This window comes from Shewanella sp. 8A (genome assembly GCF_023475945.1).
Lineage (GTDB): Bacteria > Pseudomonadota > Gammaproteobacteria > Enterobacterales > Shewanellaceae > Shewanella > Shewanella xiamenensis.
This window is the reverse complement of record NZ_JAMDJP010000002.1, coordinates 173,014-230,684: the sequence shown is the minus strand read 5'-3', so window position 1 is coordinate 230,684 and position 57,671 is coordinate 173,014. Positions and strand designations below refer to the sequence as shown.

General features: G+C 46.5%; 53 protein-coding genes (2 of these 53 only partly in view). 23 read left to right on the top strand and 30 right to left on the bottom strand.

Translation table 11 applies throughout. The annotated features are described in order from the left end of the window. Positions 1-123: the 5' portion of a SpoIIAA family protein gene (locus tag M0413_RS02535; protein ID WP_023268861.1), read on the bottom strand. The gene continues 243 nt to the left of window position 1, outside the view; the window shows 123 of its 366 coding nt (coding positions 1-123); it begins with the start codon at positions 121-123; its stop codon lies off the left edge, out of view. 149 nt (positions 124-272) lie between these two features. Here M0413_RS02535 and arfB point away from each other — a divergent pair, with 149 nt between their 5' ends. The 4 genes from arfB to M0413_RS02515 all read left to right on the top strand — a co-directional run bounded on the left by arfB (position 273) and on the right by M0413_RS02515 (position 2,417). Next, positions 273-686, top strand: coding sequence for an alternative ribosome rescue aminoacyl-tRNA hydrolase ArfB (gene arfB / locus M0413_RS02530; RefSeq protein WP_037413953.1), 414 nt, complete (start codon positions 273-275; stop codon positions 684-686). A gap of 101 nt (positions 687-787) precedes the next feature. Further along, positions 788-1,222, top strand: coding sequence for a type II 3-dehydroquinate dehydratase (aroQ, locus tag M0413_RS02525; RefSeq protein ID WP_218737523.1), 435 nt, complete (start codon positions 788-790; stop codon positions 1,220-1,222). Between the two features lie 34 nt (positions 1,223-1,256). After that, positions 1,257-1,712 (top strand): acetyl-CoA carboxylase biotin carboxyl carrier protein, encoded by a 456-nt coding sequence (gene accB, locus M0413_RS02520; RefSeq protein ID WP_099457059.1) that lies wholly within the window; start codon positions 1,257-1,259, stop codon positions 1,710-1,712. A 27-nt stretch (positions 1,713-1,739) separates the two neighbouring features. After that, the gene (locus M0413_RS02515; protein ID WP_037413948.1) at positions 1,740-2,417 is read left to right on the top strand and encodes an SDR family NAD(P)-dependent oxidoreductase; all 678 of its coding nucleotides are present in this window, start codon (positions 1,740-1,742) and stop codon (positions 2,415-2,417) included. Between the two features lie 51 nt (positions 2,418-2,468). Here M0413_RS02515 and M0413_RS02510 read toward each other — a convergent pair whose 3' ends face one another. Together M0413_RS02510 and M0413_RS02505 are read right to left on the bottom strand one after the other, a co-directional pair. Next, positions 2,469-3,686, bottom strand: a complete 1,218-nt coding sequence (locus M0413_RS02510; RefSeq protein ID WP_249553081.1) for an MFS transporter — start codon at positions 3,684-3,686, stop codon at positions 2,469-2,471. 95 nt (positions 3,687-3,781) lie between these two features. Then, entirely contained in the window at positions 3,782-4,540 is a 759-nt protein-coding gene (locus M0413_RS02505) for a hypothetical protein (protein WP_249553079.1), read from the bottom strand. A gap of 158 nt (positions 4,541-4,698) precedes the next feature. Here M0413_RS02505 and ubiD point away from each other — a divergent pair, with 158 nt between their 5' ends. Both ubiD and fre read left to right on the top strand, forming a co-directional pair. Further along, positions 4,699-6,180, top strand: coding sequence for a 4-hydroxy-3-polyprenylbenzoate decarboxylase (ubiD, locus tag M0413_RS02500; RefSeq protein WP_037427322.1), 1,482 nt, complete (start codon positions 4,699-4,701; stop codon positions 6,178-6,180). A gap of 101 nt (positions 6,181-6,281) precedes the next feature. Beyond that, positions 6,282-6,980, top strand: coding sequence for an NAD(P)H-flavin reductase (fre, locus tag M0413_RS02495; protein ID WP_037413943.1), 699 nt, complete (start codon positions 6,282-6,284; stop codon positions 6,978-6,980). A 237-nt stretch (positions 6,981-7,217) separates the two neighbouring features. Here fre and M0413_RS02490 read toward each other — a convergent pair whose 3' ends face one another. Further along, on the bottom strand, positions 7,218-8,507 hold the full coding sequence (locus tag M0413_RS02490) for a permease (protein WP_249553077.1): 1,290 nt from the start codon (positions 8,505-8,507) through the stop codon (positions 7,218-7,220). Between the two features lie 225 nt (positions 8,508-8,732). Here M0413_RS02490 and M0413_RS02485 point away from each other — a divergent pair, with 225 nt between their 5' ends. Then, a complete protein-coding gene (locus M0413_RS02485; RefSeq protein ID WP_037414026.1) occupies positions 8,733-9,044 on the top strand; it encodes an ArsR/SmtB family transcription factor in 312 nt (103 codons plus the stop codon). Between the two features lie 282 nt (positions 9,045-9,326). On the opposite strand, the gene M0413_RS02480 is transcribed toward M0413_RS02485, so the two are convergent. Beyond that, positions 9,327-9,989, bottom strand: a complete 663-nt coding sequence (locus tag M0413_RS02480) for a DUF3313 domain-containing protein (protein WP_037413939.1) — start codon at positions 9,987-9,989, stop codon at positions 9,327-9,329. A gap of 602 nt (positions 9,990-10,591) precedes the next feature. Here M0413_RS02480 and M0413_RS02475 point away from each other — a divergent pair. Continuing rightward, positions 10,592-12,343 (top strand): KAP family P-loop NTPase fold protein, encoded by a 1,752-nt coding sequence (locus M0413_RS02475; RefSeq protein ID WP_249553075.1) that lies wholly within the window; start codon positions 10,592-10,594, stop codon positions 12,341-12,343. A 381-nt stretch (positions 12,344-12,724) separates the two neighbouring features. Here the strand turns inward: M0413_RS02475 and M0413_RS02470 are convergent, their stop codons facing one another. From M0413_RS02470 to sirA, 13 genes are all read right to left on the bottom strand, one after another. Then, positions 12,725-13,354, bottom strand: a complete 630-nt coding sequence (locus M0413_RS02470; protein WP_249553073.1) for a flavin reductase family protein — start codon at positions 13,352-13,354, stop codon at positions 12,725-12,727. A gap of 145 nt (positions 13,355-13,499) precedes the next feature. Further along, positions 13,500-15,626 carry a M13 family metallopeptidase gene (locus tag M0413_RS02465; protein WP_249553071.1) on the bottom strand — a complete coding sequence of 709 codons (2,127 nt, stop codon included), beginning with the start codon at positions 15,624-15,626 and terminating at the stop codon, positions 13,500-13,502. Positions 15,627-15,846: 220 nt separating this feature from the next. Then, on the bottom strand, positions 15,847-17,130 hold the full coding sequence (locus M0413_RS02460) for a winged helix-turn-helix domain-containing protein (RefSeq protein ID WP_037413903.1): 1,284 nt from the start codon (positions 17,128-17,130) through the stop codon (positions 15,847-15,849). Between the two features lie 214 nt (positions 17,131-17,344). Then, positions 17,345-18,241 carry an ABC transporter permease gene (locus tag M0413_RS02455; RefSeq protein WP_249553069.1) on the bottom strand — a complete coding sequence of 299 codons (897 nt, stop codon included), beginning with the start codon at positions 18,239-18,241 and terminating at the stop codon, positions 17,345-17,347. After that, a complete protein-coding gene (locus M0413_RS02450; RefSeq protein WP_249553067.1) occupies positions 18,238-19,284 on the bottom strand; it encodes an ABC transporter ATP-binding protein in 1,047 nt (348 codons plus the stop codon). Before M0413_RS02450 ends, M0413_RS02455 begins: the two co-directional genes overlap by 4 nt. Further along, positions 19,281-20,555, bottom strand: a complete 1,275-nt coding sequence (gene nosD / locus M0413_RS02445; RefSeq protein WP_249553065.1) for a nitrous oxide reductase family maturation protein NosD — start codon at positions 20,553-20,555, stop codon at positions 19,281-19,283. The genes M0413_RS02450 and nosD overlap by 4 nt, the downstream gene beginning before the upstream one ends. A gap of 10 nt (positions 20,556-20,565) precedes the next feature. Next, complete coding sequence (locus M0413_RS02440; protein ID WP_037413896.1) at positions 20,566-21,057, bottom strand: nitrous oxide reductase accessory protein NosL; 492 nt, start codon at positions 21,055-21,057, stop codon at positions 20,566-20,568. Positions 21,058-21,174: 117 nt separating this feature from the next. Beyond that, entirely contained in the window at positions 21,175-22,122 is a 948-nt protein-coding gene (nrfD, locus tag M0413_RS02435) for an NrfD/PsrC family molybdoenzyme membrane anchor subunit (protein WP_047537518.1), read from the bottom strand. 2 nt (positions 22,123-22,124) lie between these two features. Continuing rightward, positions 22,125-22,832, bottom strand: coding sequence for a 4Fe-4S dicluster domain-containing protein (locus M0413_RS02430; protein WP_037427340.1), 708 nt, complete (start codon positions 22,830-22,832; stop codon positions 22,125-22,127). Between the two features lie 86 nt (positions 22,833-22,918). Then, complete coding sequence (locus tag M0413_RS02425; protein ID WP_249553063.1) at positions 22,919-23,593, bottom strand: tetratricopeptide repeat protein; 675 nt, start codon at positions 23,591-23,593, stop codon at positions 22,919-22,921. A 77-nt stretch (positions 23,594-23,670) separates the two neighbouring features. Beyond that, positions 23,671-24,450: an FKBP-type peptidyl-prolyl cis-trans isomerase N-terminal domain-containing protein gene (locus tag M0413_RS02420; RefSeq protein WP_037413888.1), complete on the bottom strand. Its 780-nt coding sequence runs from the start codon at positions 24,448-24,450 to the stop codon at positions 23,671-23,673. 93 nt (positions 24,451-24,543) lie between these two features. After that, a complete protein-coding gene (locus M0413_RS02415) occupies positions 24,544-24,984 on the bottom strand; it encodes a rhodanese-like domain-containing protein (protein ID WP_037427342.1) in 441 nt (146 codons plus the stop codon). A 61-nt stretch (positions 24,985-25,045) separates the two neighbouring features. After that, the gene (gene sirA / locus M0413_RS02410; RefSeq protein WP_037413884.1) at positions 25,046-27,175 is read right to left on the bottom strand and encodes a dissimilatory sulfite reductase SirA; all 2,130 of its coding nucleotides are present in this window, start codon (positions 27,173-27,175) and stop codon (positions 25,046-25,048) included. A gap of 502 nt (positions 27,176-27,677) precedes the next feature. Here sirA and M0413_RS02405 point away from each other — a divergent pair. From M0413_RS02405 to M0413_RS02390, 4 genes are all read left to right on the top strand, one after another. Continuing rightward, positions 27,678-29,735 (top strand): heme lyase CcmF/NrfE family subunit, encoded by a 2,058-nt coding sequence (locus M0413_RS02405; protein WP_249553061.1) that lies wholly within the window; start codon positions 27,678-27,680, stop codon positions 29,733-29,735. A 4-nt stretch (positions 29,736-29,739) separates the two neighbouring features. After that, the gene (locus M0413_RS02400; RefSeq protein WP_069453715.1) at positions 29,740-30,189 is read left to right on the top strand and encodes a cytochrome c-type biogenesis protein; all 450 of its coding nucleotides are present in this window, start codon (positions 29,740-29,742) and stop codon (positions 30,187-30,189) included. A 16-nt stretch (positions 30,190-30,205) separates the two neighbouring features. Next, on the top strand, positions 30,206-30,790 hold the full coding sequence (locus tag M0413_RS02395) for a TlpA family protein disulfide reductase (RefSeq protein WP_037413878.1): 585 nt from the start codon (positions 30,206-30,208) through the stop codon (positions 30,788-30,790). Between the two features lie 252 nt (positions 30,791-31,042). Further along, the gene (locus M0413_RS02390; protein ID WP_037413877.1) at positions 31,043-31,621 is read left to right on the top strand and encodes a nucleoside triphosphate pyrophosphohydrolase family protein; all 579 of its coding nucleotides are present in this window, start codon (positions 31,043-31,045) and stop codon (positions 31,619-31,621) included. A gap of 45 nt (positions 31,622-31,666) precedes the next feature. Here M0413_RS02390 and M0413_RS02385 read toward each other — a convergent pair whose 3' ends face one another. Continuing rightward, on the bottom strand, positions 31,667-31,894 hold the full coding sequence (locus M0413_RS02385; RefSeq protein ID WP_039978987.1) for a helix-turn-helix domain-containing protein: 228 nt from the start codon (positions 31,892-31,894) through the stop codon (positions 31,667-31,669). Positions 31,895-31,896: 2 nt separating this feature from the next. Continuing rightward, positions 31,897-32,415, bottom strand: coding sequence for a DUF2975 domain-containing protein (locus tag M0413_RS02380; protein ID WP_069453716.1), 519 nt, complete (start codon positions 32,413-32,415; stop codon positions 31,897-31,899). A gap of 157 nt (positions 32,416-32,572) precedes the next feature. Between M0413_RS02380 and M0413_RS02375 the strand changes: the two genes are divergently transcribed. Both M0413_RS02375 and M0413_RS02370 read left to right on the top strand, forming a co-directional pair. Beyond that, positions 32,573-34,633, top strand: a complete 2,061-nt coding sequence (locus M0413_RS02375; RefSeq protein ID WP_249553059.1) for a prolyl oligopeptidase family serine peptidase — start codon at positions 32,573-32,575, stop codon at positions 34,631-34,633. Positions 34,634-34,792: 159 nt separating this feature from the next. Further along, positions 34,793-35,083 (top strand): helix-hairpin-helix domain-containing protein, encoded by a 291-nt coding sequence (locus tag M0413_RS02370; protein WP_249553057.1) that lies wholly within the window; start codon positions 34,793-34,795, stop codon positions 35,081-35,083. Here M0413_RS02370 and M0413_RS02365 read toward each other — a convergent pair. Together M0413_RS02365 and M0413_RS02360 are read right to left on the bottom strand one after the other, a co-directional pair. Further along, positions 35,080-36,186 (bottom strand): AI-2E family transporter, encoded by a 1,107-nt coding sequence (locus M0413_RS02365; protein ID WP_203432299.1) that lies wholly within the window; start codon positions 36,184-36,186, stop codon positions 35,080-35,082. The two genes, M0413_RS02370 and M0413_RS02365, sit on opposite strands and share 4 nt — an antisense overlap. Before the next feature lie 278 nt (positions 36,187-36,464). Then, positions 36,465-37,523 (bottom strand): NAD(P)H-dependent flavin oxidoreductase, encoded by a 1,059-nt coding sequence (locus M0413_RS02360; RefSeq protein ID WP_249553055.1) that lies wholly within the window; start codon positions 37,521-37,523, stop codon positions 36,465-36,467. Between the two features lie 389 nt (positions 37,524-37,912). On the opposite strand from M0413_RS02360, the gene M0413_RS02355 reads away from it, so the two are divergent. Next, complete coding sequence (locus tag M0413_RS02355; RefSeq protein ID WP_055648688.1) at positions 37,913-38,329, top strand: DUF2541 family protein; 417 nt, start codon at positions 37,913-37,915, stop codon at positions 38,327-38,329. A gap of 76 nt (positions 38,330-38,405) precedes the next feature. Then, positions 38,406-38,813: a DUF4156 domain-containing protein gene (locus M0413_RS02350; protein ID WP_249553051.1), complete on the top strand. Its 408-nt coding sequence runs from the start codon at positions 38,406-38,408 to the stop codon at positions 38,811-38,813. A 76-nt stretch (positions 38,814-38,889) separates the two neighbouring features. Here the strand turns inward: M0413_RS02350 and ubiA are convergent, their stop codons facing one another. Beyond that, entirely contained in the window at positions 38,890-39,750 is an 861-nt protein-coding gene (ubiA, locus tag M0413_RS02345; RefSeq protein WP_249553049.1) for a 4-hydroxybenzoate octaprenyltransferase, read from the bottom strand. Positions 39,751-39,892: 142 nt separating this feature from the next. Continuing rightward, complete coding sequence (uvrD, locus tag M0413_RS02340) at positions 39,893-42,061, bottom strand: DNA helicase II (RefSeq protein WP_188871845.1); 2,169 nt, start codon at positions 42,059-42,061, stop codon at positions 39,893-39,895. A gap of 1,060 nt (positions 42,062-43,121) precedes the next feature. On the opposite strand from uvrD, the gene M0413_RS02335 reads away from it, so the two are divergent. The 3 genes from M0413_RS02335 to M0413_RS02325 all read left to right on the top strand — a co-directional run bounded on the left by M0413_RS02335 (position 43,122) and on the right by M0413_RS02325 (position 49,433). Then, positions 43,122-44,567, top strand: coding sequence for a hypothetical protein (locus M0413_RS02335; RefSeq protein ID WP_249553048.1), 1,446 nt, complete (start codon positions 43,122-43,124; stop codon positions 44,565-44,567). Positions 44,568-44,599: 32 nt separating this feature from the next. Then, on the top strand, positions 44,600-47,428 hold the full coding sequence (locus M0413_RS02330) for a helicase-related protein (protein WP_249553047.1): 2,829 nt from the start codon (positions 44,600-44,602) through the stop codon (positions 47,426-47,428). 691 nt (positions 47,429-48,119) lie between these two features. Further along, entirely contained in the window at positions 48,120-49,433 is a 1,314-nt protein-coding gene (locus M0413_RS02325; RefSeq protein WP_249553045.1) for an ATP-binding protein, read from the top strand. A gap of 146 nt (positions 49,434-49,579) precedes the next feature. On the opposite strand, the gene M0413_RS02320 is transcribed toward M0413_RS02325, so the two are convergent. The 6 genes from M0413_RS02320 to M0413_RS02295 form a co-directional block, all read right to left on the bottom strand. Continuing rightward, complete coding sequence (locus M0413_RS02320; protein ID WP_249553044.1) at positions 49,580-50,698, bottom strand: hypothetical protein; 1,119 nt, start codon at positions 50,696-50,698, stop codon at positions 49,580-49,582. Positions 50,699-50,708: 10 nt separating this feature from the next. Then, positions 50,709-51,713: a YecA family protein gene (locus tag M0413_RS02315; protein ID WP_249553043.1), complete on the bottom strand. Its 1,005-nt coding sequence runs from the start codon at positions 51,711-51,713 to the stop codon at positions 50,709-50,711. Between the two features lie 42 nt (positions 51,714-51,755). Beyond that, the gene (locus M0413_RS02310; RefSeq protein WP_249553042.1) at positions 51,756-52,169 is read right to left on the bottom strand and encodes an NUDIX hydrolase; all 414 of its coding nucleotides are present in this window, start codon (positions 52,167-52,169) and stop codon (positions 51,756-51,758) included. Positions 52,170-52,231: 62 nt separating this feature from the next. Beyond that, positions 52,232-53,110 carry a KPN_02809 family neutral zinc metallopeptidase gene (ypfJ, locus tag M0413_RS02305; RefSeq protein WP_249553041.1) on the bottom strand — a complete coding sequence of 293 codons (879 nt, stop codon included), beginning with the start codon at positions 53,108-53,110 and terminating at the stop codon, positions 52,232-52,234. A gap of 47 nt (positions 53,111-53,157) precedes the next feature. Continuing rightward, positions 53,158-53,583 (bottom strand): NfeD family protein, encoded by a 426-nt coding sequence (locus tag M0413_RS02300; RefSeq protein ID WP_047536794.1) that lies wholly within the window; start codon positions 53,581-53,583, stop codon positions 53,158-53,160. 11 nt (positions 53,584-53,594) lie between these two features. Further along, the gene (locus M0413_RS02295) at positions 53,595-53,828 is read right to left on the bottom strand and encodes a hypothetical protein (protein ID WP_037413552.1); all 234 of its coding nucleotides are present in this window, start codon (positions 53,826-53,828) and stop codon (positions 53,595-53,597) included. 204 nt (positions 53,829-54,032) lie between these two features. Here M0413_RS02295 and M0413_RS02290 point away from each other — a divergent pair, with 204 nt between their 5' ends. The 4 genes from M0413_RS02290 to M0413_RS02280 form a co-directional block, all read left to right on the top strand. Beyond that, positions 54,033-55,526, top strand: coding sequence for a helicase HerA-like domain-containing protein (locus tag M0413_RS02290; RefSeq protein ID WP_249553039.1), 1,494 nt, complete (start codon positions 54,033-54,035; stop codon positions 55,524-55,526). 317 nt (positions 55,527-55,843) lie between these two features. Further along, positions 55,844-55,966 (top strand): hypothetical protein, encoded by a 123-nt coding sequence (locus tag M0413_RS22910; RefSeq protein ID WP_037413559.1) that lies wholly within the window; start codon positions 55,844-55,846, stop codon positions 55,964-55,966. A 502-nt stretch (positions 55,967-56,468) separates the two neighbouring features. Beyond that, on the top strand, positions 56,469-57,425 hold the full coding sequence (locus M0413_RS02285) for a TAXI family TRAP transporter solute-binding subunit (RefSeq protein WP_249553038.1): 957 nt from the start codon (positions 56,469-56,471) through the stop codon (positions 57,423-57,425). Between the two features lie 101 nt (positions 57,426-57,526). Then, positions 57,527-57,671: the beginning of a TRAP transporter permease gene (locus M0413_RS02280; RefSeq protein ID WP_249553036.1), read on the top strand. 1,889 nt of this gene lie beyond the right edge of the window; only the first 145 of its 2,034 coding nucleotides appear in the window; the start codon lies at positions 57,527-57,529; its stop codon lies beyond the right edge, outside the window.

Here is a 57,671-nt window from a genome sequence, read left to right as displayed (position 1 = left end):
CCAATCCTTGCGGTAACTCTTAATGGCCGGTTGTAAGCGGGTACGATAATCGGTTGAAGAGAGTCGACCACTGGCGAAAAGACTGATAACACCCTTAGCAATATCGGGGATTTGGCATAACATAAAGGCACTCCGAAACGAGAACACTATTTTGCGAACGGGCAACCACGCCTGCCCTGCAAGAATGCGCCCGATGATAACAAATCTATTGAAAAGCCATAAGCAGTTATTGCTCGCTTCTCAAAGCAATTGGACAAAACCCTAAGTCTGCCATGATAAAAATCTCAAACCGTGTGGAACTTCCGGAAAATGAAATCGAGTGGCAATTTATCCGCTCAAGCGGCGCTGGCGGGCAGAATGTCAATAAAGTCTCCACCGCCGCCCAATTGATTTTTGATATCAGAAACTCGTCATTACCCGAGTTTTATCAGCAGCGCCTGCTGCAAAAAGCCGATCATCGGATTACCGCCAGCGGCAAAATCATTATCAAATGTCAGGCGAGCCGCAGCCAAGAGGCGAATCGGCAAACCGCATTGGAACAATTTATCGCCCTAGTTGCCAGCGTAGCCGAAGTGCCCAAAAAACGCATTCCCACCCGTGCGACCAAAAGCAGCCAAACCAAACGCTTAGACACCAAAAAACAACGTGGTGCCACTAAGGCTATGCGCCAGATTAAGTTGGATTAACCCAGCTTGCACAGTAACGACATTCATAATGCAAAATCCGCCCGAACAGGTTAAGTTAATGGCATTCAACCCGTTAAGGCATGTAGTAAAAGGAAAGCGTAATGAATCATAAAGTTCTGCTCATCAATGGCCCCAATTTGAATCTCCTTGGCCGCCGCGAACCCAGTGTTTACGGTCATCAAACCTTAGCCAATATCGTTGCCATTTTGAGTGAACAAGCTCAAGCAGCAGGTGTTGAACTTGAGCATATTCAATCGAATGCCGAATTTGAACTGATCAACGCGATCCATGCTACCGATGCGCAGATGATTATTATCAACCCCGCAGCCTTTACCCATACCAGCGTGGCCCTGCGTGACGCACTGCTTGGGGTAGATATTCCTTTTTATGAAGTGCACTTATCTAATGTCCATGCCCGCGAGCCCTTCCGCCACCATTCCTATTTGTCCGATAAGGCCATTGGGGTGATTTGTGGTTTCGGTGCCCAAGGCTATGAGTTTGCCCTCGCGGCGGCGATTAAAAGATTAAAGGCATAAACGCGATAAGCGTGAGCACAGGGAGCCACAAGCCATGGCCGTTGACCTTCGGAAGATCAAAAAACTGATTGAATTAGTGCAGGAATCTGGGATTGCAGAACTGGCGATTACCGAAGGGGAAGAGTCTATTCGCATCACCCGCTACGGCCCACATACAGTAAGCACACTCGAAGGCGCGCATAATCCTCCGCCTTCCACTGCATCAAGCCCAAAGCTGGCGAAAGCCCGTGACGCCCTGCCTGTGATTGAAGGTTTTGTGCAAGTATCGCCCATGGTGGGCACCTTCCATACTTCGCAAGGCCAAACCGAGGCGCCCTTGGTGCGCATCGGTCAACGGGTAGCTCGCGGCGACACACTTTGCATTATCGAAGCCATGCGAATGCAAAATCCCATCGAGGCCGAGCGTGACGGTATAGTCGGCGCTATTTGGGTGAAAGACGGAGATGAGGTCGCCTTCGACCAGCCGCTGTTCACTCTGATCGAAACCTAGACTTCGAAATAGAATTTAGAGGTAAAGATGATACTGATTACTGGCGCAAGCAGTGGCTTAGGCGCAGCATTAGCCGCCCTGTATGCCAAGGATAACCAAGCACTTACACTGACGGGACGCGATGCCAACCGTCTGCATACCGTGGCCAATGCCCTCAGCCCATTTTCGAATCAAAGCATTAGCGCCATCAGTGCCAATTTAGCAGACGAAGCGAGTGTCGAAGCGCTATTCGATGGCCTTACCGATGCCCCCGACACGGTTATCCACTGCGCTGGCAGTGGTTACTTTGGCGCACTGGAAACCCAAGGTGCGAGCGAAATCCAAGCGCTGCTGAATAACAATGTCACCTCAACGATTCTGCTGGTGCGTGAATTGGTGAAACGCTATAAGCAGCAAGCGGTTAAGGTGGTGATCGTTATGTCCACCGCCGCCCTCGCCGCCAAAGCGGGAGAGTCGACTTACTGCGCCGCCAAGTGGGCGGTGCGGGGCTTTATCGAATCGGTACGTTTGGAGCTCAAGCAAAGTCCAATGAAGTTGATTGCGGTTTATCCCGGCGGTATGGATACCGGCTTTTGGCCAAGCAGTGGTAAGAGTCTAGATACCTCAAGCTTTATGTCCGCCGATGAGGCCGCAGGCATGCTAAAACAAGCGCTACTCGCCACTGAGCACGGTTACATCGCCGATATCACCATACAAAGAGGTTAAGAAGTTTACTTAAAAGCGGCGCAGAGATGGATCTGCGCCGTCATGGTCAGCTTAATCAATGCAGTTTGCAGTACAAAGATTATCAGCGCGGCGGCTCTCCCTGTGGGTTAACCACCACATGACTAAACCGCCAAGGGATAAAAGTGCTGCGGCATAGCCAGTCGCGGCAATACCTTGGCCTGATAAGATCACTAAGCTGCCAACCCAAGGGCCAATGGCATTAGCAAGGTTAAAGGCGCATTGTACTAAAGCGCCCGTCATGGCTTGCCCATCGGGAGCCACATCCATTAATCGCGCCTGTACGATGGTTGCTAGACCAATCCCCGAACCCACAAAGAATACAATTGGTATTAATGCCCAATAAGATCCCGTCAAACTTGGATACAGCGCCAATACTAAGGTGCTTAACACCAGCGACCAAAATGCCGCCGCCAGCGCCGACTTATCCGCCGCCCAGCCACAGACTAAAGTGCCTAAGGTGGCACCAATCCCAAAGACCGCCATCATCACCGGGATTTTAAAGGGCTCGACTTGGGTAACTTGGATCAAGGTCTCGGCCAGATAGGTATACACACAGAAAATCCCACCAAAACCGATAGCCGCAATGCCGAGCGTGAGCCAAACTTCACGGTTCTTAAGGGTTTGCAGTTCTTTTTTCGGACTGGCATTTTGCGGTACGGCGACATTCGGGGCGAGAAAATACAGCATCACGGCAGTAACGGTGGCAATAATCGCCACTATGCCGATACCAGAGCGCCAACCGACGGTTTGCCCCATCCAAGTCGCGAAGGGCACGCCAACGATAGTGGCCAAGGTTAAGCCGATAATCACCCGAGAAACTGCCCGCGCTTTCATCTCCGGGGGCACTAAGGACGCCGCCAGTAACATAGCCACCCCAAAGTAAGCCCCATGGGGCAAGCCGCTTAAAAAACGGAAAAAGACTAACCAATTCAAGCTGGGCGCCAAGGCACTTAAACCATTGGCAACCGCCATCATGGCGGCCAAGGCGATTAACAGGGTGCGCCGCTTAATCCTCACCCCTAGCACCATAATGATGGGCGATCCCACCACCACCCCAAGGGCATAGGCACTGATGGCATAACTCACATGGGCGACATCGACACTTAAATCGCTGGCGATATAAGGCACTAAGGTCATGGCGGCAAATTCTGTGGTGCCTAGGGCAAAAGTGCCTAATGCCAAGGCTAACAACACCCAAAGCGCGCTGCTTTGGGCTGGGGGTTGAGAGTTGGGTTGAACTGCTTGCAAACGATTTCTCCGCGATTCTGTAAAACGACAACTGGCTAAGAAAAAAACAAGAGCCCACTCGGGGCTCCAGTTATAGAAGCGTTGATAAAAATGGATTACTTAACTAACTGTTCTTGATAGGTTTGGCTATTCCAATCGAAGGCATAAAGCGTGCCTTGCCATTCATATAAGGTACGGCCATCTTGCTGCACTATTCTGGCATTGCTCGGCAGACTCGACACACTGCGCGCCGCCCGCGCCCGGGGAACTGCGGCAGTTGGCTCCGCTGAGACTGTTGACGCTCTCGCCGTCGAGGCCGTAGACATTAGAGTTGCGCTATTGGTTGGCATATTCGACACCATCCGACCTTCGCTCGGCGAATATTGCATGCTGGTGGTAACACGCACAGGCGCAGAAATGGCCACTGGCGTATCATCATAGCCCGTCGGGATCGACAAACCGATGCCCGAATAAGGCGAATGCCAGTAACGCTCGCGACTCCAACGCCAGTCGTCATTCCATATCCCATCATTCCAGCCATAGCCAAGGTTCCAGCCCGTCGCTAAGCCAACTCCTAAACCCAATCCCCAAGGATAATAGGGACGGTAATATGGGCGATAGTAACGATGGCTATCACTATGTTTATGATGCTTTTTATAGTGATTATCTTGGCGCCCATAACTCTCGCTATAGCGATCATTTGTGCCTCGATCCCCCGCAATCGCCCAATCTGGCGCGGCAAGACCACCGATCAACAAGGCGCCGAGTAAAGACAAAGCCAAGCCTGTTTTATGCCAAGGCTCCGCGTGCTTACTTAAGCAAACCGATTGATGTTTAAGGCATTTATCTTTAGCAAGGAATGAATAGAATCTCATATAAACCTCGATATACCGGGCGTTGGTCAAATAAACACCGACCTAGGACAAGTATTTTACGCTTCCAAAGCTGGAAGATCACTGAATAGGTTAACCCTAAAACAGAAAAATGCTATAGTGCGCGCCACACGGATTTCCACTGCAGAGGCTATTTCCACATGAGTTTTAAGGATTTACGCAGCTTTATCGATCATCTGGAAGCCAATGGCGAGCTCAAACGCATTAGCTACCCCGTTGATCCTCATTTAGAAATGACAGAGATCGCCGATCGCGTTCTGCGTGCCAAAGGCCCTGCACTTCTGTTCGAAAATCCAACCAATCATTCCATGCCAGTGCTGGCCAACCTCTTTGGTACTCCAAAACGTGTCGCCATGGCGCTGGGTAAAGACGACCCGTTAGCGCTGCGCGAAGTCGGTGAGCTATTAGCGTTTTTAAAAGAACCCGAGCCACCACGCGGTTTTAAAGACGCGATTTCAAAAATCCCTATGTTCAAGCAAGCCTTGAATATGCCACCCAAGACGGTGCGTAATCCCGCCTGTCAGCAAGTGGTAAAAACTGGCGATGAAGTCGATTTAACCCAGTTACCGATTCAGCATTGTTGGCCGGGCGATGTCGCGCCACTGGTCACTTGGGGCTTAACCATTACTAAAGGCCCGCGTAAGAATCGCCAAAATCTTGGGATCTATCGCCAGCAATTGCTCGGCAAGAATAAACTCATTATGCGCTGGCTATCCCACCGTGGTGGCGCGCTTGATTTTGCTGATTTTAAAGAGCAATTCCCCGGTGAGCGTTACCCTGTAGTTGTAGCCTTAGGCTCAGATCCAGTGACTATTTTAGGGGCGGTAACCCCAGTACCTGATGCGATGAGCGAATACGCCTTTGCGGGATTGTTGCGCGGTGAACGCACCGAAGTCTGCAAAGCCTTAAGCTGCGATTTAGAAGTGCCCGCCAGCAGCGAGATTATCCTCGAAGGCTATATCGATCCCGACGAAATGGCCGAAGAAGGCCCCTACGGCGACCACACGGGTTACTACAACGAGACGGATAAATTCCCCGTCTTTACTGTGACCCATATTACTCATCGTAAAGATCCGATTTACCACAGCACCTACACTGGCCGTCCACCGGATGAACCCGCCATGTTAGGCGTGGCACTCAACGAAGTGTTTGTGCCGATTTTGCGTAAGCAATATCCTGAAATTATTGATTTTTATCTGCCTCCTGAAGGTTGTTCTTACCGGATGGCAGTGATCTCGATTCGCAAACAATACCCCGGCCATGCGAAACGGGTGATGATGGGCGCTTGGTCCTTCCTGCGCCAATTTATGTACACCAAGTTTATTGTGGTGGTCGATGACGATGTGAATTGCCGCGACTGGAACGATGTGATTTGGGCCATTACCACCCGTATGGACCCTAAACGCGATACCGTGATGATCGATAACACGCCTATCGATTACCTCGACTTTGCCTCTCCCGTAGCGGGCCTCGGCTCCAAAATGGGCCTCGATGCCACCAATAAGTGGGAAGGCGAAACCACCCGCGAATGGGGTACGCCGATTGTGATGGACCCTAAGGTTAAGCAAAAGATCGACTCAATCTGGGATGAGTTAGGCATAGACGACAGCCCAACCCTATAATTCAGCTTAAGCACGACGTACCCACTTAAGCCAAGAGAATTGGCCGCGAATGGCCTTAATGCGACACCTCTAACTAGATAAAAAGGTGCAAAGGAAGTTTGATGAAAACCATACGTTGTAAGATAGAGAAAGTAACCCCCTTTAACGACGCCGTATATCAGGTGTGGTTAAAGCCCGATACCCCCTTTGAGTTTCAAGCGGGACAATACCTGTGTGTTGTGATGGGTGAAAAAGATAAACGTCCCTTCTCTATCGCGTCCGCCCCTAATGCCGAAGTGATTGAGCTTCATATTGGTGCGGCCGTCAGCGAAAGTTATCCAATGCAAGTAGTTGAAAGATTGCGTAATAACACGCATATCGACATCGAAGCGCCAGGTGGCGACGCTCACCTACGCCACGACAGCCTGCGCCCACGTTTATTGATCGCCGGTGGCACAGGCTTCTCTTACATCAAGAGTATTGTCGAGCAACAAATCGCCCTCGGCCAACAGGTCGAAACAACCTTGTATTGGGGTTGCCGCACCCAAGATGCCATGTACTACGAAAGCATCGCCCGCGCATGGCACGACGCTCACCCTTGGTTACACTTTGTGCCTGTAGTAGAAGAGGCTCCAGCTAACTGGCAGGGTAAAACCGCCAATCTGCTCGCGCAAATCAAACAGGATTTTATCAGCCTCAATGGCTATGACATCTATATCGCAGGACGTTTCGATATGGTCGGTGCCGCCCGCGAAATCTTCCGCGAAATGGGTGTTGAAGAAGCCCATCTCTACGGCGATGCCTTCGCGTTTATCAAATAACGCATTGATTTGTAGCTTGGCTTGCTAACCTTTGCCAACATAGGCTCAAACAATAAACCCCAGTTTTTACTGGGGTTTTGTTTTTGGTTTGATCGCTTTTTTAACCGACTCACGAACGAGAGTCCTTGTCGAACAACGTCCATATCTACGACTTGGTTACTCCCCAAGCCTCTCCATTCGCACCACTTAAAGACACATCAAAAGCGTATTAGGTTTAATTTGCGTAGGAGGCTTTATTTAAAAGACTAAACCATAAAGAAATCCTGATGTGATAGCCATACCTAAAATAACGCCGAGAAAGGCAGCAATCATTTGATTTTTAAAGATCGCTTTTAACAAAATCACTTCAGTGATACTCGCGCCAGCACTGCCGATGATAAATGCCATCACAGAGCCCATTGCCATACCTTTTTGAACTAATGCCGCAGTGAGAGGGATGACGGCTTCGGCACGAATATAAAGGGGAATGCCAATAACCGCAGCAACAGGAATGGCATACCAAGTGGCCTCGCCGGCATAGTTCACGATAAATTCAGTGGGAATAAAGCCATAGATAAATGAGCCGAGTAACACCCCGACAAAAAGATAGGGTAATACATGCTTAAAGTCCTTCCACGTGGTGCGCCAAACCCGCAATGAACGACTCACAATATCGAGTTTAGGCGGTACAGTCGGGATATCAGCACCAGGAGTAACCGACGCCGATGTTGTCCCACAGCAGGAAGATGCTAACGATACAGGTTTGGTTTCGCAGCAGGAAGATGCTAACGGCGCAGGTTTGGTTTCGCAGCAGGAAGATGCTAACGGCGCTGGTTTGGTTTCGCAGCAGGAAGATGCTAACGGTGCAGGCTTGGTTTCGCAGCAGGAAGATGCTAACGGCGCTGGTTTGGTTTCGCAGCAGGAAGATAGTGCTGAAGTAGGCTTAACATCAGCATAAAGGAACATCTTAGGTGAAGACTTTACATCACTACACAGGGATACAATCGGCGCTAATTTAGTGGTTTCACCGCATGAAGATAAGGCTGGTGCTGCTTTTGTGTCGCAGCAACTTGAGTGCTCTACATTTTCTTGACCATAAGCCTCTTTACGCACATATCGTTCGAATCCTAGTTTTTCAAGGGTATAGCCCGCAATGACCGATACTCCCATTGCCATGACAAAGTAAAATACCGCGACTTTCACGCCGAAAGTGACCACGAATAATCCCACAATGATAGGGTTTAGTAATGGGCTAGCAAATAGAAACACCATCATAGGACCAAAGCCAGCACGAGCCCTGAGTAAACCTTTTAAGAATGGGATCGTTGAGCAAGAGCAAAATGGCGTAATAGAACCAAGTAAAGCAGCAATCAAATATCCTTTGCCATTACGCGAACTCAAAATGGATTGCACTTTTTGAGGGGTAACAAACTCTTGAAGCATACCAACGAGATAGCTAATCACAAGGAATAACAAGGTTAACTCAAGCGCAAGAAACGCAAACATATTTACCGTTTCATTTAGCATAGTGATGAGCTGTGGATTCATTTCTATCCTCAAAATATTTCGAATTTTCTAGAATAATAGTTATGATAACGACAATTTTCAACACTAAATTTCCATAAATGCAGAAATATAGTGTGAACACAGTATCAACAACAGATAAAGTTCATACTCATTGGGGATAGCAGTGCTTTTTGAAGCCGCTTAAAGATAGATAATTCTGGTATTATCGAATAAATTGATGGCATGAACGAAAACAACAGTATCAATATGAATATTGAAAATGCAGCTAAAGTATTGAAAGAACTCGGACATCCTACTCGTCTTGCCCTGTTCAGGATATTGGTAAAGGGTGGCTACGAAGGCGTTGCCGTGGGGCAACTACAAGAAGAGTTGCAGATCCCGGGTTCTACACTCTCGCATCATATTAGCGCCTTAGTATCAGCGGGGATTATCTCGCAGCGACGTGAAGGAAGAGTATTGTACTGCGTACCCGATTATCAATTATTACAAGGACTCGTACATTTTTTACAGGATCAATGTTGCAGTGCCCAGCGCCCTAAAATAGAGGAAGAGGCATAAAAACACCTTCATACTGCTACTTGCTAATCTCCGAAGTGTCTTGCACAAGCATTAAACAAGGACGTTTTATGCTCTGCAATACTCTGGCTCGTCTTACCCAGCAACCTAACGCTCAATATCTGTGACCATCACTAAAGGCAGGTTATCCACTGCATGCTTTTTTGTTGTCACGGCTCGAGTATTATCCTATCGATAAAATATAAACCCCAGTTTTTACTGGGGTTTATATTAATTGATCAACAACGACAAGTATCACTGATGGCTAGGAATAGACTTGTACGCTTATTTCCCTAAATTATCAGCTAACTGTTTAGCGCGACTCGCAGCCCACTGGTCGATCATCTTTTCCAGCTCGCTTGCACTAATTGGGGTATCTTTTTGGGTAGTGTCTTCACTCTCGCGAGCATCTAAAACTCGCACTAATAACTTACCGCTTTGTGAGTCGAGCAATTGCGACATGCTGCCAACCTTGAGCAAGTAAGGCTCCATACCTATTGCCTCTTTTGTCACATCAATGGCAATCTTCGCCGGTAATAAATCGCGTAATTTAAGCTCTGGTCGAGTTAAATCGAAATTTGTCACCGCCGCTTGAACTCTAATCACACCAGGGCCCGACTCAGTCGCAATCTTAACTCCATTTTTCGTCAATTCATTTTTAAACTTCGTATGATAATAACGGCCAATCTCATTCTGCTCATTCGCCGTTAATAGATACCACTGGCCATTCTCTTGACGAATAAATTGTAATGGATCGAGCAACACTTGATTGTACTGGCGCAGATCTACACCCTGCTCCTTATAAATACGCTGATTGGGATTAGTTTCACTCGTTTTGAACGCATCAAAGGGCACAACTTGAAACCCACTCATCGCCCTTTCCTTTACCGAGCATCCACCCATCCCCAGTAAGACCGTCGCCATGGCAATCATTACCACTTTTTTCATATTTGCTCCTGCACTGATTAATAATTTGTTTTTAGGATGAACAGCGCGATAAGCGGGCCTTCTCCTAAGTAATATTCCAACCAACAACCTTCCACAGTGGACACGACAAGGCAGCCCGTAACGACGACTCAAACAGTGACAACAGAAGTCACTTTATCAAACGGGTTCAGCACTTTATCTTACTGATAGAATAGTAATAACCTAGATTTTAGCGATTAGAAAGTCGCGCAAGCATTTATCTGTAAACTAGGTATGTGCCATAGCGCTAACACAACATCTTTCATATGAAAAAATACCCAATACAACATTTCACTAAAGAAGATTGCAGATATACCGTTTTTCGCAGTAGGGTTGTTTTAAATACAGCAGGACCTGTACCTGCGGCATCCCGAGGGGAAGGTGAACTTCAGTGATCTCGGCATTGGCCCTCAATCTCAAAAGAGTTGTGCCAGTCCGATCTTTCTTTGAACGAAACCATTTTAATATATGCGCGAAATTTAATATCAAAGAGTATCAATCAACTACCCAAAAATATATTTTGCGGCCTGTTATAAATAGTCATAAACTCCGAACTTATTAAATAATAACACTCGGATAATTAAATGGTTAAGCAAGTTATCTTGGATTGGACTCAAGGAAAAATTATTGATGATGAATTCTTTCCAGAAGATAAGCTAGGAAGAGAAAAGTACGCTACTTTTCTAACTAAACTGCTAGCCTCTCAAGGTTATGATGACCAGAGAACTGATGGTGACAAAAAACGGAATTATGTGCTTAATCTCAATGCTGAGTGGGGTGCAGGCAAAACCTACTTTCTCAAACGCTGGTCCGAAGACCTAAAAGAGCATTATCCTGTCGTATATGTAGATGCATGGAAAAAGGACTACTCAGATGACCCTTTGATGACAGTCATTTCATCCATTATTGACCAATTAAGAAAGCAAGCAGGAAAAGATAAAGATTCTCCAGTATTCAAAGCTCCTCGTAAGTTGATCGGCTTATTAAAGGCAGCGTCCCCTGGTATTGGTCGAGGATTATTTAAGCGATATGTCGGCATAGATCCTGTCGAAATTATGAATGCAGATGACGATAATGAAAATATTGGTCACATCAAGGGGGAAAATGGCCAAGATCTATTAGATACGAATAGTAACCCAATTGATATGAGCTTTGCCGCTTCAGAAGCGGTTAAGTATCTAATTGATGAACATGATGCAAAATCCAAAGCGATTGATAGCCTTAAAAAAAGTGTATCTGAATGGGTTGGAGCTGTTGTAGGCAATAAACAAAATAGCTATCCCGCTTTCATTTTTATTGATGAACTAGACCGTTGTAGGCCTAGCTATGCTGTTGAAATGCTAGAAACCATTAAACATATTTTTGATATTGATGGGGTTGTATTTGTCGTTGCAACAGACACAGAGCAGCTTCAGCATGCCGTTAAAGCGGTATACGGCGAGGGTTTTGACGCCAAAATTTACCTAGGCCGCTTTTTCAATAGTCGTTATAGCCTCAAGTCACCTAATTTAGAAAATTTTTTAGACGTACACAGCGATGCCAACAAGCTTTCAGAGGATTATTTAAAGAGAGTCAACATTGAAATATTCCCTCCTAATAGTGATGCTAAAATAACACTTAAAAATATATCAATTGTTCTTGAGGCCTTTAATGCCTCTCCGCGCACAGCAATTCAAATCACAGATAGAATACTGGCGACCATATCAAACATGCCCAGAGGTTCCAAGCTCGATATATTGATGTTGACGACTTTGCTTTGTATTAAAGAAAAGGACAATAAACTTTTTGAAGAAATCGTAAATGGCAAGTTTGAAAAAGTTATCCAGAAAGGTGATGGTACTAAAACTATCTATTTAGCTGAGTGGATAGAAAGTTACATACCAACAAGTTCTCATAACCGCCTTATTGAAATGAACTTCGACCCACAGCAATATGCGGATAATCTGTTTACATATGGTTCACATCGTCAGTCGATGAATATACCTTATCACTCAGGCTCATATAGTTTTAATTTACTTGAATACCTGAAAGAAATTTTCTCTTCTCACTTTGGCTCAACAACTAGACATCTTTCTGTTTTTTTTATAAACGATACGTCCCGACATACAGAAAGAGAAGACACTCCGTTACAGAAATCTTGTAGGGCCCTTATTGAGAAAAGTCGTAGTTCTAAATACGATGATAATCTATTCCAAACGTCAGCTATTCTGTGGGCTAATTTTCTCTATATTAGAAATCAGTTCGAAGATATCGGTATGGATGAATATAAAGACTTTGTCGAGTTGGCATCCCCTCTTGATTGGATGGGTCGAGAGGATCTAACAGAAAAAAGATAGGACTGGCATAACTCTTTGGAGATGAACAATACACCAAGGTTACAGAAGTTCACCTTCCCCTGCGAAGTTGCTGAAGGGCGTTGAAGAAAATCGCGTAACGCAGACAGGAAGTCTGCGTAGCTTTCGGGGGGAAGGGACGCCCCATCGGAAGCGTTAGCGATTTTCGAATAAGCACGAAGCCACTAATCAATGCATGTAACTTCGCTAGGGGCGTCTTGGAGCATCCAAGGAGGATAGGACGAGCAGTCCTCCTTGGTCGGGTGTGGGGTGAAGCCCCACGACTTTGACTTAGATTTTGATTTAAAAAGTTAACAGTTAAACTAATGCCTAAAACTCAAATGAAGTTTGAACACCCACAGCCCTGCGGCACCTGAGCAACCCTTACACCTGTGGTCTATGCAAATCAAACCTTAATTCTTCAGAGATCCCATAGTAGGCCGATGGGCCGCCGGCGCGCAGCACGGGTTCGGCGAGGGCGGTTTGATACACCCCTTTACTATCGAGTAAATGCTTGGCGATATGTACGGCAACCACTTCACCTAAGACTAGCCAAGTATCAATCTTGTCGCCATTGGCAGCAGTTAATTGAATACATTGAGAAAGCTTACATTCAAAGTTTACTGGGCTTTCGGCCACCAGCTCGGCTTGAACGATAGTGCCAGCCTTTGGGGTGAGTCCGGCAAAGGCAAACTCGTCCTCCCCGCGGGGCAACATGGCGGAAGTTTGATTCATTTTCTCGGCGAGGCTGCGGGTAGTGAGATTCCACACAAATTCGCCGGTGTCGACGATATTAGCAACACTGTCCTTCCAGCCTGTGCTGGCAAAGCCGATGATAGGTGGTTTGTAGTTGAAACAATTGAAAAAACTATAGGGCGCAAGGTTGCGTTGTCCCTGTGCATTGCGGGAGGAGATCCAACCTATGGGCCTGGGGGCTATAATGGCATTTAAGGGATCGTGCGATAACCCATGTCCCTTACTCGGCTCGTAAAAATAGCGGTTTTCTACACTCATGCCTCATCCCTTAATCGCAATGTAAATACTAAAGCATCATCTTACAGGACTTCGGCGAACCGCTAAATATTCTAATAGCTGAATAGCGCAAAGTATAAGGGGAACAATATGTTCCCCTTAGTTGATGCTGTTTAAGACGATGAACTTACCAGATCTTCACACGATCCTCTGGCGCTAAGTACAGCTTATCGCCGGGCTTCACATCGAATGCGGTGTACCAAGCGTCTAAGTTACGCACGGTCAGCGCGCGGTACATGCCAGGGGCATGACCATCGGTCGCCACGCGGGCACGCAGGGCTTCGTCACGCATCTTGGTTGCCCAAGTCTGGGCGAAGCCGATAAAGAAGCGTTGGTCGCCGGTAAAGCCATCGATAACCGGCGCGGGTTTGCCATTAAGTGAAGCATGGTAAGCATCGAGTGCGGCCGCTAATCCCGCCACGTCGGCAATGTTTTCACCTAAGGTCAGCTTGCCGTTTACATGCAAATCTGGGAATGGCGCATAGGCATCAAACTGCTTAGCCAGTGCCTCACCCTGTTTAGCAAATTGAGCAAAGTCCGCTGGCGTCCACCAGTTACGCATTGCGCCCGTCGAGTCGAACGCCGCACCATTGTTATCGAAGCTATGGCTGATTTCATGGCCAATCACAGCGCCAATCGCACCATAGTTGTAGGCGGTATCGGCCTTAGCATCGAAGAATGGCGGCTGTAAAATCCCCGCAGGGAAGTTAAGCGCATTCTGCACCGGCAGGTTAACTGCGTTAACCACTTGCGGCGTCATCCACCACTCGCCCTTGTCCATTGGTTTGCCGATTTTGGCGAGTTGATGGGCATATTCCACCTTTTCACCATTGATAGCATTGGCATAGGCATTGGTTGGCGATACGGCATAGGCATCGTAATTGCGCCATTTATCAGGGTAACCCACGCCAACGGCGATGGTCGCGACCTTAGCTAAAGCTTCCTTCTTGGTTGAAGGGTCCATCCATTCGAGTTTTTCGACCCGCTTACCAAAGGCACTGACGATGTTATCCACCATAGTGCTAACCTCGGCCTTGGCCGAGGCCGGGAAATAATGCTCGGCGTAGGCGCGGCCCACGGCATCACCAAGGTACTCATCCAAGGCACTCAAGGCGCGTTTATCACGGCTGCGCTGTTCGGGTGTGCCTGACAGCTTAGTGCCGTTAAAGGCAAAAGAAGCGTTATCGATAGCCGATGGCAATACATCGGCGTGGCTGTTGATATGGTGGAACATCAGCCAGTCTTTCCAAGCATCCAACGGCTCAGAGGCCACCAACGCCGACAGGCCAGTAATGGCACTGGCATGGTAAGCGGCAAATCTGTCTTGCTTGCCAAGCTGGGCGGCATCTAAAAAGGCTGTCCAGTCGATACCCGGGGCTTTAGCGTCAAAGTCGGCGCGGCTCCACACACCCGATGCCTTAGTAAAATCTTCACTGTCTTCACGGCTGGCGTGGGCGCTAGCGATCTTGTGTTCGAGAGCAAAAATACGATCTGCACGGCTAGCAGCATCGCTAATACCCGCATCGGTCAGCAGGGTCTCGATATAAGCGCGGTAAGCGGTGCGGATCTCGACCATTTTAGGATCATCCGACAGATAGTATTCGCGCTCGGGTAAACCTAAACCGCCTTGGAGAAAATAAGGTAATACTTCACCCGGAGTCGCCAGACCTTGGGTGACGAAAATACCGAAGAGGTTTTCAGTGAAAAAGTCGGTGGCATTGAGCGGGTCCACATCGGCGCGCAGGTTAGCACCAAGCGCCGCCGATAAAGCCTGTTTATCCGCAATGGCTTGATAACGGGCTAAATCGGCTTCCATTGGCTTCATGCCCGCCGCATCGATTGCCGCGGTGTTAGTGTACGCCTTGTAGAAATCGGCAATGCGCGCATCATCGCTGCCAGCGGGGTGTTCGGCCTTGACTAAGTCGGCAATCAGGCTGGTCTTATGCTTTTCCGTCTCTTGGAAAGCCACTAAAAAGGCGCCCGTGCTTGAGCGATCGGCGGGGATCTCTGTGGTTTTCATCCATTCGCCATTGGCGTAGGTATAAAAGTCATCGCCGGGTTTAACCTTGGGTGACATGGCCGCGAGGTTAACGCCAATTGGCATGGCGGGTTCGCTGGCGTCGGGCACAGCACTGGTTTGTACTTTTGCAGCATTGTCGCTGGCGACGGTTTGATTGGTGTTATCACCACAGGCAGTTAATCCCGTCAGTACTGTTGTTGACAGTAATAAGGCGGGGATCAGGCGGTCCGACATAAGAGACTCCTTCCGTTGTTATTCTTGTATTTTTGGTATTTTGGCTAATCTAGATGCTTGCTAGCATGGTCTGGCAGTGTAACTGGCGATATGGTGGGATGTAAAAGAAACTCACACTTTATGATAGAAAGTTAATGCAAAGTCTTTAATACAGGCTTTTGAGCGGCGAGCCCAAAACAAAACAGCCGATGACTATCGGCTGTTTGAGTAACATGAGCAGTTAGAGCTTAACTTGAGTGTACTGAGTCCACGCCAGCAGTTGTCCCATTTGCGGGACTATCCAAACGGCAGTGTCCTTATTTTGATAAACCCGATAATAGAACAGATCTTCATCGCGAATATCGTGCTTACGAATCGCGCGGTAAAACTGCATGGCCGAGTGGCTCACTTCATCGGGTTTGGTCAGCTCTTTTTGTGATACTTTGACATGAAAAACATCCACATTGAGATCACCTATCTGGGTTTGATATTGCTCAAAATCGCCCCGAATGGTGTACTTAATCGGTGTGGTTAAACAGTCCTGATCGGTAATGCATGAGGTGGAGTAAAACTTGCCTCGACTTTGCCCCTCGTACACCAGCGACATGCTGAGATCCGTGCGAACCAGTAACTCACCAGCCACCGGAAAATAAATATCCGCATGGTAGTTATGCTCCAGTAGCTCCCCAACCCCTTTATCATCAACGGGTAAGACTACGCGGTTGTAGCGGATCCGCTCTTCCATCTTTTTACTAAGTGGAATAAATTCCGCCATGCTCAGGCCAGCGGGTTTAGCATCAATCGAAGTGATATTGATGATGCCTTTGCCAGTACAATCCTTGGCATCTAACGCAGGGCATATTGCCATCGAATAGTTTTTACCATCCGTTGACGCAAAGGCACTGAAATAAGGTAAGCCATCGATATGGTTACCTTCTGGTGCTAAATGTTTTTGCCACCACGAGGGGTGTAAATGCTCTTCATCATCGATATACAACACCTGCGCCGTACCTAGGGTGCCACCAATATTCAGGCTGATATATTTATCGGCATTCCATTTCGCGACATGCTTCACCACTGCATGGTGATCGCTCCAGTACCAGATCAAGGTGAGGATCATCCCCAGCATGACGATACCAGCAACCTTAGTCCAAGCAGAGACACCCACAATCGCATCGCGGATAGCATCGGCATCGTTAATCGCCAACATTTTTACATGGGACTGTTCTGAGACGTGCAATTGATAACCGCGGCGCGCCACAGTTTTGAGCTGTACCTCGGTATAAGGCTCTAATTTTTTACGTAATGTGCTGATGCATTGGGTCAAAGAGGTTGGTGCGACCACGCGATCTGGCCAGCCTACTTGTAGCAATTCTTCCTTGGTAAAAATGGCATTCGGCGATGACAGCAGCAACACGAGTACGGCGGCTTCTGAAAAAGTCAGGCCGATCTCGGTTCCATGAACATGGTCAACCAGCAGCTTGGCCTGTTCATCTAGCATGAGGTATGAAGTAATTTTATGCATGTTAAGCGCCCAAAACTAAGCCAAAACAATAGACTATGATTGCGCTAACAACGGGCAAACACAGTGAAACTCAGTTTCACCCGAGAGCAACCGTGACTTGTGGCTACCAAATCAAGATGGCTTATTTTACCTTTTAACAACATAAAATACTGTGACTCTACACTCAGTTTACCTATTGTTTTTTAAGCGTAAATTTAAACTAATGCAGGGGTATCTAAACTTCTTGGCGATTAAAAATAACGCAACAAACCAGTAGCAAAACAGTCAACCAGCCCACAAATACACCATACATTAAGGGCAAGCCCATACCCGTTTGGGAAATTAGGGCGAGAGTACTCTTTGCCGATAAGGTATCGGCAGGGTTTGCGAGTAAGTTTAAAGCCCGGAAAAGATCGGTAGGATTGATTAAAATCAATAGGTTAAATAGTTGACGATTGAGTACCTCAGCCATACTGACGAGGGCTGTTAATAGTACCAAATCGTAGACCAACACCAACACAAACCAGAGCAGCAGTAATACACCTAAGGCTTTGGCTTTTTCCCGCACACACAGGCTCACGCAGTAACCTAAGAGTACAAACACTAAGGACAATAAAATTCCGCTACCCATCAGATGAATAAAGCCAATCACTAAGGCCAGCCGTGCGTGTTCGGCTCCAAGGACAAGCAGCAACAAGGCCGTTAAGCCAAATCCCAATAAACAGGCAGTAGCCATCACATAGGCGTGGCCGAGTAATTTGCCACAAACCAAATGCCAACGGGCTAAGGGGTAAGTCAGCAACAACAGCAAGGTGCCCGATTCCCGCTCACCAACAAAGCTATCGTAGCTAAGTAAAATGGCACCCAAAGGTAAAATAAACACCGCGAGCGTGACTAAACCAGAAAAAATTTGCGCGCTCTCAAATACCACTAAACTGCCCGACACAGCGCTGCCCATAAAGCTCACGCACAGGGATAGGATCAACAACATACCCGCCATAAGCCATAACCAACGGTTACGCAGATTGTCTTTAAATTCTTTTGCCGCAACGGCTTGAATCAATGTCAGCGCCATAGGAGGACGAAAACTCGACAAGCCTTGCTGCTGATCTAACTGACAGATTTGGCTCATGCCACTAACTCCGATTTAACCGCTGCTGAACCAGCAAAAGTGTTACAACTGGATGCACTTTGGGGGTGAAGATTCGCCATATAAAAATGAAAAATATCCTGTAAACTCGGCGGCACAATAGAAAACTCATGGATATTCAGGGAGTGTAATTGCTGTATCACCTTGGCTTTTAGCGCATCAGGCACCCTTAAGCACACTCGGTCTGAGGCTGAGGGTTCTAACAGTGAGGCGAACAACGCTTGGCTTAGCAACTGCTGATATTGCAGCGGCGTAAAGTGATGCAATTCAATCAGGCTAGGTAGCGAGGTTGCAGCCCTAAGACTGAGCAAATTCCCTGAGGCAAGCATCTGGCCTTGGCCTAAAATCAGCGCGCTATCCATTTGATCTTGCACTAAACCTAACTCGTGGGTACTGATAATGATCGCGCAGCCTTGGGCCTTAAGTTGCGCCATTTTTTGATACAAAAAGGCCGATGCCAGCGGGTCGAGCCCGACTGTCGGTTCGTCCAACAACAGCACTTTTGGATCAGCAAGCACCGCCTGCGCTAAGCCTAAACGTTGGCGCATCCCCTTGGAAAAGGTGCGCAGCCGTTTATCCTTAGCCGCCATCAGGCCAAACTCTTCCAGTAAAAGGTTGACTCGCACAGGTGCAACGCCCTTAAGCTTGGCAAAGTAGCTTAAGAGTTCATGCGCCGTCATATTGTCATAAAAGCTTACATTTTCAGGCAAATACCCTAAAGATAAACTCGCATTGACCCGCTTAGCTTGTACCTCTTGCCCCTGCACAAATAACTGGCCCGCGCTTGGGGATACCAAGCCTAAAATCATTTTGATCAGCGTAGATTTACCGGCACCATTATGGCCTAGCAGCGCTAAGGTTTGGCCTGTAAACACCTCAAAATTAAGATCTTTTACCGCTTCAAATTCGGCATACCGCTTGCTCAATCCAACGGCCTTAACAGCCACTTGCCCTTGGGCGGCAGTTTGCTTTGTCATTAATGTCAGCGCCTGTGGATTGATTGCGTTGTTGGTAAAATGGCTCATATTCCATCTCCCTCTGTGGTCAGTCGCATTAAGGGGAAACTATCACTCACACCGCTGACACTCGTTGGCTGAAACTGCCGCTCTACCCAACGCAGCAGCAATACCACCGGGCTTTCCATCAGTAGTTTCGCCTCGGGATAGAGCCAAAATAGCTTGTCTAAATTGTCGTTAGGTCTGTGGGTAACATCCCCCACTCCGTCGCCATTAGCATCCCAGCCGCGGTATTCAGACCAGTAATTGCCCTGCCCCTGATAACTCCACTCCAGCTGCGCTTCGCCGACATACTTAACTTGGGTCTGATTGGCTAAAATACGATTATGCCAAAGGCGGTTTGCTTCGCCGCCCATCGCCATGCTGATCCCAGTATCACTGTGACTAAATTCATTATCTTGAATGCGATTATTCTGCGCGGCGTAGATAAAAATGCCCTTGCCTTCGTTACCGAGTTCTACCGAACCTTGGGGATGCTTCACGTCTGTGGCGATATTCGCCTGAATATGGGAGTCGTTGGTGATATTGAGCAGAATGCCAAAGTCCCGCGCTTGGCTGACGCGATTATGGTGCAGGTAGATTTGTTGTGAATTCATCAATGCGTAGCCGCCGTCGACGCTAATCGCTTGATTGTTTGAGGCTTCATCACCTCGGGTATACATGTAGTGAATGCCGTATTGAAGCTTAGCGAATTGATTATGGTGAATTTTGCTGTCCGTCACCGACTCGAGATACACGCCATCGCGGACAAAGATAAAATGGTTATCTTGCACTTGGGGCGCACTCACATGCTTGAGGAAGACACCGTCACCCCGATCCAACACATAAATGGCGCCATTGCCGCTGATATTGTTTTCAATGATGCACGGCGCAGCAAGTTGCTCGCCATAAATCCCAAAGCCATCCCCGACAAGACGATTGCCCTTAATAAGCACCTCGTCTGCCCCGGGCTGCAATAAAATGCCTGCATCATGGTAATAAAGATCCCGCCCCCAATGGCGGATATTGAGCCCTTCGACAATCACTTTGGGTGCAGTAATGGTGAGGGCGCTGCCTTGGCGTAGGGCATCGAGGGTCGCGCCCGCTTCGGCCTTAATATGAATGGAGCGGGTGACACTGAAATTACCTTCATACACTGCGGTATCAAGTACGAGTGTGTCACCGTCCTGCGCCTGCGCCAATGCTTGGGTTAAAGAGGCAGTATCTTTAACCCTTAACTCCTGCGTCACACCGATAAAGGATAAGGTGCAGAGCCAACAGAGGAGCAATAAACGCAGCATAATCAATCACCTACTTATCGCCAGCGAGTAATTCGAGAGTGATATCTTCAAAGGTTAATACGCGTCCACCGTATTCCTTTGCAAAGGCTTCGGCGGCGGCTTTAGTACTAAAAGGTGCGACTGCTGGCCCCATCACGGCTTTTTTACTGGTGCCGTAAACATAAAATGCGCTGGCGGCATCGATAAAGGCGCCATCGTCAGGCTGTTCCCAATCGGTTGTCGCGGCGTCATGCACCATCATGTAAGCAATTTGTCTTTTATTTTCAGGCTGTAAGGCAAAGTTAAACATATCGCGGCTAGAGCAAAACTTAGGCACCATCTTCTCGGCCTTAAGGTGTACTTGTCCCTTTGGTCCAGGGTATTTAGTGATCACCATACCGCATAGGTGGCAACGATCATGCTCGTGGATCATCTCGGCTTTGTGTTGGTGATCGGTCGCTTCGCTCTTATTGCAGCCTAATAACAAAGGAGCGAGTAGTAACAACCCAAAGAACTTTTTCATGCTGTTAATCCTTTGAAAAATATCAACGCCTCGCCAAGGCACCTTGCAGGGACAGACCTCTTGCGACGAGGGTTGATAAAAAAATGGTTCATCAAAGGCCGAGGCCTTAGTACATCGTTAAATCGCGTAGTTTTGGCCCGCTAACAGGATAAAGAGTCGTAGACACATCATCCCCACTACCGCACACATTCCCGACATATAAAACGCTTTGGCCGAATGGCTAAAATGTTTACCCGTCGCAAAGTTCAGTAGCAGTGGCGCGGCAAAGCCGATACCCACAACACCAATCCAGAATACGCTTGCCCACACACCTTCATGGAAGGCGGCAAAAGCAAATTGGCCACCGGCATTACCCGTTAATAGTGCTGTCGCGATCATGAAAATAAACATGGCTTCGGCAAACATAATGGGCCACTCAGCGCCGTGCAGGATCTTCATTTCGCCGCTGTGCAGGGGTTCTTTAAATAACCACACCGCCAGCATTTTGGCTGAAGCGCCACCCGCGGATAGACCCGAGGCAATAAACAGCGCAGGGAGTACCGAGGTGTTGATCAACGGGAAGCGGATCAGCGCAGAAATCAAGAAGCCTGTGTAAGCACACACTGATAACGCCAGCACTAACGCGAGCGCTTCCATTGGGCGTCTAAAGCCTTTTAACTTGGCAATAATCGGCGCTAAAAACTTCAATTGTGGGATGGCCATCAGCTCTTTTTCAAGCGCTAAAAGTGCTACCACTGCCACTAACGGGATATACACCGACAGCGCAATAACACCAATCGACATCACAGAATTTAAGTTATAAAACACCAAAATTCGCCAGAAGAATAAGGGGTTAGTCAAGTCGAGTACCAGACATAACATCCCTAAGCTAATGGTCACAAAGGACAGTAAAGTCGCGGCTTTTAAGAAGGCGGTATTTTCAACCTGGCCTAGGTAAAAACGCAGCGCCAGCGCAATGGTTAACGCCCCGCCCGAAATCCCCGCGAAAAATAAATACACTGCAATCGGCCAAGGCCAAGCAACGCCTTGGGATAAGCCGAGGGTAAATTCCATACTGGTATCCATATTTACACTCCCAGTTTGACGATTGGTATGTAACGTAAGCTCGGCTCAGTACCAAACTGCGGTTTAATCCGCACAGAGTCTTTTACCGCCAATAACTTACTCACATAGGACTGAGGATCATTGGCATCACCAAAGATCAGCGCGTCGTACTTACAGCTCTGTACGCAGGCGGGTAACTCGCCCTTAGACAGCTTGCTATGCAAGCAGAAGTCACAGTTATCCGCCACATCCGTCTCTTTGTTGATGTAACGAGCGTTGTAAGGGCAAGCACCAATACAGTACTTACAACCCGCACATTTGCTCGCATCCATAGTCACGATGCCCGTTTTCGCGTCGCGGTGCGCCGCGCCCGTTGGACAAACCGTGACACAGGGGGCGTTTTTACACTGCTGGCAGGAAACCCGCACAAACTTACGCTCACAGTCACAACTCATCTTGCCGCAATGAGGGCAGGCTTGGCCTTCAACACGACCACTTTGCTGCTCAAGGATCACCCGAGAAACACCCGCGGGTAAGTTGTTTGCTTGGTTACAGGCGGTTTTACAATCACCACAACCGACACATTTATTTTGGTCAAACACCATGACGTAATGGGACTTATGGGCGCTGTCAGCATCTTCTTTGACCGAACAACCCGCTAAAGGTGTTAACATCAAAGAGCACATGCCAGCGCTTTTAAGGAACCTCCGTCTCTCTATATTTTCACTCACAACATCCTCCATCTATCGGTTTTATACCGACGTTTTTATTTATATCGTTATCGTTCCTACATGCCTGAAAATGGCTAGCGACTTGATTAATATCCACTTTCATTCAATTTGCTTTGGGCCTTGCCAATGGCGTTTAAAATGGCCTCACGATTAATCTCTGCCGTTGGCTGTGACAGTAGTGCCTGCCAATGGTCTATCGCCTCTTGGTAACGCCCATGAAGATACGCATCGGTGGCCTGTAACATGCGGGTCTGCGGCTCAAAGGGCGCAAACGCCAAGATCTGTGCAATCAGCGCTTGGGTTTGCGGCATCATTTGGCGACCATCGCGGTAATAGAGTGCATTCGCTTTAGCACCGAGCACCTCGGCATCCTCTCCCACCAACGCAAGCAACTTGTCCAAGGTCTGCACCGCATCGCTATATAAACCACCCGCGCTATAGGCCTGGGCAAGTGACATCAATGCCAGCGGGTTTTGTGGTTGATCGTCCACCAGGCGAACGGCTTTGGTGATATCGGCTGCCACTAAGTAGTCAATATGTTCATTGACTATGCCCTTATCCCAATCCTGGTAACGCCCCGTTTGGCTGTAGATAGCGAGCGTCATAGCAAGCAATACACCACTGCACAGCACTGGCAACCCAGAGGAGACTAAAGGCAGCCCCGCAACGGTTTGCTGTTGATTTAAGCGTGCGTGTTGCCAAAATATCCAAGCAACAAATCCGCTTAATAGGAGTGCGATGGTGAACCCTAAACTTGCCATACCTAACCTCTTTGCTTGCCGCTCCAAGCTTATGACTGAGCGAACAAAACCGAACGCTCAGTCCCCGATGTTTGCTCTTAGTGAGCAGGCATCATGCCCATCATGCGGGCTTCTTTTTTCTCACTTGGCTTTTCGATATTTTTCAGTTCGATTTCAAAGATCAAGGTAGATTGCGGTGGAATTTCACCCACAAATTCATTGCCATAGGCTAAGTTTGCTGGGATAACAAAGCGGTATTTAGAGCCCATAGGCATCAGTTTTAAGCCTTCTTCCCAACCAGGGATTACCGTCATTAAGGCAAAACGCGTAGGGTCTTTGCGGCCAACGGTGTTTTCAAATTCAGTACCATCGATAAGCTTGCCAACGTATTCAACGGTGACCACGTCCTCAGGATTAGGTTTGTTACCGGTACCTTGGGTTAACACTTCATATTGCAGGCCAGATTCAGTCACAATCACGCCAGCTTTCTTTTTGTTTTCAGCAAGAAAGGCTTCACCCGCCTTGGTATTTTCAGCAGCTAATTTTTCAGCGTTGGCTTTTCTCACTTGATTTAATTCTTCGGCGCGTTGATTGAGATACGTCACCACTTCTTCATCGGTTAATTGCTGTTGTTTTTTCAGCGCGTCCACAAAACCTTGAACCACTAAGTCCACATTCACTTCTGCGCCCAGTTCCACTTGGTTATAAACCTGGCCAGAAATGTAGTTACCGACAGAGGCACCGATACTGTAAGACGCTTTATCTGCATCGGTTTTAAGGCTTGGGGCGGCAAAGCTCGCCATAGACACAAACAGTGCAGCGCAGGTCGCCACTGTGATGGTTTTTGGGATAAAAGACGTTGGCATAGATGTTTTCATTTTATGTTCTCTACAATTTAGCCCTGGGGCTTGGTGCGTTAGCCGAAAACGTATGGACATTGCCCATAACCGATTAATATATTTATTTGATTACTAGGGTTTTTCTGTTGTTCTTCCAGACATGCGCCAACCGAAAATGCCATCGGCCATATGGCGTACACCGGTGTAACCTAGCTTCATGGTTTCCCGTGCAGCCATGTTGCTGGCGGTACAAAGGCGGTTAGCGCAATAAAACACCATCACCGCATCTTTATTCTTTGGAAGTAACTCTCTCCAATTTTGAACATTGAAAAAAACCGCCCCGGGGATAAAACCTTCCGCCCAGATTTCCAGCGTGTTTACGTCGAAAAAATAAACCCCTTGCTTACCGACTAAGGTCTCTGCTTCCCGCATGGAAATAGGATTCAACTGAATTTCGTTATAGGGTGCTTCAGAAATATCAGAACCGCCCCCTGCAATGGCTGGAAGGCTGATGCCACCCAAGCTCAGTGCCATTAAGCCGCCTATCAGGCTTTGTCGGATCACGTTATTCATTATTTGGCCTCGTATATTCCCCGGCACGGATGTGCCGGGGACAAGTTAGACTCGAGTCGAACTAGATTTTCTGTGCGCTCAGACCTTTACCATCGATAATGGCTTGGGCTTGAGTGACATAGGTTAAGGCTGCATCGAGACGTTTCAGTGAGTAAGTTGGGCCGTGCGCACCCCATGAGCCGTCAGCCTTGATCAGGCGAACAACATCTTGGGCTTTGTCGGTCAACATCAGCACTTGAGTCTTGTCTTCTACCGACAGCTTGGTGACTTCTAACAGCTTGTCGATACGGGCAAGGGCTTGTTCTACTTGGGCAAAAGTTTCTTTAACTGGTTTTTGCCACTTTTGAACTTCACCGTAGATTTCCATCTGGTCTTCAAAGTGCAGACCCACTTCAAGTTCAGATTGGAACTGGCTGTGACAACCTTTGTTTTCCACTACATCGTGGTCTGAAGCCGAAGTACGGGCACAGGTCCACATCAAGTCGAGGTAGTTGTAGCCGTTTTCATCTTTCGCCACAGTCCAACCTTTGGTCGTCGCATCGCGAGACTTACCTTCTGGTGGGTTAAGGGTCTTACGCAGTGGATCGACATCAATCTTCCACATGTGTGACTTACGCACGTTGTCGAAGCCCGCCATATCTGGGAATTGGATCGCAGTGAAGTTTTCACAGCTTCCCATGTTTGGCATGTGACAGCTTTGACAAGTTTGGTTGCTGTGGGTGTTAGTGTTCTTAGCAATCTCGGCTTGAGCCGTATGACACTCAGTACACTCTTTGATGATTTTTGGTTTAGTAATGCCTGACTTCCAATCACCATCGGTCACTTCGTGAGGATCGTGACAGGTTGAACAACGCATACCTTTGTCATAGTGAGCAGAGGCAAACATTTGTGAACCTTCAGTACCGCAAGATGGGCAAGAAGATTTCATCTTCACGTTGAAGGCATATTCCAGCTTCTCTTTACCCTGTGGCGTTTCAGCTAGCTCTTCAACAAAGTTGAAGCGTTGGTGACAACGTTCACAGTTAGATGGCATACCGCCACCAATACCGCCGTCTAAGTGGCCGCCTGCGCCATGACACTCTTCACAGGTAATCCCTTTAGAAATCGTGTGTTTTTGCAGCTCTTTCGGGTTACCTAAAGCAGCGAAGAATTCATCTTTCGTTTGGAAGTCAAACTTAAAGCTATGGCACATTTCGCAATAGGAGCTAGCTGGTTGGAATAGGAATTCCTTCTCATACTTAGCACCGTATGAACTCATGCCCCATTGGTGTGAACCGCTGGTACCAAAATCTTCCATTTTGACGGGGAAACTTGGAATAGCTTTGTTAATTTTTGCAGCCATTTCAGGAGTTAACCACTCAGCCCAACCGCGGGAGAATTGGTTACCACCAGCGACCATAGTACCAGTGCCATCTTTCAACAGACCGTCTTTCACATGGTAAGTACCGCGCACTAGGTAGGCGTCGATAAAACCATATTTAGTACGTGGCGTACCCACAGTCGCGTAGATAGCGTCTGGCGTAATACCCGATGGCAGAATCGTGGTATCTTTGGTGGTATACATGGTTTTTTTCAGGTCGTTATCGACTTCTGGATGTTCGCCAGGGAAGCGAATCGTCTTAGAGTGACGTGAACGTCTCCATTTTTCGTATTGCGGGCCATGACACTCACCGCATTTTTCTGGGCCCACAAACTTGTTCGGGAAATCTAAAATCGATTTTGCCCCTAAACGGTATTGCAGTGCTTTTGGACGCTGACCATCGTTATAAGAACTATAACGTACAGCGGTGCCATCAGTTGAGTTCACTTCTTTACTGTGTTTACTGTAAGCAACACTGTCACCACCGTGTAAATATTCTTCACCACGGTCACTGACTTTATAAGTGCCTTTTAAACGACCTTCTGCGTCATATTTAAAAACTGGGTGATTTTCAAATAGAAAATCAAACAATTCTTGCTCTTGAACAATATAATCCTGCAGTGTTTTAACACCACGGGATTTCTCCATTAAATTTTCATTTAAATTGGGGTTAGCCAAGATATCTTGAGTATAGTGAGTTTGTTGTTTATTACCCACACCAGGGACCACTTTACCATCCGATTTAGCATCGGATGCGATTGTGGTAGCGCTTACGGCAGAACCTAAACAAAACAGCACGCCTAAGGCTGTTTTGGTTTTCCATCGCTTCATCATTCACTCCTAATTTATCATTAGTTTTATATTTTCCACTGAACCTAACTGTTCACTGAACGACATAAACAATTGACCAGTGACGGCATAATGAATGAGAGAAAAAGCAAAAAATCTGCGCTAGAGCACATTAAATTTTGATTCAGAAATCAATAGAGCTAAAAATCAAAAAATACAAACAAATCATAAACTTGATAAAATTTTATTAGTGATTTTTTAGATTTTAAATCTGTTTTTTTACATCTAAAAAAACCTAAAAACAGCTTTGATTTTTCAAAAAGAACCAAAGCCACAAATGACGATTTTAATACCGAGACAGATCACATTCCTTCCGTTAAAACTCAGTTACCCTGCAAGCCAATCGTGGAATGGGTAAAGACTTCACATCTAACTTACCTAGATAAAAACAAATAAGTCTGTACCGATTAACCGCTAAAAAGTAACCTCTCATTAATTTCAGTATTAATGTAAATCGATAACTAATGCCATGCAGGAAATATCAATGATAAATATGATTCCAGAAATAGGGCACATATTGCTAATCATGAGCACTGTTTTTGCATTATTGTCGGCAACGAATCATTTAATTGGTAGCTATCGGAATAACGTTTACCTAATCCACTTTGGCAATAAATTATTTTACGCACTATTTATTACCTTATTTGCCGCACTGTGTAGCTTAATATTTAGCTTTATTAGCGATGATTTTTCAGTCGCCTATGTTGCCAACCATTCTAATAGTCAACTCGCTGTGGGCTATAAAATTGCGGCCGTGTGGGGCAGCCATGAAGGCTCAATGTTATTTTGGGTGTTCGCCATTGCCCTATGGGGCGCAGTGATCAATTGGCGCCAAGCAACGAATAAGGTTAATCTCGATAGTGCCAGTTTACAGGCTGATAAGGCTTACTTTGGCCGAGTCCTCGCAATTTTGGCCTTAGTGATCCTCGGCTTTAATTTGTTTTTACTCTTTACCTCCAATCCCTTTGCCCGCTTGCTACCAAATATTCCAGTCGAAGGGCGCGACCTTAACCCCATATTGCAGGACATAGGCTTAATACTGCATCCACCTATGCTGTTTTTGGGATATGTCGGGCTAACGGTTTGCTTTGCCGCAGCACTGGCATCGTTACTGGGAGGAAAGTTACCGACTCGCCACCTCGAATACATGCGCCCTTGGGTGCTATTGGCGTGGATTTTCCTCACAGGGGGCAATGCCTTTGGTTCTTGGTGGGCTTATAACGAACTGGGCTGGGGCGGTTGGTGGTTTTGGGATCCCGTTGAAAACGCGTCATTTATTCCTTGGCTGGTCGCAACCGCGTTGGTGCATTCTTTAGTGCTCACCCGAAAAACACAGGGCTTTACCCTTACCACACTGTTTTTATGTTTATTAGCATTCTCCCTCAGTTTGTTAGGCAGCTTTTTGGTGCGTTCCGGTATAGTGCAATCGGTACATGCCTTTGCTGCTGACCCAACCAGAGGTATGTCAATCCTATGTTTATTAGTGCTTTTTGTTGGTGCGGCCCTATTTATTTTTGCGATAAAAGCCCCCGCACTGAGACGAGAAGTCACCCATGCGCTATTAAGCAAAGAGACCTTTTTACTGCTTGGGATGATCGTGCTGGTAGTCGCGGCTTTTTCCGTACTACTTGGCACCTTTTATCCCCTGATATATGAGCTGTTAAACTTAGGTACTTTGTCGGTGGGCGCACCTTATTTTAATGCGATTTTTGTCCCATTGACCTTTATCGCTGTCGTCTTAATGGGCCTCGCCCCGCTACTCAATTGGGGGCAATCCACCCACAAACCACTCAAGGTATTGGCCGTCCCTACTGTAGCCATTGCCATTATTGCAGCAGTGCTGGGTTATCAAACTAAAGGCGATGGCGCATTATTCCTCGTCCTTGGTAGTGCCAGCGCGTTATTTTTATTGTTATGCCTTGGTTTGAGTCTAAAGATGATACTCAAGCCACCACGCGGCGCCCCAGAACGCTTACCCACAGCACGACCAATCCAGCCGTCAGCATCAAAGCGCGCAAGGGTCGCCATGATGCTCGGACACTTCGGGGTTGTAGTGACGATTATCGGCGCAACATCGGTGTCTTTTTTCGAACAGGAAGCCCTGCTACGAATGGGGCCAGGCCAGGGTAAACCGTTAGCGGATTATGTGCTGGTGTATGAGAGTACCGAGCAAGTTGAGAGCCAAAGTTTTACTGCTATTCAAGCCAATATCAGTGTACGCGATGCCAAGCAGGACGATCGAGTACTGGGCTATATCCAACCACAAAGACAAACCTTTAAAAGCAATGGTATGGAGATGTCCCACGCGGGCATCGACCACGGTTTTTGGCGCGATATTTACGTCTCAATGGGACTGCAACTGAGCGACACTGAGTACCTGATCCGCATTAGCTATAAACCATTGGCGACTTGGATTTGGCTAGGCGCCATGTTGATGATGCTCGCAGGAGCAATCGCTGCGTGGCCCGTCAGACAAGTTCGCCATGTCGAACACACAGAAGCACTGAGGGCAGCAGGCACCCCTCAGCTAGGGAGACTGTAACCCCATGAATCCATTATTTCGCTCCCCCTATTTGAGTTTATTGTTTTGGTTGTTGTCACTCATCCTCTGTTTTGGCGGGACAACCTTTCTCGCGACGGCACAGGAAAGCTCGGATATGGGCACATCCTATCAGCAACAGGCAATAGCGATCAGCAAAGTACTGCGTTGCCCAATGGCGACCAACCAAACCTTATTCGAGTCACAGGCACCTATCGCCCATGAGCTCAAGGGGCAAATTTTTTCGCTGCTTGAACAAGGCTATAAACGGGATGAGATCCTCGATTTTATGGTACAGCGCTACGGTGAAAAAATCCGTTATCAGCCAGAATTAAAACCCTCAACACTGGCGCTTTGGCTAGGCCCGCTGGCGTTATTAATCATAGGGTTAGGCTTAGGTCTTTCCCTGATAAAACGCAAGTCACCTTCCGCTAACAACGCGACTCGCTCAGTTTGAATATAAGGATAAACCCATGAAATCATCCACAGCCAAGCTCACCCTCCTTTGCACTTCATTGCTGCTGAGCTGCGTCGTGCAGGCCCATTCTCTGCAAAACAAACTCTATGACACTGGTGAAGCAATTCCAAAACCACGAGTCATGACGGGTTTTATTGAGATGCAACATGCCCGCGGGATACCCGAAGTGCCTTTTATGGATGAAGCAGGGCAAGCACAAAGCCTCAAACAACATCAAGGTAAGCTTACGCTAGTAAACCTCTGGGCAACCTGGTGTGTCCCTTGTTTAAGGGAAATCCCCGAGCTGCAAAAATTACAACAGCAATTTGCCGATAAAAAAATCGCTATTGTGCCAATTTCAATTGATGAAGAGATAAAAGAAGTACGCCCGTTTCTTAATCAGCATGGTTTTAATCAATACAGCACTTGGCTCGACCCCAACAAAAATATCGAGCAGATCATTCCTGCCAATGTGGTTCCTGCGACTTATTTATTTGATGCAAAAGGTAATCTTGTTGGATTTGTTCGTGGCTATTTAGATTGGTCTGACAAAGAGGTTGCCCCTTATTTGGATAAGCTGATCGCCAAATACGCGCAATAAGCCGTTAACCCAGCGGTCAATGACGAGGTCTTTAGTGACTTAGTCCGTGCCTGTTAATCAAATCTCCATTCGGTGTCCACCCTAATCTTTGCCGAAACCCGCTGCTCCCCGATTTGGCAGCGGGTATTTTTTACTTCAAGGCCAGCACACTTTGTATTCTGCGCCACCTTTCTTTAGAATTGCCGCAGTTATCCATAAATCGATTTCACCAATCTATTTGTAAAACCTATTGATAAAATCTAAGGCACTCCGATGAAACTCAGCTGTTTAACTCAACCTATTTATGACCACTTGTATCGTGATATCAGTGAGTTTCGCAGTACCTTCGACCTCGCCGTCAACGATGCCAGCTCATTGGATGATAAGGCTGACACCTTACATACTTCGCTGATTATTGAAGAGTTAACTGAACTTGCCGAAGCCGATAGCCGTATCGAACAAGCCGATGCCATTGTCGATTCAGTGTATGTGTTGATGGGGCGTTTAGTGCACTTAGGCGCCGAGCACATGCATGACAAATTAGAAATCAGCTACCTTATCGACTTGCTGCTGTGTGTCGCCAAAAACCGTGAAATTGACTTTATCGCCTGCTGGGACGAAGTCCATTCTAGCAATATGAGCAAAGTGTGCCGCAACGAGCAAGAGCTAGCCGAAACCATTGCTTTTTATGCCGAGCAAGGCGTTGACATCGTCGGCAGTAAAAAGGGCGAATTTATCATCGCCAAATGTGCTAAAGATGTAGAAATGGCCGGTAAAGTCGTGCGCCAAGGCAAGGTACTGAAATCCGTTTATTACCGCCCAGCGGATTTAACTCAGTTAGTAAAAGCGTAAAACCGCAAACCTAGGCTGCACAGCATGCAGCCTAGGCATCTCCCCTTAGTCCGACGTATCTTGCTCAGCATCCTTTCGGTATTCCAAAATATCCCCCGGCTGACAGGCTAAGTATTCACAGATACTCGCCAAGGTATCAAAACGCACCCCTTTGACTTTGCCCCGCTTAAGCAAGGACAAGTTAGCCTCGGTAATGCCTACTGCCTTGGCAAGCTCTTTAGAACTCACCTTTCGCATCGCCATCATGACGTCTAAATTAACGATAATATTCAAGATCAAACAAACTCTTTGTTTTCCGCCTCGTAATCGCGGGCGGCTTTAAGCAAATACACGATAAGCAACATCAATAAAATCGTGGTGATATTGCCAAAATCAAGCACTAATTCGATGCGACCATCCTCAAAAAATGACTGATGATAATAGCCTATGCCTAAGTTTTGTAGCATTTCAAACACTAAAGCGGCGGCTTTCAGCCATACGAGCCACAAGTAACATTTCATACTCTCATCACTGAAAAATAACCCCCGTTGATAGCAGGATAAGAGCCGTTGTAGCCAATAAACACCGACTAAAAATGAGATAAATAATGGGGTTAGCATGACGATCAACAGGTTTCGGTTAGCGTTCGGCAAGTTCCACAGTTCGAGGAACTGGGAATTACTGGTATTGAAGCGGATCTCATCATAGGCCCAATAGCTATAAAGCAGATGGGCGATAATCGCCACAGCAGACAAGAGCACCAGCCAGCGACAAAAGCCACTGATTTTTATTAATTTTTTAAAATTTTGATTCATCCACTCACCCAAACATCATCCCAAGCCGTTCATAGCGAACGAACACCAGTATAATCCTTCGACAAAAAATATTACAAAGAAATATAATTTTATTGTTTTACGATAATTAATTTTCGTATTAGCATAATGTCAATTTTCCTAAACTAAGGTTACGACAATGCAAAAATTTCCTTTTACGAGTCAGTTATGCAGTGCTGCCATTGCCGCCGCACTGCTGCTGACGGGTTGCACTACGGCGGATGTTCGCAACGAGCAACCTCAAGTTGCCGCGACGCAGCAAACCGAGGCGCCGCTCATTCCTATCGAAAACTTCTTCAATGAGCAAAGCATTCGCCATCTAAAAATGTCCGACGATGGCAAGTGGCTTGCCTTTGTGAAGGAGTACCAAGGAGCCAGCAATATCTTCCTGATGGCCGATAAGGCCGACCTTGCCAGTGCCACACCACTGACCAAATCGGTAGAACCCATCCGCGCCTTCGAATGGTCCGCCAAGGGTAATGACTTATTCTTTATGAAGGACAAAGGCGGTAACGAAAATACGCAAATTTATAAGCTGAGTTTTGAGGAAAAAGCCGGCAAGATCACCGCCAAAGAGCAGCGCTTAACACATAAGGACGATGTGCAATATAGCGTGCTCGAGCAGGTAAAAGACAATCCAGATTTGTTGGTTGTTCAAGCCAACCACGACGATTCGAGCCGCATGGATATTTATCTGCTCAATATCAACGACGGCAAGTTAACCCCTATCCTGAAGAACGAGCATAGCTTTACTCAGGTGAAGTTTAACAAGCAGGGTCAACCTGTGATTGCCAGCAGCAGTAATCTCGATAACACCAATGCCTTGTATGTGCTGATCGACGGTAAGTGGCGCAAGATCATTCAAAGTGCCAAGGGTGAGAGCATCGATATTCTTAAAGTGAATGATGCCAAAAAACTCGCCTATATCAGCGCCAATATCGGCGATCGCGATAAGCAGGAATTGCTGAAAGTCGATCTGATGACGGGTAAATATGAAACCATTCACAAGGATCCCGATAACGAGGCCGACGTCTTTGGGGTACAGTTTAGCGACGCAGGTGAGCCCTTAGCGGTTGGTTACTATGGTGGACGCTTACGGGTTTATCCCTTAAATGCCGAGTTTGCTCGTCATTGGGATGTGATTAATCGTCATTTTAATCAAGATGTTGAAATCACGATTGGCGAGATGAACGAGAAAACCAATCTGTGGCAAATTCATGTCGCCAGCGACCGAGCCGCAGGCGCTGACTATCAATACAATGCCACCACGGGGGATATCCACCTGTTAGTGGATATTCTGGCCAGCATTCCAGCGGATCAACTCTCGCCACGCCAATCGATTGTGTATACCGCACGGGACGGCGTGAAAATCCAAGCGTATTTAACGCTACCGAAAGGCAAACAGACTCAGCTACCGACCATTATCCTGCCCCATGGCGGACCTTGGGCACGGGATTTTTGGACGCTCGATTCGGGCTACTTCCACGCGATTGCCCAGTTCTATGCCAACCGTGGTTATGCCGTATTACAACCTAACTTCCGTGCCTCGACGGGTTTCGGTAAGAAGTTCTTAAACTTAGGCAACCGTAACTGGGGGATTGGCAGCATGCAGCACGATCTCACCGATGGTGCCAATTACTTAGTCGAACAGGGTATTGCCGATAAACAGCGTTTAGGGATCTTCGGCGCCTCCTACGGTGGTTATGCGGCACTGTCTGGCGCGACTTTTACACCTGACTTGTACCATGCTGTGATCGCCTATGTAGGGCCATCGAGCCTAGTGACACTGATGAATTCCTTCCCCGACTACTGGCGTCCCTATTTAGGCCAATGGTTTGAGTCGGTTGGCGACCCGCAAATTGCCGAGCAGAAGCAAGATATGGAAAATCGCTCACCAATTAACTATGTCGATAATATCAAGGCGCCATTGATGCTGATCCAGGGGGCAAACGATCCACGCGTCACGCAAATTGAGTCGGATAATATCGCCAAAAAGATGTATCAAAAGTCTTTACCCGTTAAGTACGTACTGGCAAAAGACGAAGGACATGGCTTTAGTAAACGTGCCAACAAGCTAGCCTCGATTGTCGCCACAGAACAGTTTTTTGCTGAGCATTTAGGTGGGCGTGTCGACACCAATGTGAATCCTGAAATTCTAAAACACTTAGACAGCTTGAACGTCGATATCAGTAAGCTCTAAACTTTTGCCGCCTTTACCAAGGAAGAGAAAGGCGGCAAACTAGCCTAGATTTTATACATAAGCTCACCTTCAGCCCTCAAGATCATGCCGGATAACGAGCAGAAAACCGCAACAATCTATACTTAAAGATGAAATATTTCAGTTGGTTAGGGATAAGGAATGAATCCAGCAAAGGTTGTCAGAACCCAAGTAAAACAATTAACGGATTTACCGAATATTGGTAAAGCGAGCGCGGCGGATCTACGTCTGCTCGGCATAGAGACGCCAGTGCAATTGCTTGGGAGAAATCCCTATGACATGTATCAAACACTGTGTGACAAAACGGGGCAAATCCACGATCCCTGTACGCTCGATGTGTTTATTTCGATTACCCGCTTTATGGCTGGCGACGATCCTCAACCTTGGTGGTTTTATACCGAGGAGCGCAAACAAGCACTCACTCGTCCTTAATTTGAATGGCCGTGTTCCTGCGGTGATTCAAGGGATTCAGTTACAACCGAACTATCAGGATCATCCCTTAACCATTCGCGCCAGATAGCGACTAACAGCGCCATCAACACGGGGCCGACAAACAGACCCACAAAGCCCATGGTTTTCACTCCACCAATCAAGCCGAAAAAAGTCGGTAAGAAAGGCAGCTTAATAGGCCCACCAACCAGATTAGGGCGCAGGGTTTTATCGACGATAAACAGCTCGATACTGCCCCAGAGGAATAAGCCGACCCCAGCGGTCATATCGCCAGTGCCGACTAAATACAGTGAGATCAGGGTAAACATGGTTGGCGCCCCACCGGGCACTAAGGCCATAAACGCGGTCAACACCCCAAAGGCCACGGCCGAAGGCACACCCGCAATCCAGTAGGCAATCCCCAGCACTATGCCCTCACCGATGGCGATAAGCGTCATGCCGATAACGGTTGAACTCACCGTCGCGGGCACCACGCGGGAAAAGCGATACCAGCGGGCGGGTAGAATACGCTCGCCGACAATATCAATCTGCTTCGCCACCGACGAGCCATCTTTATATAAGAAAAACAAGGTGATCAGCATAAACAACAAGGTCAGCAGCAAGCCTAAAGTATTCCAGCCCAATTGCAGCACCCAACGGGAAATGCCTGTCAAATTTTGGCCGCTAATTGCACTGACTATCTTGCCCAGTTCATGGGGTTCACCGATAAACTGTTGCCATTGCTGGGTAAACCACGCACCAACCCAAGGTAAATCCTTAATCCAAAGGGGAACGGGCGCGCCATGCTGGTTAGCATACACCAACCATTCAGCCCATATCCTAATCTCTTGTAAAGCATAGGAAAAAACAAATATCAACGGCGTAATTAGCCCGACAATAATCAAAACTAACGCGATAGTGGCAGACAGCGCCGAGCGACCACCGCATTTAACCAATAATTTTTGATACAGCGGCCAACTGGAGAAGCAGACGATCAGGGCGGCCAAGGCGGGAACTAAAAAATCGATAAAAAAGAAAACACCAGCACACAGCAATAAAATCAATAGGGTACGACCCACCGCAGCATTACTGATAATCTGTGCCATCCACATACTCCCACAATAGAATCCAACAACAAGGTGAAAAACTCGGCAGAGTGCCAAGCAACAACCAGCCTTTGGGTGTTCCCCATTCTGTTAGCCAGTTTATTGCGCAGTGCTTTCCATGGGCAACGACATTTAACAAAAGCGTGAGTAGTGTATCAGTGGTGCTTGCATCCCCAAAGGTATTCGAATGTCTCGAAGGCCAAATGGCTGAAAATCCTTATGGCGCGCCCTTGAGCATTGGAATTAACAGTAGATGCAGGCTTTGCACCTGTAACTATTTATTGGATATTAAACCCAAAGCCTAAAGCCAATTGCCGTGTCAGTTCGGCTGCGGGAATGTTTTGGCAACCACTGGCATTTTGCCCGCACCACAGCGGACTAAAATCGCCACATCCTTGCCGCTCCGCCGCCGTCCTTAAGCCTGTAACCGCTGAGGATGCCAAGGGGAAATCCGGTACAGCCTCATTCATCGGCCCCATTTCAGCCATAAAACGGTTTACTATGCCGCGAGCGGGTCGACCAGAAAATAAATTAGTCAGCGCCGTATGTTGCGCGGCATCACTTTGCAACGCCTCACGATGGATTGCACTGGTATTGCACTCAGGGCAGAGCAAATAGGCCGTCCCCACTTGCACGGCCGAAGCGCCCATCGTCATGGCTGCGCGCACTGTGGCTACATCGACAATCCCGCCAGCGGCAATCACCGGAATCTCCACCGCCGCAATCACCTGCGGTAATAGACTAAAAGTGCCGAGCTGCTCGGTTAAATCCTCGGATAAAAAGTGCCCTCTGTGCCCACCCGCCTCAAGGCCTTGGGCAATAATCGCATCGGCGCCGTGGGCCTCAAGCCAGAGTGCTTCCTCGACGGTTGTCGCCGTAGAGATAACTTTTGATCCCCAAGCTTTAATTTCCAGCAGCAATTCTTCATCGGGCAAACCAAAATGAAAACTCACCACCTCGGGCTTAAATTTGGCTAACACCTCGGCCTGTGACTTGCTGTAGGGTGTACGCTGGGCGCCAGCAGGCTGCACACTTGAGTCGAGATTAAATTCCGCAAAATAGGGGGCTAACTGTTCGAGCCAAGTCGCTTGCTTGGCCGCCTGTGGCAGAGGCTCGCTATGGCAAAAGAAGTTCACATTGATAGGTTTAGTCGTGTTAGCTCGGATTTCGGTTAACTCAGCTTCAAGCGCCTCGAGGGATAACATGGCGCAAGGTAATGAACCTAAACCACCCGCCTCAGACACGGCGATAGCAAGCGTACTGCCTTGCACTCCTGCCATAGGCGCTTGAATAATCGGAAATTCAATCCCAAATAATCGTGTAAGTCGACACGGCATACTTCACCTCCTTTGAACTTAATCCTGCTGTCACTCACTCCGCAGCAGTTACTCACTCCGAGACCGCCAGCTTAAACAACGATTACCACCAAACTGAGTGGCATTTATCACAATCTACCAGAAAACTGCACGCAACTTATAGTATTTGCCAAATATTGAAAATCGGTAAATTGGGTTAGATCATAAAATGTCATGCCTTAAGGGATATTTAAGTCTAATTAAAAGTAAAAATAATATCGGCACAATTTAAATTACATTTGTATCATAATGCAAAACACTTATTGACCTTATTCAAATAAAACCCGTGATATCAGCCGCACTAAGCGATAAAAAAACTATTTAGGTTACATTAAATACTTTATGATTCGCCCCCATTTTTTGGAGGCCATATGTTAATAAAATCTAGTCTATTTTCGACGTTCAATATTAATCGAATAATTATCTGCTTACTCTTGATGTTTACCACATCCGTTGCCTATGCAAAAAAAGATGATAATGACGATGAAATCACCCTTGGCCGCACCATATTACTCGGCATTGGCGATCATCCAGCCACCATACCTTTGATCATTTGCCGACAGGCAAAATATATCAAAATCAAAGCAGAAAGAGATGTGAGTATCGATCGTGTTGTCGTCACCTATGGGGATGATAAAACCCGCACCATCAAATTTGATACCGATATCGAGAAAGATGAACACTCGGAATGGAAATCATTAGGCGCCCGTCGCTGTGTTAAAAAAATTGAAGTATATGGAAACTCAGATCGTAGTAAAGCTGGGATAAAAGTATTGGGACGTAAATAACTTAAGTCATCAACAATAAGTATTAATCAGCTAATAATATTCTTTCAGCTAGCCGATTTTTATTAATAGTCTGAATATGAGTCATAAACAAATGAATTTTCGCACAATATTAATGTTATTACTCGGCCTTAATGTAACAGCGTGTGTTACCTTTCCTACTGAGGAATCGGCACATGTCAAAATATTATGGGAAAACTCCGTAGCTATTGAAAACTGTACTTATAAAGGCACAGTGATTGGTTCGCAGGGGCATTTCTATGATTATTGGCTGCACAGTGATAGGGATATGGTGTGGGGCACACTCAACGAGCTGCGCATCAAAGCTCAAGCCTTAGGTGCAGATACCGTCTACCTCTACCAGCCATTCAAGTTTTTAGGCTCAGTGACTATGATGGGAAATGCTTACCAATGCGCTGACATCCAAAGTTCAGCCAGTCAGTATCCGCAAATTGATGCGACGCAGGATACCACTTCGAGTCAGTGAGTCGCGGCTTGAGCTAAGTTTTGAGCGGCTATCAGGCGACACGCCTGATAGCCCTCATACCAACGGAGAGGAAAACTTAAAACAGGTAATCGGCTCCGAGACCAATAAATAAGGCTAATCCTGCCCAGTTATTGTTAAGAAAGGCTTTAAAGCAAGGGGCTCTTTCGCGGCCAAAAATCAGCATCTGCTGGTAGGTGCTAAAACCAACAAAGGTCAGCAATCCTAGACCATAGAGCAAACCACGGTCGGCACTCCAACCGGCAGCAATAAAACACAGCAGTGCAGCCAGTTGAAATAATCCAATGATTTGACGGTCGTATTTGCCAAAAAGAATCGCGGTCGATTTAATACCTATCTTTAAATCATCATCCCTATCGACCATGGCGTACATGGTGTCATAGGCCACGGTCCAAAACCAATTCGCCGCAAATAACCACCAGGCTTCGATGGGCACGTCACCGGTTTGCGCCGCATAGGCCATGGGGATAGACCAGCTCCATACCACCCCCAAAAACATCTGCGGCATGTTTGTTACCCGCTTAGTAAAGGGGTAAATAATGGTGAGGATAATGCCCACGACGGATAATTTAACCACTAAGCCATTGAGCAGTAAGACTAAACCAAAAGCGGCTAAACCTAAGATCACAAACAGTAATAACGCTTCTTTGGTGCTGATTTCGCCGCTGGCAAGGGGGCGGGATTTGGTACGTTCAACATGGGAGTCGAGATCGCGGTCGGCATAGTCGTTAATAATGCAGCCACAGGCACGCATAATCACCACACCAATAATGAAGATAATGAGTACTTTAAGATCGGGCATACCACCCGCTGCTAGCACCAGCGCCATCAAACACGGCCAGAGCAATAACAAGGTGCCGATAGGACGGTCGAGTCGAGTCAGGCGGGAATACACGTCCCACTTCTGCTTTAGATTCATTAACTAGCTACTCCCAAACCTAATTTTTATCTCGGTTGCTAGGGCGTGTTGACGTTTCAAGGTATGCATCATATACCCTAGCCCCCTTTTAAGCGAATTTGCGCAGGCTGAAACTGTCACAAAATCATGACATTCATACCAATCAACGCGCCTCTAAGCGCGCGTAAGCGACCACCAGCCACTTACTGCCAAAATCGCTAAAATTCACCTGCACCCGCGCCTGTGCGCCACTGCCTTCAAAGTTAGTCACTTTGCCGTCACCAAACTTGGGATGATGCACCCTTTGGCCGACGCTAAAGCCAGTATCGTTGGCGACCGCCGACTTTTGCGCACTGAAGCGATTATTGGCCATCGGCGTTGACACCTGCGCTTTTAAGCGAATTTCGTCCACATATTGCGGCGGAATTTCCTTAATAAAGCGAGATGGACGGGCATAATCTTCGCGGCCATAAATACGGCGGGATTCGGCATAGGTGATATAGAGTTTTTCCATCGCGCGGGTCATGCCCACGTAACAGAGGCGACGTTCCTCATCGAGTCTGTCGCCCTCTTCGAGCGCCATCTTACTCGGGAAAATCCCCTCCTCGACGCCCGCCATAAACACCATAGTAAACTCAAGCCCCTTGGCCGAGTGCAGTGTCATCAACTGTACGGCATCGGTAAAAGCATCGGCCTGACCTTCGCCCGCCTCTAAGGCCGCGTGGGATAGGAAGGCGTTAAGCTCGCCCATATCCTCAAGCTCCTCTGGCATTTCGAAGGTGCGCGCCGCGGTAACGAGTTCCTCTAAGTTTTCGATACGGGCGTGGGCCTTTTCGCCTTTCTCCGCCTCGTACATGGCCTTAAGCCCAGAGGCTTGGATCACTGTGTCCGTCATCCGGTACAGCGCCATATCCTGAGTTTCTTCCTGCAGGGTGACGATAAGATCCATAAAACCACGTACCGCCGAGGCGGCGCGGCCAGCGAGCACCTTTTCATCCAGCAAACGTAAACAAGCCTGCCACAGGGTGAGTTCCTGCTGACGGGCGGTCGAACGCAGAATATCTAAGGTGCGATCGCCAATGCCGCGGGGCGGCGTATTGACCACGCGCTCGAAGGCGGCATCGTCATTTTTATTGCTGATTAGCCGCATATAACCCATAGCGTCTTTAATCTCTTGGCGTTCGAAAAAGCGCAAACCACCGTAAATCCGATAGGCTAAGCCTTTGTGTAATAAGGCTTCTTCGAGCACGCGCGACTGGGCGTTTGAACGATACAAAATCGCGCAATCACTTAAATTGCCGCCTTTTTCGTACCAATCATTGATCCGGCCGACAATAAAGCGCGCTTCATCCATTTCGTTAAAGGCGCAGTAGAGAGAAATCGGCTCACCATCGGCTTCGTCGGTCCACAGCTCTTTACCTAAACGCTCGGGGTTATTGGCAATAAGGGCGTTCGACGCCTTCAAAATATTGCCCTTGGATCGATAATTTTGTTCGAGGCGAATCGTGGTCGCCGTGGGGAAATCCTTCAGGAAGCGGTGCAGGTTTTCAACCTGAGCGCCACGCCAACCGTAAATAGATTGGTCGTCATCACCGACTATCATTACATTAGCCGTTTGGCCGGCCAGCACGCGGATCCAGGCATATTGAATGGCGTTGGTATCTTGGAACTCGTCTACCAGAATATGCTTAAAACGTTCTTGATAATGCGCCAGCAAATGCGGCTTATTGAGCCAAAGCTCGTGGGCACGCAGCAGGATTTCGGCAAAGTCGACTAAACCTGCGCGATCACAAGACTCTTGATAAACCTGATAAATCTTCAGCAGGTTTTGCTCAATCGGAAAACCACCCGCATCGATATGCTTTGGTCTTAATCCTTGGTCTTTTTTACCATTGATATAACCCTGCGCCTGACGAGGAGGATATTGTTTTTCATCCAGATTCAAACTTTTAAGGATGCGTTTCAGCAAACGCAGCTGATCGTCTGAATCAAGAATTTGGAAGCTTTGCGGTAATCCCGCATCTTGGAAGTGAGTGCGTAATAAACGATGCGCCAGCCCGTGGAAGGTGCCAATCCACATCCGCCCCATATTGGTGCCAGCGACTTTTTCAACCCGCTCGCGCATCTCAGCCGCGGCTTTATTGGTAAACGTCACGGCTAAAATCGAGTAAGGACTCTGCTGTTCAACCTGCATTAACCACGCGATACGGTGGGTTAACACCCGCGTTTTACCACTGCCCGCCCCCGCAAGCACTAACATGCTAGATTGCGGTGCCGCGACAGCCTCGCGCTGTTTATCATTCAGGCCGTCTAGTAAAGAAGATACGTCCATTCTCGCCTCCAAAAAATCGAGGGGGCATTATAACAGAAGAAATCCCACCTGCGCGCCTGATCCACAAGACAAGAGGCATAAGCCAAGAAGCACGAGACAGTAGCCATAAGATGATCGGTATGGAACAGTCCATTCTTAAGCACTGTCATTGCCGCAATGCTTGTGAGCGGGAATCCAGCTTGTATTTGTTTTGTTTTGGGTTGGAATTAAACAAAGACACAGCGGTATTAATTACTCATAGAAAGGGTGTTCATCATTCTGTTTCAACGATTAAGCACTGTCATTCCAGTGACACGCCGTGAATATGTCCCTATAGGCTCGACGACGGCATCTGATGTAAAAGGATTTACGAATGTCGCGATCACATGGATGTGAAAGAGCGACCATGTCACGGACGGTCACTTCCATGACAGCGCTTAATCCTATTAACCTTTGCATCTCTCTGTTAGCCAGCAAAGATAAAATGCGAAAAAGCAACTGCCCCCTATCTTTATTCCCGCTCTTACAACTAAATCATGGCGCATTACGATAACAAGACTGGGGCGGCAATCTCAAAAGACGCATTAATTGATATCTTAGATTTAAAAAATCATCGACACAGTTATTACAACCTGTTCGCTCTTTCTTTTTAGCGATTAGCTCTATTCATCAATTCAAGTTTTCTGATAACTAATCTATCAGTTAAAAAATTGTTATCATCATCTCAAAACATTAGCTCCACCTTTGCCTATCTGAATCAATCTGATACCGTGAAACGATTAAAATAAAGTCAATATGCGTGATAGAGCTCGACTACTAAAGATCAACTTAATTCGCTGAAACTGAGGATCAGAGTTGGTGCCATCACTCAGAGAGCTTTAAATTTTTGGTTTTCTCAAAGAGCATGATCAATTGTTTATTTATCTTGTCCATCAAGCGAAACATAAACTCTTATAAGAGCTTTACTCAAGCTAAGTGAATAATAATGCAGCATATTACGGTGTCCACACAGGTAAAGGTTGATAAAGCTATTCATGTTCAGAGAGAGCCTGTTCGGGACTAGAATTAAGGATATAACGCAATGGAGAGCGATAACCCCAAGAACGAGATGTTAATCCGACAAGTCAAAAGTGCTATCGCTGGTCATGATTTTAAGCGTGCTAGGAAGGTATTAGAGCAATACTTGTATGAAGAAACAGGAACACCTCGAATCTGGGAGTTTTACGGAAACATTTTAAAAAAGCTTGGCAAACTGGATAAAGCGAGAGACGCATTTTTACGCCGTGATGAATTACGGCGTGATAACTTCATTTTCGAACCAATTGTTGATGAATATATTCATATAGCTGACCTCGATTACCTTGATAACCAGCAACTTAACTATACACATGATCAATATTTTTACGGTATGGAAGAGCAAGCAGTACCGATTTTTTCAAGTGAAAGTTCTGACCTAGTTACTGAACAGCCCCATACATCGTCAATTTACGTTAATAACGGATCAATCCAGCAGGAAACAAACACTTCGGACGCATTATCACCACACTGTGGTGAACAGCCTGTTGAAGATGATATTCAGAATGAAATTTCTACAGTAACGTTCGAAGTAAATGACGAAGTGACTTTTGATGATTGCGCCGAAATCGACGCTGGTAGTGCGGAAAATGATGTAGTCACTATCGACATGTGCAGCGACGCAGATCGATATTCGGATATTTATGATGTTACGACAGATCCTGCCGCAGAATTGTTATTAGATGAGATTATTGGGCTAAATGACACCTATTTTATTGACCCTGATGATTTAATCGAAAGCGAAGCTGAATCAGCTGACTTTTACGCTGAAGACCATATAACGATAGAACAACGCGCCGTTCAGCTAGCCGCGGCGTTTATTGCTCGTCATAACTGGCCCCATTCAACACTGGATTTACTCACTGATATCTTCTCGGTGAAATCTTATGGTGCGGTTGTGAAGTTTCTTAACTTCTATGCTGATGCAGGGATGCAACCTGAGGTATTAAGATCTGCAAAATTTTTGCGAGATGCTTGGCAGCAGCTTCCCAAATATTGGATTAGTTTTTATCGTAATGGGGAAAGTGACGCCAGTTACAGCAATTTCAGTTGGGCGCAAAGTTTGCGCTTTGTGACAATTGTTTCGCAATGTCAAAACAGTTTATCTGATGATGATGTGTTTTTAGAGAGTCTAGATAGCATTTATGACCGTTGGTTCAATAGTCAATCACTGAGGCGTTCTTACCGCGCATTTGCAAAATATCTTAATGCCACGCTCGATCAGTTAGAAAAAGATGATGTTTTATATGAGTATGATGCAGGTTTTGGCTCAATGTGTACTGCGCGTGAGTTAGATTTTTCTGACATTGGTGATATTGATTTTAATGACCAAGAATTGATCCGAGAATTGGCATTATACGGCTATTCAATTGAACGTTGTGAATTCAGAAATATGCGTTTTTGCCAAGATGTTATTTATGATGATGAATATTATCAACTAAATCGAAATTAGACTGATGATATAACTGACAGGGAACACAGAGTATGAACAGTTGCGCTCCATCTCCAGGGTGTTGGGTTAGTCAAAAATTACCTAATGGCACTATTCGAACTGGCATTGTAGAAAGGCAGACCGTTGATGGTGAGCTTATTACATTAAAGGTACTGTGGTTGCCAGAACATGAAAGATCGTTTGTTCGACCAGCGGATGTTAACTCGGGTTTTAGACTGGGTACAGACGTGATGTTGGCAATTGATGACCTTTATTCGTTTGGTGAAGGGGTTATTATTCAAAGTCGAAGTGCTAATGGTACTACACAGCATTTGGTTGAGTTTCCTGAAAGCAACGAGAGACGCTGGCTTCCCTATTTTGCCTTGAAACAAATCAAAGGGGTAAAACATGCATATATTGTTGGTTCTCAATCAGAAGGAAATGTGGCAGAACGTTTGCGGTTAAAAGCTTTGGCCCATGCGTTGCGCAATTGGAATGAAAACACTGGCGCGCTTTCTAGCTTAGAGATTGACCCATTACCACATCAAATTCATTTAGTGCATCGAATTTTAAATTCTGGGAGTCTAGATTGGCTAATTGCTGATGATGTTGGTTTAGGGAAAACGATTGAAACAGGCATGTTACTGTATGCATTACAGCAACGAGGGCAAGCCAAAAGAATTTTACTTATTACTCCTGCAGGTCTTACCCGCCAGTGGCAAGAGGAAATGCACGAAAAATTCGGATTGGGGGATTTTCAAATATATGGTCATCATTTTCATATTCATGAGCCTCGTGAATGGAAGATGCACGACCATGTAATTGCATCCATTGATAAGTTGAAACAAGAGTCACATCTAGAACTACTCCTACAAGCGGACGCTTGGGATCTAGTGGTGTTTGATGAGGCGCATCGGCTTTCTCGTCGGCAATATGGTCTGCACTATGACACTTCTGAGCGTTTTAATTTGGCGCTTAGTTTGAGGAGATCAAAAAAGGCTCGTTCGATAATGTTACTAACGGCAACACCTCACCAAGGTATGCAGGATAAGTTCATTTCTTTACTCGAATTGCTAAGACCAGATAGAAAGAATGATTTTGCTTTGCTTTCATTAAAACCGGTCTTGCTTCAGGACATAGTAATACGGAACTACAAGGCTGATGTTACTGATTCTGAAGGAAACTTCGTATTCCATGGCAAATCGACCATTGCTTTAGAAGTGCCAGTCAATCAGCAATCTATTGATTTTGATCAGGCTCTACAAAATTACTTACGTAAAGGCTATCAAGCGGGAAAAAATAAGGGCTATTCGGGAAATGCAATTGGCTTTGTAATGACGGTGTATAGAAAGCTGGCAGCGTCAAGTGTTGCAGCTATTCGAAGGGCACTATATCGCCGACTTAGCCGGTTAGAAAACGATGTTTTAGATGAAATAATTCAGTCTAATTTTATCGAAGATGAACGTTTTCAAGGAGAATTAGAAGAGTTTACGGTTAGTTCTGACCAAGATAGTCGTGAAGAGTTTTTTGACGGTGAGATTGAGCTTCTAAAATTACTGATCACTCGAGTTGAACAGTTAATAAATCATGATGACAAACTATCGCGCTTTATGGATACGTTGTTAAAGCAGCTCCTCAAAGATAATCCGAATGAAAAAATTCTAATTTTCTCAGAATACAGAGCAACCCAAGAATACATCAAAGAAGCTATCACGGGTCAGTTTGGTGAGGATAAAGTTGTGCTATTGCACGGTGGTATGTCTCATGATGAAAGACGAGACGTCATCTGGCAGTTTGATAATGAAGCGCAATTCTTAATTTCAACTGAGGCGGGTGGCGAAGGTATTAACCTGCAGCAACATTGTCACATCATGGTCAACTATGATTTGCCATGGAACCCAATGCGACTTGTTCAACGGATAGGCCGTTTGTATCGATATGGTCAGCAGAAGAAAGTCGTTGTGCTTAACGTGAACTCACCGGGAACTGTTGATGAACAAATTATCGCTTTGATGTATCAGCGTATTGAACAGGTTGTTAGTGACATGGCAGCAGTGCAAGGCGATGAATTTAATGAGGCGTTAAAAGACGACATTCTCGGTGAAGTCTCTAATCTTTTGGACCTAGAAGAAATTCTTGAGCAAGCCTCTTCTGGAGGAATTGAACGCACAGAGGAAAGGATTAAAGAAGCACTTGAACGTGCAAAAAATGCGACAAATTTACAGCGTGATTTATTTAAATACGTTTCGCGCTATAACCCTGAAGATTTAGCAAACGAATTAATAATAACGACAGCCCATCAACTGGCCTTTATTGAAGGGATGTGTAAGCAGTTAAATATCGAAATTATTAAACGGATACATGATGATAAGGTACTTCAGTTGAGGTTGCCAGATAACGTCATGAATGAGTTAGGGACTCGGTCCAGCGCACTCGATATTACTATATATCGCGTTATGGCAAGAAGTCGCAAGAATACGGTAATGATGGATATGAATGCGTCATTAATGCAACTATTCGTTCGAACAGCATGTAGTTTTAGCTTCGGAGGTAAGACTGCATCCGTTTGTGCTCGCAATTTAAGTGGCGAATCATTTATTACCGCAAATTTGAGATGGCAAGATGTTTATGGAAGACGCATGAAGCAAGATTTTGCAGCCTTCTTTATTCAGGGAGCGCGAGTTTATCAGAATCCTAAAATTCTAGGCGACTGGTTTTTAGAAGAAGCTGAGACTAGTAGCGTTATTCCTACCAGAGACGTAAATGAACAGTGGTTTCAATTGGTCGAGCAAGCAGCACAGAAAGTACTTAACGCCTCATCTGAAATCAATGTGATACCAGATCATGTGGATTGGGTGTGCGGTGCATGGTTAGATAATTAATAGATAAAAATGGACAACCTCAAATGAAAATCGGTAAATGTCGAGCTTATGAGAGTTTATTGAGGGGTGAAACAAGGTATCCACAGCTCTTCAATGCTTTAAGTGACCAACAGACAACTCAAAAATCAAAGGAATACGCCATCCCCTCGGAGTTGCCGCAGGGCGAATAGACAAATAGCGAGAGTCTCGACATGGCCGTTCTCGTGCATCTGCTCCATAGGGAAATGGAAAATGTCAGAATGATGTATGGAACATCATTGACCATGCACTTCACGACATTCAGGCATCCTGCCTATCAGATGCCGAGATAGCGTCAGTCGAATCAGGGACTGAGTGTCTGACGCGATAGCAAGAACGCTTAATGCCAAAGGGGCTTTCAACTCCGTTATAGGCGTCTTGGCTAATGTGAAAACAATAGGCAAGGAGGATAGGACGAGCAGCCCTCTTGGTCGACTCTTGATTAAAAATCAGGGGGTGAAGCTCCACGACTTTGACTTTGACTTTGATTTTATAAATTGAACAATCGGTAACTCGTTAATTTTGAATTAAATAAAGAGTAACATGCATGAAACAGATCGAATTATCACTTTTATGCGCATAAAAGTGTAAAGTTCCGCACTTTTATGCGCGTAAAAGTGTAGGATGAGTTATAGTATAGGCCGTTAACAATCTTAATTGACGGGAAATGACAATGCAGCGCAACCTACTCAACGCCTTAATAGCATGGAAAAACCAACCTGTGCGCAAGCCATTATTGATCGATGGCGCAAGGCAAACGGGTAAAACCTATCTGCTGCAAGAGTTGTTTGGTAACACCTTTGCCAACATCCTGCGTATCGACTTTCTTGAAAATCCCGCCTACAAACAAGCATTCGATGGCTCACTGTCACCAGACGAGCTAATAATGAACATTGAGCTGTTGACCAATCAGGCGTTCAACCCAGAAACCGATCTGCTGATATTAGATGAAATTGGCGAATGTGAGCGTGCCGTTACCTCACTAAAGTATTTTGCTGAAAAAGCACCGTCCTATTTTGTCGCAGCAAGCGGCTCGAATATTGGTTTGCTCAACACCTTCCCTGTAGGTAAGGTAGAACAATACAATTTACGACCTCTGACCTTCCAAGAATTTATTTACGCATCCAACGAGCAAGCACTGATCAAAGCGTTTGAAGCCCAAGCAAGCACACCGGCGGTGCACACTAAATTGATGGATAAACTTACAGATTACTTTTTTACCGGTGGTATGCCAGAAGCCGTTTCCGCTTGGTATAGGTTGAAAGATGCGAGCATTTTAGAGCGGGTTGAAAAAGTCACAAAAATTCATGCCGATTTAGTTGAAGGTTATCGCCGCGATTTTGGCAAGTACGCGGGCAGGGTTGATGCCACACTGATTGAATCTGTGTTTAACAGTATTCCAGCGCAGCTATCACTTGTCAGCGATGAGTCCGTTAAACGCTTTAAATTTAAACATGTGCATGAGCGTAAATCTCGTTATAGCGATTTTGAGACCGCGATCCATTGGCTTCACTGTTGCCGCTTAGCCTTGCCAAACTACCCTGTTGAAGGATTGCCGAAATCTCCGCTGGCGGCCTATAAAAAAGAAAATATGGTTAAACTGTTTCTATTTGATGTGGGGCTGCTCAATCATATGCTAGGCAGTAGTTATAAAGAGATTAAGCAACAAGACTATGAGTACAAAGGCTATGTGGCTGAAAACTTTGTACAACAAGAGCTCACTGCTATTGGCGTTGACCCAAGCTATTCATGGAATGACGCCCGCGCCGAAATCGAATTTATTTTGGCAACCGATGAAGGCCATATCATCCCTGTTGAAGTCAAAAGTGGCAAACGTACCAGAGCCAAATCGTTGGCATCCTACGTTGAAAAATGTGCTCCAAGTAAAACCTTTAAGTTAACTGGCACACAAGGCTCATCGGCGTTAGAACAAACCAATATTGTAATGCCTTTGTATTTCACCCAGTATTTACCACAGAGATGGTAAAGAGAGTTGCTTAGCATCCAGAGGTCTACACAAAGTGACTTTATGAGTAACAATCTGTAGACCTAAGGAGCATACAAGTTTTCAGCCAATCAAAACTGAACGATATTTTTTGCTAACAACGCTTGGCCTGTCTGTAACCCCATTATTTAAAGCAAATCACTTAACCGGTTTAACAGCGCTTTACGGCCATTATTAGTCACAACAAAGCGCTTAAAACGTTGCTCAAACGCCACGTTATCCGCTTTAAACTGATAGGCCTCAAACAGCTGATGCAAATAGCGTGCTGCCTCATCATAGCCACTGGCGCAGGTGCGATTCGCTTGCTCTTGTGCTTGCTGCCAGCTGTGCTCACGCTGATTGTAGATATCCGTCAACATCTTCTCTTTTTCCGCTTTTTCGATGGCTAATTTTTTTGCGAGCGCCTCAGCTTGCTCTTGCTGTAATTGGCTTTGCGCTTGCTCTATGAAAGGGGAAATCAGGTCGGGGGTTAACCAGTATTGATAGATTTCGTCGGTGTTGGCCGATTCTTTTCGCGTCAGTGCTAAGGCTTGGTGACGGGTTAGCTGGCCTTGCTCAAACAGCGTGCGTAATAGCGTGTCTTTCTCCGCATCCGTGAGATTATGCAGCCACGCATCAAACTGAAATTGGGCTTGTTTGGCTTGGTGACTTGGTTGTTCGTTCAGCACCATCGCAAGTGCCTTAACCCATGCTAACGGAATATCATACAGCGCCGCAAACGTCTGCACCTCTTCACTGAGATGCTCAAAATCGTATTGAATTAACGGTATTTCTTCAGGTTCTTCATTACAATCAAACGCTTTGAGCCACATAAAGTACACAAGACACCAATTCCCGTGGATTAACTCGCTACGTAACCCAGCTAAATGCTGGAAAAAGTCGTCAGCCTGTTCATCGTCAAAATACTCGCCATACTCTTCGATGGAAAAAATCAGCAGTTGCCACTCATCGCTTTGATGTACATGAAGCCCATCGCTTGAAAAGGCAAGCAACGCTTCAGGGATCGTTCCGGCAGGTAACTTGATGTATACATCGATTGAGCCCCAATCGGCATAGTAAAACCCGATATCGAAGTATTTTAACATCAGCGTAGAAGGTTCCGCCTTTAAGTCACTGTAGGTGTAATACACCTGAAAGGACGTAGCAGTGATGTCCACACGGCTTGAAATGGTTCTGAGTGCTTGGCGCGCCTTAGCATCTAAGTAACCATCCAGACGCTCGAATTTATAGTATTGATATTCGCTCACGATGGCCTTGCTATGCGTTAATGGTGAATTGAAAAGTTTGTTTTAACAAAGGCTGTACCTTAACAACTCTGCCGATCGGTTCAGCGCCTTTGTAACGTCTTGGCTCAATGATCAAAAATCCCCAAAACTGTAAAAATCGCTCAATAAATCTTGATTCGATGAGCATGCTTAAACTTCTTTCTGGCGAGAAGTAATCATCCAAAGCGAATGCAAGCAGTAAATCGGGGAAAGCCGTCATCACCTCTTTCACCAGCTTTTCTACACTGTGATGACCTTGTAGGCGCCACAACATAAATAACCAAAAGGTTCGTAAGTCGACATCAAACTCAAAACCATCCAAATAGCCCCAGTTATATTTGCCGATGGCAGCCTCTAACATAGGTTTAAAAAATGCCTGTATGCCTAGAGCTTGATACTGCTTTTGCGCTGACTTTTTAACATGATAACGGCCACTACGAAGGTAAATAATACCGCAAATGTCGGCTAACACTCGGGTGTAGTGCAAGGCATTAAACTTGTCTTCAGAACTGCCCGCAAACTCACTGCTGCTAATATTTATTGGAAACTGAGCAACGGCAAACTCAGGTAATAACTCACTGGCCTGTTTAACCAACTTAGTCGGTAAGTTGCCTTTACTTGTGGCTTTGAAGGAGCCTTCTTGCGCCATGGCCTCATCAAGAATTAGCGCTAGATAACGCATCACCGGACTGGTTGAAAGATCGTCTGGTGTGCTGATTTTCACCCACTGTAATTGCTCAAAAGGCGCATATAGCCAATTGGCCATTTGTGTTGGTGTTACGCCACAAAAATCGGGATGAGGTTGATTATTGCGGTCTTGCACTTTGTATTGTAAAGCTGCGTTAAGTTCATCAAGGCTCAAATTTGGGTTCATTGCCAACATGGCCTCAACATCATCGAACACTTGGGCATGTTGCTGGAAAACGCTGCTCATACAACAACGTTTAAACTTTTTACCACTGCCACAATGGCAAGGATCGTTACGACCGAGTTTCATTGCTGTCTCTTTTTATTGTTGTAGATACTTACTGACAACACCTTAAAACTTTGCACTCACGACAACACCGTTAAAATTAAGGCAATCTTTGATTCTTTGCTGCTGAACCGCGCTAAGCGTGTCGATATCATGGAAGGCAAACTCTGAATGTTCGTGGCTTAAACAAATTGCCGTATCAGGCGAGGGTTGTACTAGCTCGCAGCGAAAGATAAAGGCTTGGGATTGATAGGTACTGTGATAATAAACGCCGCTTAGATAATGGATGCTAACCTCAAGCCCCAATTCCTCTTGGCATTCGCGCAGCAGCGCTTCGTGAATGGTCTCTCCTGGTTCTAAGGCGCCGCCGGGTAAGCCCCAAGCAAAATTGCCATAGTTCGCTTTGAGCAGCAGCACTTGCCCTAATTCATTGGTGATCACTGCATGACTACTGAGCCGAAACCTATCTTCAAATGCCATCTACCCATCCTACGTTGGCGCGATTACCAGCTTGCTATTTGCTATTTGCTATTTGCTATTTGCTATTTGCTATTAAAAGTATTGCAGCTGGCAGGTTTGCCGGAGGCAAAGCCGATATTAAACCATTTCACTCTGTCAGCCGAACTACCATGGGTAAAGGCTTCAGGTTGCACCGCGCGACCCGCCATTTTTTGCAGGCGATCATCACCCACAGCACTAGCGGCGGTAATGCCTTCTTCTACATCGCCAGGCTCAAGCAAATTGAGCTGTCTATCGACATAATGCCCCCACACGCCAGCGTAACAGTCGGCTTGCAATTCGAGGGCAACACTCAGTTGATTGGCCTGCGCCTTGCCAGCGGCTTGCTGCGCCTGACGCACTTTAGTGCTGGTGCCGAGTAGGTTCTGTACATGGTGACCGACCTCGTGGGCGATAACATAGGCAAAGGCGAAATCCCCCGGTGCTCCGAGTTTTTTCAACTCCTCGAGAAAACTCAAGTCGATATACACTTTGCCGTCAGCGGGGCAATAGAAAGGCCCAGATTGCGCCTGTCCCATACCGCATCCCGTTGAGGTCATATTGCGATAAAGCACCAGTTTGGGCTCGACATATCGCCCCTGTAGCAATTGATTCCAAACGGTCTCCGTCGTGCCAAGAATCGCCGCCACAAACTGGGCATTTTCATCTTGAGCCGCGGTATTACTGGCCGATTGAGACTGACTAAACCCCGCTTGATTACTCGGTTCGAGGGATAATCCGCCGGTAAAATATTGAAACGCAAAATATAACCCGCCCAGCAGCAATACCACTCGACCGATTTTAGTTTGCAGCAGAAAAGGCAATAACCTAAGCAAGAGCGCACTGGGCACGCCCGCCGACGCCATCTGTTGGTCCCGTCTGTCTTCGATATTGGAGCTGCGATCACTGTCACGCCAACGCATTGGATTTCCTCGGCTATGGGTATGCAATAGACATTTCAGTTTAGCCGTTATTTGGGATCATTCTGCTCAGTAGGAGCCGCTTTTAACGAGCGCAAAAACAGCCCTAGCCCACCAAAGGCTAACACTAAAATCACGATCAAATCGAAGGCCGACATGGCTTTAAAGTGAAACTGAATCGAGCTGATCACGCCTACAAGTAAGGCGACTAAGGAGCCTAAGGTAAGCAGCCAACCGAGCTTAGTCTTGGCATCAAAAAACACCATCACTATCCCGAGGATAAACGGCAGCATCACCATACCTGTGGTGATCGATAATCCCTGTCCAAAGGCATTCATGCGGTAGAGGCCGTAACCTAGCCCAAAACTGGAACTTACCTGTATCGCATTGAATAACAGATAGAATCCTGCACACATCATGGCAAGTCCAATAAAAAACTGGCCAATACCGCCCTGTGTTCCTCCCGCTCCCTTCATACCAATCCTTTCTATTGACGTTGTTGAATCGCCCGATCTACAGCTTGTTTAAGCTGTTGTTCCTCTTCAGCCTTTTTGGCCTTTTCATGGGCAGTTAACTGCTTATCCGCCTCATCCACGCAGCGCTGTTTATCTAGCATGGGTTCATAGGGGTCGACATCCGTCCGGGCGGAACAGGCTAGCTCAGCACAGCCAGAGGTCAATAATAATGTGGACAAGACTAACATAATCAATGGGGTTTTCATCTTCGGCTCCTCAACAAATGCTACAAAATAACTACACTTAGCCAAACTAACATTGCCAAGCTTTACTTGAGCTGTATCGATTATGTGCTCAACGATATTGACACAGATCCACGAAAGGCAAACACTGAGTGATGTTTTTTTATCCACCCATGACCAACTCCCCCTTGGTTCACCTTGGGGCGTTAATTAAGACAAGGACTGCGCTTGAATACTCTACTCTTAGGTAAAGGTGAGCAACAGGTTCACTTAAATCTTAAATATGCCAACCGCCACGGACTGATCGCTGGCGCTACAGGTACAGGCAAAACCGTTTCGCTGATGACGCTAGCCGAAGGCTTTTCCCGCCAAGGTGTACCCGTCTTTCTTACTGATATCAAAGGCGATATTTCAGGACTCGGTGTCGCAGGCACACCAAACGATAAGCTATTGAAGCGGGCGGCAGAAATCGGGATAGTAGATTATCAAACCGAGGCAAACCCCGTCGTTTGCTGGGATCTCGCGGGAGAGCAAGGGCACCCCTTACGCACAACTGTGAGTGAAATGGGGCCGACCTTACTCGGGCGCATTCTCGAGCTAAACGACACCCAAAGCAGCATTTTAGACATAGTGTTTCAACTGGCTGACGACCAAGGTTTATTGTTACTCGACCTCGACGATTTGCGCGCCATGCTCAACTTAGTGGCCGATGAGCGCAAAGACATCTCAGCCAAATATGGGCTTATCAGCGCCCAGTCCCTTGCCGCCATTCAACGCTCAGTGCTTGGTTTAGCGCGCGATGGGGGTAACGACTTTTTCGGTGAACCTGCACTTCAACTCGAAGACTTGATGCGCACTAACTTGCAAGGGCGCGGCATTATCAACCTGTTAGCCGCCAATAAACTCATCTTGACCCCTAACCTCTATTCCAGCTTCTTACTCTGGCTGCTATCAGAACTGTTTGAAAATTTACCCGAAGTTGGCGATCTCGATAAACCTAAATTAGTCTTCTTTATTGATGAGGCACACCTATTATTTGAGGGCTGCCCAGCAAGTTTGCTTAAACGCATAGAGCAAATTATGCGGCTTATCCGCTCCAAGGGCGTCGGGGTATATTTCTGCTCGCAATTTCCCGACGACATTCCCAATGAAATTCTCGGTCAACTCGGCAATCGCATTCAGCATGCCCTCAGGGCGTATACCCCAAGGGATCAAAAAGCCGTTAAAACCGCAGCCGAAACCTTTGTATCGAATCCTAAATTGATGGTCAGCGAGGTAATTTCACAACTCGCCGTGGGCGAAGCCTTAGTGTCAACCCTTGCCGAGAAAGGTGTGCCGACTATGGTTGAGCGCACCTTAATAGCACCACCACGCTGCCGGATGGGGCCAGCCACGACCGAAGAGTTAACCGCTATCCGTCATCAGAGTCCGATTGGTGGTAAATACGATACTTTAGTCAATCGCGAATCCGCCTATGAGCTATTGAATCAACGTCATACCGAACAAACGAATGGCAGCGGTACTGCGCAAACAACCAGTACGCCAACGACCAAAGCAGCTGAGCAAGGCTGGTTTAGCGAGCTTATCTTTGGCAATAAACGCCGCCAAGGATTAGCCGAAACCTTGTCGAAACAAGCGGCGAGAACCGTGGGTAATCAACTCGGTAAACAAATATTGCGCGGGCTACTCGGCGGCATACTGGGAAAATCGACTCGCAGGTAAGGTAATGAAATGTGTAAATACCGTGTTCTGAACCGCATATTTTATATACAGATTAGCACTAGCATTAGCGTGAATTATTCTAAGCAGCGAGTGGATCTTCCTTAGGATTTCGGTGATAAGATTATTTTGCGAGTACAGCTCAGAGAGGCAAACAAATTCAAATAAATTACCAATCGTTTTAAATAGTTGTGATTTAAAAATGGTGTAATTCGAGTTTAAACGTTTCGCTTTAATCAGGACATCATGGAACGGGTTTTATGCAAATGGCTTACATGATTAGCCTGATGAACAACCACTGAAAGTACATGGAGTTAACTATGAGTAAAGAGCAAAAAAATCGCAAAGAGGCCAAGAAAAAGCCGTTAATGTCGATCAAGGAAAAACGCGCTGCAAAGCACGCCAAAAACGCGACTAAAGGCCTCCTCGATAACGTTAAGTAATATTGTGACACCTTAGGGTGCGCTTCCAATATCTTGATTAAGGGTTAACTACGGTTAGCCCTTTTTATTAGCCCGTTTTTTATTCTCACCAACTTACCGATAATTTATTCCGCAAACACAAAAACGCTAACATACTGATTTTTAAATGTTCATAGGCTAGAACGCCTTTATTTAGGACCTCACCTAGACTAAAGCAATATCTACAATGCTTGAGTCTTTTGCTATGGTTTTATTCACCTAAATCCACACATTCTGAACGCAACACACTTGCCGATATGTTCCTAGATGCAGATGTAATCTACGCATTATCGACTCATGGTTACACTGATTAACTCGGCACATTAGCCGTAAAAAATCACCATCTAGCTTGTATCGAAAGGCGTGTTAAAGCTTGTATTTTGAACAGTTTTGGGTATATAAGGTCTGATACTAAAATAAATAATCAATGATATCTATTGTTCTTACCCTACTATAACACAATAAAAAATAAGGATATTTAAGCATGAAAATCAACAAACGTTTTATCGCCGTGGGCGCCGCTTTAACCCTCTCACTCAGTGCAGCCACGATGGCGGCCGCACCTGCCTTTATCAATATTCTGACCGGTGGTACCAGTGGTGTGTATTACCCGATTGGTGTGGCACTGTCGCAACTTTATGGTACAGGTATTGAAGGCGCGAAGACCTCAGTACAAGCCACTAAAGCCTCGGTTGAAAACCTTAACTTGCTGCAAGCCGGTCGTGGTGAGCTGGCCTTAGCCTTAGGTGATTCAGTGGCTGCGGCCTATCAGGGCGATGCCGATGCAGGCTTTAAAAAACCGTTAGATAAGGTGCGCGTGCTCGCAACCGCTTATCCTAACTATATTCAAATAGTGGCGAGTAAAGAATCAGGTATCAAAACCTTAGCTGATTTAAAAGGTAAACGTATTTCTGTCGGTGCACCTAAGTCGGGTACTGAACTCAATGCTCGCGCCATCTTCAAAGCGGCTGGTTTAAGCTATGAGGATATGGGCAAGGTTGAGTTTTTACCTTACGCTGAATCCGTTGAGCTGATTAAAAACCGTCAGTTAGATGCAACCTTACAATCCTCGGGCTTAGGGATGGCGGCAATTCGTGATTTGGCAGCGACGATGCCAATCAACTTTGTTGAAGTCCCCGAAGATGTGATCCTCAAAATTAATAATCCTGCCTATCAGCATGGAGTCATCCCCGCATCGACCTACGAAGGTCAAACTGCTGATGTCTCAACGGTTGCGATTCAAAACCTATTTGTCACTCACGCGGGAGTGTCAGACGATTTAGCCTATCAGATGACCAAACTGATGTTTGAACATTTAGATCGTCTCGGTAATGCGCACTCAGCGGCAAAAGCGATTCAATTAGACAAAGCGACCAAAAACCTACCAGCGCCACTGCACCCTGGTGCGGAGCGTTATTTCAAAGAAGTTGGCGCACTCTAAGGGTGTAACCTCAATCTGAGCGACCCTTTTCCAACTAAGCACTTGGGTGATTCCCCAAGTGCTGCGTCGCCCTCTGTTGTCTAATGCTGTGAGGCATAAATATGAGCGATTCCGAACAAGGCCTAGGTGCAAGCACCAGTGACTGGCCCAAAGCGCTGTTTTATACGGCACTTATTTTCTCGATTTTTCAAATCATTACCGCCGCATTTCACCCCGTATCGACTCAAGTGCTGCGGGCAACCCACG

Bases quoted from the DNA above. Each gene is read 5' to 3' on its own strand.
- M0413_RS02310 (WP_249553042.1), bottom strand. From the start codon at position 52,169: ATGGCATTTGAAGATAGGTTTCGGCTCAGTAGTCATGCAGTGATCACC.
- M0413_RS02330 (WP_249553047.1), top strand. From the start codon at position 44,600: ATGAACAGTTGCGCTCCATCTCCAGGGTGTTGGGTTAGTCAAAAATTA.
- arfB (WP_037413953.1), top strand. From the start codon at position 273: ATGATAAAAATCTCAAACCGTGTGGAACTTCCGGAAAATGAAATCGAG.
- M0413_RS02285 (WP_249553038.1), top strand. From the start codon at position 56,469: ATGAAAATCAACAAACGTTTTATCGCCGTGGGCGCCGCTTTAACCCTC.
- uvrD (WP_188871845.1), bottom strand. From the start codon at position 42,061: ATGGACGTATCTTCTTTACTAGACGGCCTGAATGATAAACAGCGCGAG.
- M0413_RS02370 (WP_249553057.1), top strand. From the start codon at position 34,793: ATGAATCCAGCAAAGGTTGTCAGAACCCAAGTAAAACAATTAACGGAT.
- M0413_RS02490 (WP_249553077.1), bottom strand. From the start codon at position 8,507: ATGAATCCACAGCTCATCACTATGCTAAATGAAACGGTAAATATGTTT.
- M0413_RS02450 (WP_249553067.1), bottom strand. From the start codon at position 19,284: ATGAGCCATTTTACCAACAACGCAATCAATCCACAGGCGCTGACATTA.
- sirA (WP_037413884.1), bottom strand. From the start codon at position 27,175: ATGAAGCGATGGAAAACCAAAACAGCCTTAGGCGTGCTGTTTTGTTTA.
- M0413_RS02460 (WP_037413903.1), bottom strand. From the start codon at position 17,130: ATGCATAAAATTACTTCATACCTCATGCTAGATGAACAGGCCAAGCTG.
- M0413_RS02420 (WP_037413888.1), bottom strand. From the start codon at position 24,450: ATGAAAACATCTATGCCAACGTCTTTTATCCCAAAAACCATCACAGTG.
- fre (WP_037413943.1), top strand. From the start codon at position 6,282: ATGAAAACCATACGTTGTAAGATAGAGAAAGTAACCCCCTTTAACGAC.
- M0413_RS02315 (WP_249553043.1), bottom strand. From the start codon at position 51,713: ATGAAACTCGGTCGTAACGATCCTTGCCATTGTGGCAGTGGTAAAAAG.
- ubiD (WP_037427322.1), top strand. From the start codon at position 4,699: ATGAGTTTTAAGGATTTACGCAGCTTTATCGATCATCTGGAAGCCAAT.
- ypfJ (WP_249553041.1), bottom strand. From the start codon at position 53,110: ATGCGTTGGCGTGACAGTGATCGCAGCTCCAATATCGAAGACAGACGG.
- M0413_RS02400 (WP_069453715.1), top strand. From the start codon at position 29,740: ATGAATCCATTATTTCGCTCCCCCTATTTGAGTTTATTGTTTTGGTTG.
- M0413_RS02365 (WP_203432299.1), bottom strand. From the start codon at position 36,186: ATGGCACAGATTATCAGTAATGCTGCGGTGGGTCGTACCCTATTGATT.
- M0413_RS02465 (WP_249553071.1), bottom strand. From the start codon at position 15,626: ATGTCGGACCGCCTGATCCCCGCCTTATTACTGTCAACAACAGTACTG.
- M0413_RS02350 (WP_249553051.1), top strand. From the start codon at position 38,406: ATGAGTCATAAACAAATGAATTTTCGCACAATATTAATGTTATTACTC.
- M0413_RS02325 (WP_249553045.1), top strand. From the start codon at position 48,120: ATGCAGCGCAACCTACTCAACGCCTTAATAGCATGGAAAAACCAACCT.
- M0413_RS02415 (WP_037427342.1), bottom strand. From the start codon at position 24,984: ATGAATAACGTGATCCGACAAAGCCTGATAGGCGGCTTAATGGCACTG.
- aroQ (WP_218737523.1), top strand. From the start codon at position 788: ATGAATCATAAAGTTCTGCTCATCAATGGCCCCAATTTGAATCTCCTT.
- M0413_RS02485 (WP_037414026.1), top strand. From the start codon at position 8,733: ATGAATATTGAAAATGCAGCTAAAGTATTGAAAGAACTCGGACATCCT.
- nosD (WP_249553065.1), bottom strand. From the start codon at position 20,555: ATGCTGCGTTTATTGCTCCTCTGTTGGCTCTGCACCTTATCCTTTATC.
- accB (WP_099457059.1), top strand. From the start codon at position 1,257: ATGGCCGTTGACCTTCGGAAGATCAAAAAACTGATTGAATTAGTGCAG.
- M0413_RS02405 (WP_249553061.1), top strand. From the start codon at position 27,678: ATGATAAATATGATTCCAGAAATAGGGCACATATTGCTAATCATGAGC.
- M0413_RS02395 (WP_037413878.1), top strand. From the start codon at position 30,206: ATGAAATCATCCACAGCCAAGCTCACCCTCCTTTGCACTTCATTGCTG.
- M0413_RS02295 (WP_037413552.1), bottom strand. From the start codon at position 53,828: ATGAAAACCCCATTGATTATGTTAGTCTTGTCCACATTATTATTGACC.
- M0413_RS02515 (WP_037413948.1), top strand. From the start codon at position 1,740: ATGATACTGATTACTGGCGCAAGCAGTGGCTTAGGCGCAGCATTAGCC.
- ubiA (WP_249553049.1), bottom strand. From the start codon at position 39,750: ATGAATCTAAAGCAGAAGTGGGACGTGTATTCCCGCCTGACTCGACTC.
- M0413_RS02440 (WP_037413896.1), bottom strand. From the start codon at position 21,057: ATGAAAAAGTTCTTTGGGTTGTTACTACTCGCTCCTTTGTTATTAGGC.
- M0413_RS02375 (WP_249553059.1), top strand. From the start codon at position 32,573: ATGCAAAAATTTCCTTTTACGAGTCAGTTATGCAGTGCTGCCATTGCC.
- M0413_RS02335 (WP_249553048.1), top strand. From the start codon at position 43,122: ATGGAGAGCGATAACCCCAAGAACGAGATGTTAATCCGACAAGTCAAA.
- M0413_RS02480 (WP_037413939.1), bottom strand. From the start codon at position 9,989: ATGAAAAAAGTGGTAATGATTGCCATGGCGACGGTCTTACTGGGGATG.
- M0413_RS02380 (WP_069453716.1), bottom strand. From the start codon at position 32,415: ATGAATCAAAATTTTAAAAAATTAATAAAAATCAGTGGCTTTTGTCGC.
- M0413_RS02300 (WP_047536794.1), bottom strand. From the start codon at position 53,583: ATGAAGGGAGCGGGAGGAACACAGGGCGGTATTGGCCAGTTTTTTATT.
- nrfD (WP_047537518.1), bottom strand. From the start codon at position 22,122: ATGGATACCAGTATGGAATTTACCCTCGGCTTATCCCAAGGCGTTGCT.
- M0413_RS02505 (WP_249553079.1), bottom strand. From the start codon at position 4,540: ATGAGATTCTATTCATTCCTTGCTAAAGATAAATGCCTTAAACATCAA.
- M0413_RS02360 (WP_249553055.1), bottom strand. From the start codon at position 37,523: ATGCCGTGTCGACTTACACGATTATTTGGGATTGAATTTCCGATTATT.
- M0413_RS02355 (WP_055648688.1), top strand. From the start codon at position 37,913: ATGTTAATAAAATCTAGTCTATTTTCGACGTTCAATATTAATCGAATA.
- M0413_RS02425 (WP_249553063.1), bottom strand. From the start codon at position 23,593: ATGGCAAGTTTAGGGTTCACCATCGCACTCCTATTAAGCGGATTTGTT.
- M0413_RS02455 (WP_249553069.1), bottom strand. From the start codon at position 18,241: ATGAGCCAAATCTGTCAGTTAGATCAGCAGCAAGGCTTGTCGAGTTTT.
- M0413_RS02470 (WP_249553073.1), bottom strand. From the start codon at position 13,354: ATGAGTGTAGAAAACCGCTATTTTTACGAGCCGAGTAAGGGACATGGG.
- M0413_RS02475 (WP_249553075.1), top strand. From the start codon at position 10,592: ATGGTTAAGCAAGTTATCTTGGATTGGACTCAAGGAAAAATTATTGAT.
- M0413_RS02390 (WP_037413877.1), top strand. From the start codon at position 31,043: ATGAAACTCAGCTGTTTAACTCAACCTATTTATGACCACTTGTATCGT.
- M0413_RS22910 (WP_037413559.1), top strand. From the start codon at position 55,844: ATGAGTAAAGAGCAAAAAAATCGCAAAGAGGCCAAGAAAAAGCCGTTA.